The 57,671-nt window shown below is 43.4% G+C and carries 29 protein-coding genes (1 of these 29 only partly in view); 22 read left to right on the top strand and 7 right to left on the bottom strand.

Annotated features, from left to right (window positions below; translation table 11 throughout):
- Positions 1-383: 383 nt before the first annotated feature.
- Positions 384-1,295, top strand: a complete 912-nt coding sequence (locus OC538_RS08260; protein WP_262174300.1) for a DMT family transporter — start codon at positions 384-386, stop codon at positions 1,293-1,295.
- 299 nt (positions 1,296-1,594) lie between these two features.
- On the top strand, positions 1,595-1,963 hold the full coding sequence (locus tag OC538_RS08255) for an iron chaperone (protein ID WP_262174298.1): 369 nt from the start codon (positions 1,595-1,597) through the stop codon (positions 1,961-1,963).
- 241 nt (positions 1,964-2,204) lie between these two features.
- Here the strand turns inward: OC538_RS08255 and OC538_RS08250 are convergent, their stop codons facing one another.
- Complete coding sequence (locus OC538_RS08250; protein ID WP_262174296.1) at positions 2,205-2,402, bottom strand: hypothetical protein; 198 nt, start codon at positions 2,400-2,402, stop codon at positions 2,205-2,207.
- A 583-nt stretch (positions 2,403-2,985) separates the two neighbouring features.
- Here OC538_RS08250 and OC538_RS08245 point away from each other — a divergent pair.
- The 5 genes from OC538_RS08245 (at position 2,986) to OC538_RS08225 (ending at position 12,099) form a co-directional block, all read left to right on the top strand.
- Positions 2,986-5,217, top strand: a complete 2,232-nt coding sequence (locus tag OC538_RS08245) for a 5'-nucleotidase C-terminal domain-containing protein (protein ID WP_262174294.1) — start codon at positions 2,986-2,988, stop codon at positions 5,215-5,217.
- A 244-nt stretch (positions 5,218-5,461) separates the two neighbouring features.
- The gene (locus OC538_RS08240) at positions 5,462-6,973 is read left to right on the top strand and encodes an N-acetylmuramoyl-L-alanine amidase (RefSeq protein WP_262174293.1); all 1,512 of its coding nucleotides are present in this window, start codon (positions 5,462-5,464) and stop codon (positions 6,971-6,973) included.
- Positions 6,974-7,045: 72 nt separating this feature from the next.
- On the top strand, positions 7,046-8,935 hold the full coding sequence (locus tag OC538_RS08235) for a S8 family peptidase (RefSeq protein WP_262174292.1): 1,890 nt from the start codon (positions 7,046-7,048) through the stop codon (positions 8,933-8,935).
- Between the two features lie 19 nt (positions 8,936-8,954).
- Entirely contained in the window at positions 8,955-9,986 is a 1,032-nt protein-coding gene (locus OC538_RS08230) for an NlpC/P60 family protein (protein ID WP_262174291.1), read from the top strand.
- A gap of 67 nt (positions 9,987-10,053) precedes the next feature.
- Complete coding sequence (locus OC538_RS08225; protein WP_262174288.1) at positions 10,054-12,099, top strand: S-layer homology domain-containing protein; 2,046 nt, start codon at positions 10,054-10,056, stop codon at positions 12,097-12,099.
- A gap of 548 nt (positions 12,100-12,647) precedes the next feature.
- Here OC538_RS08225 and murJ read toward each other — a convergent pair.
- From murJ to csaB, 3 genes are all read right to left on the bottom strand, one after another.
- Positions 12,648-14,159, bottom strand: coding sequence for a murein biosynthesis integral membrane protein MurJ (gene murJ, locus OC538_RS08220; RefSeq protein ID WP_262174286.1), 1,512 nt, complete (start codon positions 14,157-14,159; stop codon positions 12,648-12,650).
- Between the two features lie 91 nt (positions 14,160-14,250).
- The gene (locus OC538_RS08215; RefSeq protein WP_262174285.1) at positions 14,251-15,429 is read right to left on the bottom strand and encodes a glycosyltransferase family 4 protein; all 1,179 of its coding nucleotides are present in this window, start codon (positions 15,427-15,429) and stop codon (positions 14,251-14,253) included.
- A gap of 1 nt (position 15,430) precedes the next feature.
- Complete coding sequence (gene csaB / locus OC538_RS08210; RefSeq protein ID WP_262174283.1) at positions 15,431-16,552, bottom strand: polysaccharide pyruvyl transferase CsaB; 1,122 nt, start codon at positions 16,550-16,552, stop codon at positions 15,431-15,433.
- Between the two features lie 256 nt (positions 16,553-16,808).
- Between csaB and OC538_RS08205 the strand changes: the two genes are divergently transcribed.
- The 3 genes from OC538_RS08205 (at position 16,809) to OC538_RS08195 (ending at position 22,483) form a co-directional block, all read left to right on the top strand.
- Entirely contained in the window at positions 16,809-17,528 is a 720-nt protein-coding gene (locus OC538_RS08205) for a WecB/TagA/CpsF family glycosyltransferase (protein WP_262174281.1), read from the top strand.
- Positions 17,529-17,549: 21 nt separating this feature from the next.
- Positions 17,550-18,839: a nucleotide sugar dehydrogenase gene (locus tag OC538_RS08200; protein WP_262174278.1), complete on the top strand. Its 1,290-nt coding sequence runs from the start codon at positions 17,550-17,552 to the stop codon at positions 18,837-18,839.
- Between the two features lie 413 nt (positions 18,840-19,252).
- On the top strand, positions 19,253-22,483 hold the full coding sequence (locus OC538_RS08195; protein WP_262174275.1) for an S-layer homology domain-containing protein: 3,231 nt from the start codon (positions 19,253-19,255) through the stop codon (positions 22,481-22,483).
- Between the two features lie 680 nt (positions 22,484-23,163).
- On the opposite strand, the gene OC538_RS08190 is transcribed toward OC538_RS08195, so the two are convergent.
- Positions 23,164-24,036: an integrase core domain-containing protein gene (locus OC538_RS08190; RefSeq protein WP_262174273.1), complete on the bottom strand. Its 873-nt coding sequence runs from the start codon at positions 24,034-24,036 to the stop codon at positions 23,164-23,166.
- 24 nt (positions 24,037-24,060) lie between these two features.
- Positions 24,061-24,255 (bottom strand): hypothetical protein, encoded by a 195-nt coding sequence (locus OC538_RS08185; protein ID WP_262174271.1) that lies wholly within the window; start codon positions 24,253-24,255, stop codon positions 24,061-24,063.
- Between the two features lie 1,384 nt (positions 24,256-25,639).
- Between OC538_RS08185 and OC538_RS08175 the strand changes: the two genes are divergently transcribed.
- The 9 genes from OC538_RS08175 to OC538_RS17920 all read left to right on the top strand — a co-directional run bounded on the left by OC538_RS08175 (position 25,640) and on the right by OC538_RS17920 (position 51,497).
- Positions 25,640-28,372: a 5'-nucleotidase C-terminal domain-containing protein gene (locus OC538_RS08175; protein WP_262174269.1), complete on the top strand. Its 2,733-nt coding sequence runs from the start codon at positions 25,640-25,642 to the stop codon at positions 28,370-28,372.
- A gap of 48 nt (positions 28,373-28,420) precedes the next feature.
- A complete protein-coding gene (locus tag OC538_RS08170) occupies positions 28,421-32,971 on the top strand; it encodes an endonuclease (RefSeq protein WP_262174268.1) in 4,551 nt (1,516 codons plus the stop codon).
- 595 nt (positions 32,972-33,566) lie between these two features.
- Entirely contained in the window at positions 33,567-35,012 is a 1,446-nt protein-coding gene (locus OC538_RS08165) for an S-layer homology domain-containing protein (protein ID WP_262174267.1), read from the top strand.
- Positions 35,013-35,380: 368 nt separating this feature from the next.
- Complete coding sequence (locus OC538_RS08160) at positions 35,381-37,780, top strand: S-layer homology domain-containing protein (protein WP_262174266.1); 2,400 nt, start codon at positions 35,381-35,383, stop codon at positions 37,778-37,780.
- A 280-nt stretch (positions 37,781-38,060) separates the two neighbouring features.
- Positions 38,061-39,767 carry a DUF4855 domain-containing protein gene (locus tag OC538_RS08155; protein ID WP_262174264.1) on the top strand — a complete coding sequence of 569 codons (1,707 nt, stop codon included), beginning with the start codon at positions 38,061-38,063 and terminating at the stop codon, positions 39,765-39,767.
- Positions 39,768-40,142: 375 nt separating this feature from the next.
- Positions 40,143-41,594 carry an O-antigen ligase family protein gene (locus OC538_RS08150; protein WP_262174261.1) on the top strand — a complete coding sequence of 484 codons (1,452 nt, stop codon included), beginning with the start codon at positions 40,143-40,145 and terminating at the stop codon, positions 41,592-41,594.
- A gap of 322 nt (positions 41,595-41,916) precedes the next feature.
- Positions 41,917-44,667, top strand: coding sequence for a phosphodiester glycosidase family protein (locus OC538_RS08145; protein ID WP_262174258.1), 2,751 nt, complete (start codon positions 41,917-41,919; stop codon positions 44,665-44,667).
- A 289-nt stretch (positions 44,668-44,956) separates the two neighbouring features.
- Entirely contained in the window at positions 44,957-46,387 is a 1,431-nt protein-coding gene (locus OC538_RS08140; protein WP_262174256.1) for a S8 family serine peptidase, read from the top strand.
- Between the two features lie 259 nt (positions 46,388-46,646).
- Complete coding sequence (locus OC538_RS17920) at positions 46,647-51,497, top strand: S8 family serine peptidase (RefSeq protein WP_316044284.1); 4,851 nt, start codon at positions 46,647-46,649, stop codon at positions 51,495-51,497.
- A 55-nt stretch (positions 51,498-51,552) separates the two neighbouring features.
- Here the strand turns inward: OC538_RS17920 and OC538_RS08125 are convergent, their stop codons facing one another.
- Positions 51,553-52,890: a prepilin-type N-terminal cleavage/methylation domain-containing protein gene (locus OC538_RS08125; RefSeq protein WP_262174254.1), complete on the bottom strand. Its 1,338-nt coding sequence runs from the start codon at positions 52,888-52,890 to the stop codon at positions 51,553-51,555.
- 45 nt (positions 52,891-52,935) lie between these two features.
- Between OC538_RS08125 and OC538_RS08120 the strand changes: the two genes are divergently transcribed.
- The 3 genes from OC538_RS08120 to OC538_RS08110 all read left to right on the top strand — a co-directional run.
- Positions 52,936-53,379: a prepilin-type N-terminal cleavage/methylation domain-containing protein gene (locus OC538_RS08120; RefSeq protein ID WP_262174253.1), complete on the top strand. Its 444-nt coding sequence runs from the start codon at positions 52,936-52,938 to the stop codon at positions 53,377-53,379.
- Complete coding sequence (locus OC538_RS08115) at positions 53,376-53,861, top strand: type II secretion system protein (protein ID WP_262174251.1); 486 nt, start codon at positions 53,376-53,378, stop codon at positions 53,859-53,861. The genes OC538_RS08120 and OC538_RS08115 overlap by 4 nt, the downstream gene beginning before the upstream one ends.
- Positions 53,862-54,148: 287 nt before the next feature.
- Positions 54,149-57,671 carry the 5' portion of an S-layer homology domain-containing protein gene (locus OC538_RS08110; RefSeq protein WP_262174250.1) on the top strand. It continues 1,316 nt past the right edge of the window, so the window shows 3,523 of its 4,839 coding nt (coding positions 1-3,523); its start codon is at positions 54,149-54,151; the stop codon falls past the right edge of the window.

The raw sequence follows: 57,671 nt of genomic DNA, 5'->3' as shown, positions 1-57,671 counted from the left end.
TGCAATCGTCGCAATCACAGCCGTAGCCCAGAGTGCGTGCAATATACCTAACTGCACAAGGATATTCATTGTTTCGTAAGTCACCATATATGATCACCCCCCTTCGCAAGGGAGTGCCAACCATCCATCCGCTAAATGCCGCTGCAACTTATATTCTATCATTCTACTGCAGCGAAAGCGAACTAATATTCCCATAATTTTAGATGCCGATAATCTTCCTTATGCAACTAAATATCCCTGCAATCCACCATATGTGTACCTTCGCGTGAACCCACCAGAAACGCATAAAAACCGCCATTCGCGCATAATCCAAAATCTCACGCATAACCCCACCCCATATGCTAAACTAGACTCTATTGAAACCTAGAAAGAAGGCAACCAACATGTGGAAACTCTACACACTCCTCACTATCACCATGCTCCTCTGGGGCGCCAACCTCCCCATGCTCAAATACATGCTCACCTTCATGCATCCCGTCACCATGACCGCACTCCGCGTCCTGACAGCAGGCATCACCGTATTCATCATCCTCGGAGCCCTCAAACTCCTCCGACTCCCAACCAAAAAAGAATGGACATACATAATCGGCGGAGCCGCACTCAACGTCGTCCTCCACCACTACTTCCTCAACATGGGCCTCTTCCGCACAACCGGCACCAACGCCAGCCTCATCCTCGGAACCGGCCCAGTCCTAACAGCAATATGCACAGCACTCATCCTGCGCAACTACCCGACCAGAATCCAATGGATCGGTGCGGCAGTAGGCTTCATCGGCATCGGATCCGTCGTCCTCGCAGGCGGCGACAGCTTTACCGGCCTCAAACTCGGCGACGCATTCATCTTCTTCGCCATCCTTGCACAAGTCCTTTCCTTTTTGGTAATCGCTAAGGCAGCAAGGACGCTTGACCCAAGGGTTCTCACCGCGTACATGCTGACCGTCGGAAGTCTATTATTGTTCGTCATCAGCCTCATCCAAGAGCCCGGTGAACTCGTCAAATTCACAACAGTCCCGCTAAGCTTCTGGATCGTCTTCGCCGCAAGCGCCATTTTCGCGACGGCCGTAGGACATATGCTATACAACTATTCAGTCGGTCAAATCGGTCCAGCCAAAGCCGCGATCTTCATGAACCTGAACACACTTTTCTCCCTCGTGGGCTCAGCGCTCTTCCTCGGAGAAATCATCACCAGCCGCCACTTGATCGGCTTTGTACTGATCATCATCGGCGTCATCCTAGGCTCCGGCGCAGCTGAAGATCTATGGAAAAAACGCAAAACCAAACCCGAGCCGTCCTAACGACGGCTCAATTCCGCATAAACACTTCCAAAAGTCCATAAACTCCCCTAAGCACGCATAAATCCCAAACTCCACGCATAACCGCCGCCATCCGCGCATAAATCCACCCAGAAACGCATAAACTCCCAAATTCACGCATAACGTCTCCAACTCAACCCCATTATTTGTCAAAACCATTCAGCGCGAACAGGGGAGGGCTATCTCAGTAAACTCCCGCGACCGCCACATCATTGCCAACCAACAAGACAAGCCTATATAATGCAATTTAGATAATCTAATTGAAAATAGGAGGTTTCCACATGGAAGTATTCGCAGAATTTCTAACGAAAATCGATAACCCTGAACATCGGGCGAGAACAGAAGAAGTGTTAACGTGGGTAAAAACGAAATATCCTGAACTGACGCCAGTAATCAAATGGAACCAACCGATGTTCACCGATCACGGCACATACATCATCGGCTTCAGCGTATCGAAACAGCATATGGCCGTATCTCCTGAAGAAGCAGGAGTCGTCCACTTCTCCGACCAGATCGTGGAGGCCGGCTACAAGCACACCAAAATGCTAGTCCAATTCCCATGGAACCGTCCGTTCGACTTCGAATTACTCAAGAAAATGATCGACTATAACATCACAGACAAAGCAGAATGCACAACTTTTTGGCGATAAAAAGCTTACCTTTCAAAGTAAGCTTTTTTAACTCTGAAATTCACGCATAACCTCCCGAACTAACCCCTAATTTGTCAAAAGCATTCATCGCGACGAGCCGATGCTCATCACAAAATCCTCCCGCGCCTCTAAAAGATGTTTTTGAGAAATCCGGCATAAGTAAATCTCATCTACAGTCTTCAACCATTCGGGCGCAAAAAGAAAAACGCCAGAAAATGGCGTTTAACATAATCATAATTAATTATCTTGATTGTTTCTTCATGTTATCTTTCAAGTTCTGTGCCACATTTTTAGTCGCATCTACAGTCTTCATTGCAATATCTTCCGTTGTTTCCAAAGCATTATGAGCTGTCTCGAATGCGGATCCAGCTGTATTTTTAACGCCTTCCGCAACATTTTTATTATTTTGTTGGTTCTTACCATATTGTTGGTTAGCCATGACGATTCACCTCCTCAACAAGGATAGGATATGTGGTTTGTCATTATTTATCCGTACATAAAAGCGAAAAACGATTCAGAAAACCTATAACATGATTTATACATGCTAAATCCAACGTTCTACAATAGAAACTCACGCATAAACCCGCCCAGAAACGCATAACCTCCAAAACTCACGCATAAACTCGCTCAGAAACGCATAACCTCCAAAACTCACGCATAACCCCGCCCAGAAACGCATAAACTCCCAAACTCACGCATAACCCCGCTCAGAAACGCATAACCTCCAAAACTCACGCATAAACCCGCCCAGAAACGCATAATCTCCAAAACTCACGCATAAATCCGTCCAGAAGCGCATAAATCCCCAAACTCACGCATAAGCCCCCGAACCAACCCCTAATTTGTCAAAACCATTCAGCGCGATCCGAAGTGTAGGGGACAACTCGAACTTCCCGCGTCCAACCCGATTCACACCCCTCAAAAGTCTTTTTGCAAAATCTAACATTCCTCATAGTGCAATACTCAGAACAATGGTAAAATAGTTATGAATCTTTACAAACATTGAAAGAGGGGGAAATAATTTGCGCAAACCAGTTCAAAGTAAGAAGTTTCTAGCAACATCAATCATCGCAGCAGCAGTCGTGACTGCGGTAGCAGTTCCGTCAGCTTCAGCCGCTACAGCCACATTTAAGGACGTATCAAAAAACTATCAAAATGCGGTAGATTTCTTGTACACACACGGCATCTCGAGAGGATACACACCTGACCAATTCGGCACGACTGATTCAGTCAAACGTGCGGATGCAGCAGTTCAAATCGCGACGGCACTCGGGTTCGATGCTAGCAAAACATACAAAGATGCTGGCTTCAAAGACGTGCCTACACGAGCGAAATGGGCAGTCAATGCGCTTGTCGAAGCAGGAATCATCGATGGCCTGAATGCCAACGAATTCGGCTCGGACGAGTTATTGACACGCAACCAAATGGCAAAAGTGCTTGCAAATGCTGCAAATCTTTCAATCGATAATAATGTGAAGTCAACAAAATTCAAAGACGTCAATTCAAATTTCTCGAAATATGTCGAAGCACTTGTGAAGGCTGGCATCACACAAGGGAAGACAGATACAAACTTCGGAGCGTATGACAATGTCACTCGTGGGGAAATGGCATTGTTCCTGTTCCGCTCACAAGAAGGTCTTGGTTTCATCGACTTGATGGTCATGCATATGAACGATCATCACGCATATTTGGATCCACTTCCTTATGTGTCGACAGTCGTCAATGAATTAAGAAGCAAACATAAGAACAATCTTCTCCTTCATGCCGGGGATGCATTCTCAGGCGATCTCTACTTTAACGCATTCCATGGGGCTGCAGACGTAGCGATGATGAACCAACTCGGTTTCGACGCAATGACATTCGGAAACCATGAATTCGACTTGGGCAGCACAAAAGAAGGACATCAAAAGCTTCAGGAATTCGTGAAAGCGGCGAAATTCCCGTTCGTCTCAGCAAACGTAGACTTCTCGAAGGACAAGCTGTTCGACGGGCTGCAAACAAGAAAAGTATCAGACAACTATAAAGACGGTCATATTTACAATGGCATTGTCATCGATGTGAACGGTCAAAAAGTCGGCGTATTCGGTCTGACAACTGAAGAAACGCCTACCATTTCAAGCACAGGCGAGGTAAAGTTTGAAAACTATATCGATCGTGCGAAAGCTTCAGTAAAGGCATTTGAAGATCAAGGTGTTAATAAAATCATTGCACTCACACATATCGGATTCGATGATTCACTCGTCTGGGACAATGATCAAGAGCTTGCGAAACAAGTTGCAGGCATCGACATCATCGTCGGAGGACATACACACTCTTCCATCGGTGAACCAAAAGTCGTAAACGAAGGCAAAGGCGTGACAATCATCGTCCAAGCACATGAATACGCGAAAGCGCTCGGCACATTGGACGTTAAATTCAACTCCAAAGGTGAGATCTATTCGCACGCTGGAAAGTTGATCGCAACTGATCCTACCGTGAAAGACTTCCCGATCGCTGCGGACAAAGATGCAGCGAAAGTATTGGAGCCATTCACGAAGAAAGTGAAGGAGATTAAGGAAAGCTCTATTGGCGTTACTGCAAAAGCTCTACTTGACGGAAAACGGGATTCCGATAATACAGGCGTTTCAAGCGTCCGCCATAATGAAACGAACCTAGGAAACTTAATGACCGACGCAATGCTTTGGAAAGCGAAGTCCATCAATGATAAGACGTCAATCGCTATCCAGAACGGCGGCGGTATCCGTACTCATATTGATGCAGGCGACATTACAACAGGAAAAGTCCTGAAAGTTATGCCATTCGGAAACGCATTGGCCATCGTAGAGCTATCAGGTGCGGATCTTCTGAAAACACTTGAGCATAGCGTAGGAGCAGATGCAATCGAAGGTGGAAAAGGATTGAAGGAAAACGGTGCATTCCTCCACGTTTCGGGCATGAAATTCACGTATGATAGCTCGAAAGCAAAAGGGGAGCGCATCCAATCCGCTCAAGTGCTTGAAGGCGACAAATATGTGGATCTCGATAAAACAAAAACATATTTCATCGCTACGAATTCATTCACAGCTAAAGGCGGAGACGGATTCGAACAGCTTGGCAATGCATACAAAGCCGGAAAAGTATCCGAGCCAGGCTTCGTAGACTATGAAAACTTCATAGAATATGTAAAGACTCTTGGAAAAGAGGTCAATCCAACTGTAGAAGGCCGCATCATCGACACAACTCTAGCAACACAACAAAACGGCTTCAAAAAATAATAAGATAAAAATAGAAAATCCTGCTCCATTTCGACTGGAGCAGGGCTTTTTTGATATCTAGTCACCAATCTTTTATCCTAATCGCCTAAATGCGACCTATTACATCTCATTCCATACCCGTTCGGCACCCCTTTTAGACACAAAATCCCAAGAAATTTGAAATTAGTCCGAATGAAACATATTATTATGAGATTCGATATGGTAGACTAAGAGAAACATTTTCCACAAAGGAGTACAGTCTTAGATGAAAAAAATTGTTTTGTTTTTGTTGTCGCTTCTATTGATTTTTTCATTGGACCTTTTCACACCTAAATATGCCTCAGCTGCTTCCGGTTTTGTGGATATCCCTGCTACACATAGAGCATATACAGAGATTAGCTATCTTCAGCAAGGCAATATAACAACATTCGACATCCCAGGCAGATTTGACCCCGATGCACCTATGACACGGGCGCATGCCGCAGCGATGATCGGTAAAGCGGTCCAATTGCAAGGAGTCCCTGTCAATACTAGATTTCCGGATGTTCCAACCGATCACTTTGCGTCAGGATACATAGAAGACTCTGTGAATCGTGGCATCATCTTCGGATACAAACAGGAAGACGGAACATATTTGTACATGCCTGAAAAGCAATTGAAACGTGGAGAGATGGCTTTGCTCATCAGCAGGGCATTCGGTTACCAATCCGATACGACGAATGCAGCGGCACAAGAATTCATGGCCAAAGGTATTTCAGAAGGAGTAGGTAAAGGGAACTTCGGTACCGAGGAACTTATGAAACGTGGCGATTTCGCCGTATTCCTAGCTCGCGCCGTCAATGCGGATTTCCGTACGAAAAGCCAAGATATGACAGCCACATCAATGTATGTCGATGTAAATGAAGACACATCCCTCAACATGAGGACAGGCCCATCTGAAGGCTATGATGTAACAATGAAATTATTCAGTGGCTACCCGGTTGACATTACGTACACTGTTGGAAACTGGGTTTATGCAAAAGTTGGAAATGACTCTGGTTTCATTCATGGTGATTACCTATCCACCGATCAGCCTTCTATTAGTAATATCAAAGATCCAATCAGTGTCATCACGGGTCCCGTCACTGGCCCCATCAGTGGCAAAAAGCCTTTGAATCAACTGACGATCGTCATTGACCCGGGTCATGGCGGAAAAGATCCCGGAGCAGCTGGAAATGGTATGCGTGAAAAAGACATCGTCCTTGATATATCGAAACGGATGAAAAACTATTTCCAAGGCACACCGATCAATATCAAGCTGACGCGGGAGACAGACGTTTTCCTTGAACTATCACAGCGTGTTCAATTTGCACAGAGAAATAAGGCTGACCTATTCGTAAGTGTCCATGCCAATGCATTTAACGGAAAAGCTTCCGGCATAGAGACATTCTATTACAGTGCTGCCCGTAATCCGAACGTGTCAGAATCCAAAGCGCTATCAACGTATATCCAGAATAGGATGCTCGAAGCTTGGAATCTTCCAGACCGACGCGTCCAAAGCAAATCACTGCATGTCATCCGTGAAAATACGATGCCTGCAACATTGATTGAAGTTGGTTTCATCGATAATGCAAAAGATGCACAGTACATCAAATCTCCTGCACATCGTGAAACAATGGCAAAAGCAGTGTTCCTAGGAACTCTCGATTATCTGTATCACTTTGAGGGTCGTTCAGAGGTATCGCCTCTTTACTCGAAATACAATGCGACCCCATCAAAAAATATCATTAATAAGTAAATTAACAGCCCTACTGGAATTTCGTTCTAGAGGGCTTCTTTTATAGTTATTTTGAAGAGGACGGTGAAGGCAATGAAGAAATATATTACAACCATTGCAATCGCAATTACGCTTATATTCGCATTGCAACCCCAGACGATGGCTCAGGAGAAGCAGGATGAGTATCTAATAAGCGGTGGAAAACAGGCCGAACTGATGGAGTATATGAATGAAAGTGGCATGCACATCGAAAAAATGTATCCATCACTCGATATACTATCTGTCTCGCTATCAACCACCGAGCTTGCCAAATTAGAAAAAACATTTCCGAATATCGTAATTCAAAGCAATAGATCATATCAAAAAAGCACTGAAAAAGATCTTGCCTCCAGCACGCTGATTAACACCACAAGAGGCAGCACTTCCCCTTATACTGGTAAAGGCGTTAAGGTTGCAGTCCTTGATTCCGGAATCGACGTGAAACATCGTGACCTCCGTGTCAAAGGAGGTTATTGTTCCATGAAAACGGAATGCGCAATGGTCGTCTCCTATGACGATGACAATGGACACGGAACCCATGTTGCAGGCGTCATTGCAGCTCTGGCCAATCAGACGGGCGTTGTAGGGATTGCCCCCTCCGTCGAACTTTATAGCATCAAGGCACTTAATAGTTTCGGAGTCGGAACGACCAATAGTTTAATAGACGGAATCGATTGGGCGATGAAGCAAAAAATCGATATTCTGAATTTGAGCATTACAACTGACCAAGATGATCCCGCACTAGAAAAAGCGCTTCAGAAAGCATATGCACAAGGCGTCCTCATTGTCGCCTCCGGCGGAAATAATGGCGATCAGGCGAATAGCACGGTCATGTACCCGGCAAAATATGATTCTGTTATCGCTGTAGCAGCAGTCAATGCAGACTTGACAAAGCTGAAAAATAGCGCGGTCGGAAAGGAAATTGAGATTGCAGCTCCTGGTGCGTCAATTTTCAGCACATATCCGATGAAATGGGACTTCGAGGACGGAAAAGCGGATGGCTATACGCGTCTATCCGGCACGTCCATGGCGACAGCCCATGTATCGGGTATCCTAGCACTCTATAAAGAACGATTTCCACACATGAATAATGACGAATTGCGCCAGCTGATTGCGAGAACTGCCAAGGACCTCGGAAAGGAAGGGAGAGATGACGTTTTTGGTCATGGCCTCATCCAATACAAACCTTCCTTTGATAATACGGTTGATTTTACAGTGCAATCGGAACCCGGTAAATTGACGCTTCAATATAGCGGAAACAAGGACGTTCAAATCGACGGAGCCAACGTTCTGCATCGAACTGATGGAAAGTGGGAGATCTATGGAGTCGCTGGTGATCTTGAAGTTCTGGTGAAGACAAAGATCGACCAAGGCGCAGTTTGGCAAGAAAAGAAGATATACAGAATGCCATCGCCTGTTTTCACGGATATGAACAACAGTCAACGATTTGCAGGTTCAATCGGATTCCTCACGTATAAAGGCCAATTGAAAGGCTTCCCGGGCGGCACAATCCGCCCTTACGAAAACATTACAAGAGCAGAGGCGGCAGCGATTATCGGCAGGGCGCTCGGTTATCCGGAAAAAGCTACGGCGGTTGCCTTTAAGGATGTCTCACCGACTTCTTTCGCCGGGGGCTATATTCAAGCTTTAAAGGAAGAAAAGATCCTTTCCGGATTCAAAGATGGGACATTCAAGCCCGAACAAAAAGTGACACGCGGTGAAATGGCAATTCTCATTTCAAACGCATTTAAGCTGAAATCAGATAATGTCAATAGATTCACAGACAGTCATCCTTCAATGGCTTCCTACAGCGCAGTGAATGCACTAGTCTCTGCCAAAATCACAAACGGCTACACGGATGGCACCTTTAAGCCGAATGACCAAATGAGCCGGGCGGATTTCGCAGTATTCCTGGCTAGGGTTCAAGAAGATGCGTTCAAGTGAAAAATCGGGGGAATGAAAATTGAAATTCAAAAAGATAAGAGAAATAATGCTGTTGCTGTTAGTAATGACAATTGCATTTCCGAGTTTGCATGCAAAAGCATCGACCAATAGCCCGGCAGAGTTTGCGAAAGTCTATGAAGGCACTCCGTACAAATTCGGTGGAAATACGCCTGAAACAGGATTTGACTGCTCCGGCTTCATCGTTTATGTCTATAACCATTTCAATATTTCGCTGCCGCGGACTTCGGAAGGACAATTCAATTACGGTGTTCCCGTAGATGCATCCGACCTGCAGCCAGGCGACCTGCTCTTCTTTAGAGACACATACAAACCGGGAATCTCCCATGCAGGTATCTATTTAGGAAACAATGAATTCATTTCCGCTGAAAATGAAACACGCGGCGTCGCTAAAGCGAAGCTGTTCTCACATCCTTACTGGGAGCCGCGCTTTGCAGGAGCGAAACGTATGATTGGATCGGCTTCAGCACCGGCCGAACCATCATTGCCCAAAATAACTTTCGAAGACATCTCTCCGGATCATCTGGCGTTCAATGCCATTTTGAAACTGAGCGGAAACGGAATCATCAACGGGTTTCCAAACAATCAATTCAAACCGGAAGAAACGATTACCCGTGGGCAGGCGGCAGCCATGCTGAATCGCGTATTGAAACTGAATCCGACGAATGAAGTGAATTTTAAGGATGTCGACAAAAAGCATCAGTTCGCAGCACATATTGCCGCGATGAATGAAGCGGACATCTTAAGAGGGTACGAGGACGGAAGATTCGGCTTGGAAGACAAGCTGACACGGACACAGCTTGCTGTCATTATCGATCGCGCCTTCAATCTGCAAAAGAAAGTCGACGACCGTGTCTATATTTCCTCACTCTACGTCGACATTCCGTCCACCTATTGGGCAATCGATTCCATCAACGCTTTAAAGCAGTTGGACAAGACAGGCGTCTTCCAAACACCGTCCTATGAATTCACCAAAATCGTGACGCGGGCTGAATTTGCAGCAGCTGTTTATAGCGCCATCGATGCGAATTAAGGTCTGTATCTTAAATAACTGATTCATAGACCGATAGAAAGATGACAAAGCTTTTAGGGGGAAAATAATGAAACGCAAATTAGCAATGATGTTCGTCATCTTTATGCTCATGCTGCAACTGACACCGTCAATTTCTCACGCAGATGAATTGACAGGTTTGACATTGGAAAAAGAAGTCCGTGAAATGGTATCCAGGGGAATTATTAAAGGATACTCAGACGGCAAAATCTATCCGAAAGCGGACGTGAATCGCGGAGATTTCGCAGCATTCCTTGCGCGTACAATGGGACTATCACCTGAAGTGCCGGAATTCACGGACGTGAACCCGTCATCCGCGATCGCAGGTGAAATCGGAGCCATCCAAAAAAGTGGGATCATGAAAGGTACGTTGGATGGTAAATTCATGCCCCTGAAATTAATGACAAGGGAAGAAATGGCCGTAACAGCAGCCCGTGCCATCAACCACTTAGGCATCACAGTCGATGCGAATGACATCGTGCTGACAGATGAATCCCTATTTGCATCAACGGAAGGGATCAGCGCAGCAAAAACGGTATTCGCAGCGGGAATCATGAACGGGACGAAAGTAGATCCGACACGTACCATCATCACATTCGACCCAGCAGGGCTTTCAAAGCGGGACCAAGTCGCAGCTGTACTTAGCCGATTCCTCGCATTCCGAGCGAAACATGAAATTCCTGAAGTGGAGCCTGAACAACCATCAATTCCGCAACCACCAGCACCACCCGCAGCGGATCCGGAGAAATTCCAACTTGCCGTCGTGGAAAATAAATCGATGAAGCTGTTGGACAAGAAATACAATACGTACGCGGAAGCGGTCAAAGCATTTACCGCCAGTCCGATAGCTGAAGGAATCTACAAAGGCAAAGAACTGCTTCGCATCAAGAGCGGCATGGCATTTGCTCAAGGTCCGCTAGGTGTGAATACAGTCATCTATTCAAGCCCATCCTTCGGGACACAGCTTACGTATATCGAGGCCGGCCGTGAAATGGGCGTTCTTGAATACGCGGAAAACTACATCAAAGTGCAAGTGGGGGACACAGTCGGCTACGTAAAGCAGAATCAAGTCGATTTCAGACCTGTTTCCATTAATCAAGCAAAGGATTACTATATCGGAAACAGCAATAATGAGCTCCTCCACTATACGTATAACTATCTAACGAATGCCTACGGGGCATACAATATCGGTCCTGTTCCATCGTTCATGAAGATCGGAACCAAATACTATTCGAGAGATGGCGTCCATTATTTGGATGGTGCCGGGAAAGTGGCTGGGACACATTATCCGTACTTCCAGTTCCAATCAATCCGTTCGAAGACAGAGTATACAGCTGAGGAAATCGACGCGTTCATCCTCCAAATCCTAACGGAGAAAGAGAACACCGGGCAGTCGAGATACGCAGGGGCAATCGTGAAGTCGAAGCTCCGCGGCTTAGGTTCCTACATAAAGGAAATGGAAGCACAATATCGGGTGAACGGTCTTTTCATCCTATCGACTGCCATGCATGAAAGTGACTTCGGCATGAGCCGCAACGCACTCGAAAAAAACAATCTATTTGGCATCAGGGTATTCGACAGCACGCCGGAAGCAGGGGAGAAATACGCCACCCCGCAACGAAGCATCGAAGCATTCGTATTGGAATACGCCAACAAGAACTACGGCATACCGGGAGCAGCTTATGCGAAAGGCGCTGCACCTGGTAATAAAACCTCGGGCTTCAACGTCCATTACGCATCTGATCCAACATGGGGAGCTAAGATTTCAGGCCATATGTGGAGAACAGACAGAGCGATGGGCGGTAAGGACGCCTACAAATACCGCCTTGCTATGACGAACATCAAGTCATCATTGAACGTCAGAACGGCACCAGTAGTCTCATCTGACACATTGCTGTTTTCATTCAGCGATCGCGACCTTGGACGAAGCGGCGAAAGCGGCTACCCAGTCGCCATTGTCGAACAGCAAAAAGGTGCAGACGGCTACATCTGGTACAAAATCTTCGCAGACTCCGTTACAAAAGACGCCAACGGAGAACACATCGAATTTGGATGGATCCGCGGCGACTTCCTGACAGAATTGAATACAAGATAATAAAAAAGTAGAGGGGATCCCCTCTACTTTTTCTTTTGAATCAAAGATTAAATTGTCAAAAGCACTAGGCGCGACCAGCGTTTTCGCTAGGAAGATACAATTCACCCGCGACCATTACAATCTCACGCATAAACCGCGATATTCACGCATAAATCCAAAACTCCACGCATAAACCGCGATATTCACGCATAAATCCAAAACTCCACGCATAAATCGCCGCATTCACGCATAAATCCAAAACTCCACGCATAAACCGCAGCATTCACGCATAAACCCCAACTCTCACGCATAACAAATTCTGCTGGATCCGCGGCGACTTCCTGACAGAATTGAATACAAGATAATAAAAAAGTAGAGGGGATCCCCTCTACTTTTTCCTTTGAATAAAAGATAAAATTGTCAAAAGCACTCGGCGCGACCAGCGTTTTCGCAAGGAAGATACAATTCACCCGCGACCATTACAATCTCACGCATAAACCGCCATCTTCACGCATAAATCCTGAATCCGACGCATAAACCTCTATACACGCATAAATCCCACACACTATTTACCCACGCCTCAACAATCCAACAAATCGATTAAACCCTTCCCGGTACATCACCCGGATCATTGCCGCATAAACAACAACCCCAATGGGTACGAGCACAGCCAACTGATAAAGCGAATACCAATCCTGCGCATGCAGCAAAACCTTCGCTCCCCACACCGCAAGCCCCATCACGATCGCCGGTCCCACAACACGCGAACTCATCCGCGCAACACGTTTCAACTCTGCAGCCCCTAAATCCTTATAAACTACAGCCATCGACACCGCAAAATAATAAACACTCACAACTGAAGCTGATATCGCAAGTGCCGGGTACCCATACTTATCAACCAACAGCCAATTCAAAATGAGATTCACTGCAATCGTCGTTACACTGATACGGAACACAACAGCGGTCTTGCCTCTAGAATACATAGATTTCGACAGGATCAGCTGCATCCCCTGGAACACGATAATCGGCAAGTACAGCAATAACGTTAAATACGTATTTGAAGTATCCGCCGCTGTAAATTTCCCGCGTTCATAAATGAAAGAAACGACAGCATCTCCGACAACCAGCAAGCCCACCGCAATCGGCAGCAACGTCACCAATGAAATTTCCATCCCGCGAAAAACAGTGTCCTTGAATTTATCCAGTTGCTCCGTCTGCTCGCTCATCAGCGTGAAAATGATGGCGGCAAGCGTCGTCGCATAGATCGCGTTCGGAATACTGATGATGAGCGATGAGTTGTTCAAATATGTAACCGCCGCCTCTTCTGTCCCGGAAGCGAAATACCTGTTAACAAACAAATTCACTTGGCCAACAACCGAATTCAACAGCGATGGAATAATCAGCACTAAAAATGCCTTCGCAAACGTCCTCTCCATATTGAAAACAGGTTGCCACTTATAATCGGAGCGGGCGAGTGCAACGACCTGAACGATAACACCCATCACCGTCCCCGCAATAAACCCGTACACCAGCGAATAAATACCCCACACGTCACTGAATAGAATTGCAGACAATGCTGCCATCAACGTCGCCAGCAGCTTCGACATCTGGGATGGAACAAAAATCCGGCGTGACTGCAAATAAGAATCGAGCAAGCCGCTTAACGCAATCATTGTCATGAAAGCGAAAAACAACCGTGTCATCTCGACAGCAATCACTTTCGTTTCAAACACCGCTTTTTTATAAATCAACGGCACGAACCAATCCGCAAAAAACCAGCCGAACGCGCTCACAAATACGAATAATAAAACCGTCCAATTCAAGAGGGCATTCGCATTCCGGTCAGTATGGTCCGGATTCCCCGTGCGGCTCTTCACATACATCGGCAAAAACACATTATTGAAGCCCGTCGAAATCATCGCCACGACAAGCGTAATGAACCCGAACGCCAAGAAATAAGCATCCGTTTCATGTGAGGCCCCGAACTCATTCGCAACAATGGACTCGCGAATGAACCCCGACACTTTTAACATGAGAGCAAGCAACGTCGTCCACAAAGCCGCTTTCTTTAATTTGCTCATATCCATCCACCTAACCTGCATCAGCATCCGAAAGACGCCGATCTGTATTCATAAAGAAAGCTCCCAGCCTGGGCGGGGAGCAATCAGTTCATCAATTTTTCTTCAAAGCCTTCTCATAAATCTTCTCATACTTTTCTGCCGCTGCGAAATGCGAATACTCCGCAACAATCTTAGCCCGCGCTGTGTCAGCCAACTGCTGCCCGAAAGCAGGGTCGTCCAGCAAACGGATCATTGCCTCGCTCAACGCCTCGACATTCTGCTCTTCCACCAACAGCCCGTCCACGCCGTCTTCGATGATCTCCTTCAAGCCGCCAACCGCGCACGCGATCAACGGAACACCGGAACCCATCGCCTCCAATGCGGAAATGGACGTCGCTTCCTCCACTCCTGCCGAATAGATCGAAGGGACAAGTGCCACATTGCTCAACGCATAATACTGGATCATATCTGCATGATCCACCGCGCCGACCATCGTCACCCGATCAGCCACGCCAAGCTCTGCAGCCTTCGCTTTCATTGTCTCCATCATTTCGCCCGTTCCCGCAAATACGACACGCGCTTTCGGGAATTTCTCAAGAACCGCTGGCAACGATAAAATCGGGTAAATGACACCGTTCTTCTTCGTCAAACGGCGCGGAACGAAGAAAATCATATCGTCCTTCTCAAAGCCATATTTCTCACGGAACTCATCTCGACGCGAAATTTCAGGCTTGAATGATTCGACGTCAATGAAGTTCTTGATCATGTTGCCGACAACGCCTGTTTCTTTCTCGATATAATCCTTTATCCGTGTATCGACCGTAATCACTTCACGCGTCGACTTATACGATTTCCACTCAGCTTCTTTCAACTTATCCGCTTCAGTGGAGCCTTCCATGACGGTGCCTTTGGAAATGCCCTCGAAAGTCAAATAGCCATGCACCGTACTAGCGACTGGAACGTCCGATTCTAGCGCGGCAAGCGTCGTAAAAGCATCCTGCGCATTGATGATGTCATACCCGCCGCCCGCAACCTTCTCCTTAATAAGCGACTCCAGCTCGTCCTTCCGTCGATTTAACGTCCAGACATAACCCGAACCTTTTTTCATCTTATTCAAAACGAAAGCCGGCCCGCGGACAACACCGTCCTGCTTCCACTTAGGCACATCTGAGAATGATACGATATCCACCGTATGGCCCCGTGACTCAAGTCCAGCCTTCAAAGTTGTCATATGGACTGATAATCCGCCTAAATGGGGATAATCATATGCAGTAGCCAATAATATTTTCAATTCAACGTCCTCCATCCAAAAATTGTTCCCGTAGTAAATCGACATTGCGAACAGCTTCCTTCCGCAACACGTCGACATTCGGCGCAATCATCTCTTTCGTCTCTGCACCATGGTCAAGTACGTAAAGCGCATTTTCAAGCAATGCTTCCTTCGTGAAATCTCCTAGAGGGAAAGAGCGGTCCCACATGCCCGAGCGCTTCAGGAAGCTTTCCACCTTCTGGTCATAGCTCAAGCCGATGTGCGGTACATTCGAAAGCGCAGCGAATATCAACGCATGCAAACGCAAGGCGATCGTCAATTCAGTTCTGGAAATGAAATTATAAAACTCATTCGGTGTGAATGAATCGCCTAACAGCCGGGTCTTGCTCGCATTCTTCATCTTTGCCATTACTTTTTTCGATACATTCGTATCGTAAGGCGGCTCCATAGGGACGAATACAGGCATTACACCCCTCTGTTCAATGAGCTCATCCAACACCCATGCTAGCTTTTCAATATATTCATCCTCATGATCAAACCAAGGCCGAGGGGCGACCGCTACAAGTCGTTTATCACCCTTCAATCCGAGTGAAGCATAAGCGACATTGTCTTCCGTAGGCTTGAAAGCGAACACGATATCAGCAGTAACGACCGTCTCGGGCTTCGTCACTTTCAAATTCTCAAGATACTCTTTCGAATACTCGTCCCTGACGGTAATGAAATCCGCTTTATTAGCAATCGCCCGCATAAGGAACTTACCCCATTTGCTTGTCACCGGGCCAATTCCTTGCGAGAAGAACATGACCTTCGTTCCGCATAGCTTTGCCAATAAAACAATGAGCAAGTAATAGGGAAGTGGACCGAATAAAAACTTCGTCGGGTATGTATCCTGAAGCAACCCGCCGCCTCCGGATATCAACAGATCCGCATTCCGGAGCGCCTTCACCTTTTCCTTGTTTTCATGACGCCAGCCCCTGTAAACCGATTTTACGCTATGCTCCTTCGAAGTCTTAGCAGGGGACAGCGAAAAGACGGTAATATCGGGATTATCAAGTTCAGCGCGCAAATTATCGACAATGGCCTTCAAAATGGCCTCGTCACCTGTATTTCCAAGTCCGTAAAAACCTGAAATCACTATTTTCAATGGATATCCTCCTCAAAACAAAAGCTTCCACGAAGCCGTGAAAGCATAGTTATAAATAAATGTAAGTCGACTTTTTATATAGGACGAATTACTGAATAAAAATGTTGCCCTCTTCTTTAAATGAAAAGTCATCTCTCAACAAATTACTTATATCGTTAATTCTTACTCATTCTATCATCGTTCCCAATGGCTATGCAACCGCTTTGGGTTTCTGCTATACTTATACAATTGAATGCAACGAATCGAGGGTCAGACAATGAAAGAAACGTACCTTGGCGTCCATGTGTCGCCTCTTACATATGAAGGAATCATTACGGAAATAAAAACCCGGATGGCAGCCGGTGAACAGTCCACAATCATCGCCGTCAACCCGGAAAAGGTGATGACAGCACAAAAGAACCCGGAAGTGAAGGATCTTATTAACGGGTCGACGTTTCAAATAGCGGACGGCGTAGGCATATTGCTGGCATCCAAAATGAAAAAAGGGAAGATTAATTCCCGCGTCACAGGCGTTGACATGATGGCGAGGCTGCTGAAATTCGCCGCAGATGAACACCATCCCATCTATTTATATGGTGCGAAAAAAGAGGTCGTCGAAAAAGCGGCCAATAACATAAAACAACAACACCCCGGTATCGGAATAGCGGGAATGACAGATGGGTATGAACAAGATGAAGAAGCACTCATACAGCGCATTAACGATAGCGGTGCTGAAATTATCTTCGTAGCCCTCGGCAGCCCGAAGCAAGAACTTTGGATAAGACGAAACATGGATAAGCTGAAGAACGTCTTAGTATTTCAAGGGGTCGGCGGCAGCTTTGACGTCTTCTCCGGAACTGTCAAACGGGCACCCGCAATCTTCAGGAATACAGGCACCGAGTGGCTGTACCGGCTGGCAAGCGATCCAAAACGGATCAAGCGCCAAATGAACTTGCCCCTCTTCCTGATGAACATCTTATTTAATAGAAGAAACTAAAAAAGTTAGGAGTCTTTCAATATGAAAAAGTCAATTTGCATAATCGGACTAGGATATATCGGATTGCCGACAGCAGTCATGTTTGCCAACCACGGACATAAAGTGCACGGTGTCGATATCAATGAAAGCGTAGTGGAAAGCATCCGCAACAAACATCTTCATATTGAAGAGAACGGTTTGCAAGAACGTTTAGATGAAGCAATCGACTCAAACATGTTCACAGTTTCCACTACACCGATAAAGGCGGATGTATTCATCCTAGCAGTGCCTTCGCCGATCAAAGAAGACAAAACAGCTAATCTCGAATATATCCGAAGTGCGGCGAAAGCAATCGCTCCATTCGTTGAAAAAGGGAACCTCGTCATTCTTGAGTCGACAGTTCCTCCAAGAACCGTTCAAGATGTCGTCATTCCGGAACTCATCCCGACTGGACTCGAAATCGGGACCGAACTATTCGTCTCCCATTCACCTGAACGGGTGATTCCTGGCCGTGTATTCGAAGAACTCATTTCAAATGATCGCATCATTGGGGGAGTCAATGAAGAATCCGCAAAAATGACATCGGAACTTTACCGTTCATTCGTCAAAGGACATATGCACGAGACGGACGATACGACTGCAGAACTAGTCAAAGTGATGGAAAACACATATCGCGATGTCAATATTGCATTAGCAAACGAACTTGCAAAACTTTCCGCAACAATCGGCGTGGATGTCTGGGAAGCAATCCGTCTCGCGAACTTCCACCCGCGCGTCAATATCCATCAACCAGGACCAGGCGTCGGAGGGCATTGCATCGCCGTCGATCCATGGTTCCTTGTTGAATTAAATCCGGAAATCGCCAAGATCATCAACCTGTCACGCAAGACGAATGATGGCATGCCCGCCTACACAGCAGATCTGCTTACGACAATCTTGCAGGCCAAAGGGATTGATACGAATGAAGCGAAGGTGGCAGTACTAGGTCTAGCCTTCAAAGGAAACATTGACGACATGAGGGAGAGTCCGTCCATCGACGTCGTAGAGGAATTGCAAAAGAGGGCTTTGAATGTCGTTGCATTCGATCCACATATTAAAAAGAACAATTTGGAAATCCAAACGCAAAAAATGGATGAGGCGTTGGAAGGGGCTCAAGCAGCCATCATTTTAACAAGCCACAATGAATTCAAGGATCTCGATCCAGCAGAAATAGCCGATGTAATGGAAAGTAGAATCATCATCGATACAAAACAATGCATTGACCGAGAAAAATGGCGAGCAGCTGGATTTGAAGTGTACGTGTTAGGGGATTCGAAAAACAGTCCGATGTGAAAGTAAGAATAATAATAGAGTTAACAAGAAAGGCCGGCATTTTTGTCGGCCTTTTTACATGCCCAGTTTCATAAAAAGAAATTTCATTTTTGAAACCATCGTTTTAGATTAATAGATTATACCTACACAGCGTGCAAAAGACGAATTTTCAGAAGATAGATTAATATAGCTTGAGTTTTTTTAAAACTTTGCTATACTTGTTAAAGAGCTGACATGCCGAGGTATGCATGATAATATACTTTCAATTTCAAGTTTTCAAATCTACTTATCTAATAAAGTAAATTTAATCCCCTTGAAAATAAAGGTAGATTATTATGCGTATGGTTGGTATAATACATATTGAATCTTGTAGACTACCAGGTTCATATGAAAGCTTCATAAATGTAATCATACAATAGGGAGGAATTCTACACATGGCTCATCAACCAAAAGCCTACAAAAAGTTTGTGGCTTCGGCTGCAACAGCAACACTAGTTGCAACAGCAATCGTACCAGTCGCTTCAGCGGCAACTGATTTCAAGGACGTAAGCAAAACTTACGAAAAAGAAGTAAACTACTTGGTAGAAAACGGAATCGCAAAAGGAACTACTGAAACTACTTTCGGTACGAACAGCAACATCTCTCGCGGTGACGCTGCGGTCATGATCGCTAATGCTCTTAAATTGGATACTACTTCTGCACCAGATGCAGGTTTCCAAGATGTTAACGCTCGTGTAGCAGGTGCTGTCAACGCAATCGTTGAAGCGAAAATCGCTAGCGGTAAAACTGCTACTGCATTCGCTCCAGCTGACTACATCACTCGTCAAGAAATGGCGAAAATGCTTGCTAACGCTTATAAGTTGACTGCAAAAGAAAATGCTAACTTCAAAGATGTGAACAGCAACTGGATCGGATATGTTTCCGCTCTTAAAGAAGCTGGAATCACTCTTGGTAAGACAGATACAACTTTCGCTCCAACTGACAACTTGACACGTGGAGAGTTCGCTCTATTTATCTACCGTGCTGAGGTAGAACTAGTACCTGCACCACCAGCTACTCCAGAAGTTGTTTCGGTAAGTGCGACTAACCTTGTAGAGGTTGTTGTGGAATTAACTTCAGAATTAACTGGTACTGAAGCTGCAAACGTAGCTAACTACTCAGTTAATGGAGATACTCCATTGAAAGTTACTGTTAACGAGAAAAATGTAACACTTCTATTAGCAGAAGCTGACAAATTGGTTAACTACTCTAAGAACAACGAACTAAAAATTGCTGCAAAAGCTGGTCTTGCTAAAGACTTTGAAACTAAATTTGCTGTATCAGATACTGCTATTCCTGCATCACAATCAGCTAAAGGCGTCGGACCTCGTTTAATCGAAGTTACTTTCTCTGAGCCTTTAGATGAAACTGTATCTAAACTCGACACTGTTCGTTCTTTCCAACTTGATGGTGGCCAAGTGGCATTAGATACAACTTATGCAGTATACAGTGGAAATACTGTAACTCTTAAAACACTTTCTGATATTTCAGAAGGCGAACACAAATTAACTATTCGTTCTGGTGCAAACAATGCGCTTCAGGATTATGCTGGGTATAAAGTTGCGCCAAGAGATATTGAATTCTCATTCGTAATTGACAAAACTCCTGTATCTGCTGATCTTGTAGCAAATACAGAAACAACTGCAACAATTAAGTTCAACAAGAAGATTGATGCAGCTTCCTTAATTGGAAATGGTAATGCGCTATTCACTCATACTCGTAACTCTTCTTTGAACCAAGTTACGGGTGCTAATGTTACAAACCCGACTGGTGACGGTCAAACATTTGTAGTTGACTTCGGAGCATCTAAACCATTCCCTCCAGGTTCTACAACAATGTACTTCAAGTATGCTGATGAGAAAGCACAATTAGTTAAAGACAACTGGGGTAACGAGTTTGCTGAAACTACATTCACTATTGCTACTTCTGTAGACAATGTGAAACCAACTGTAAGTTCAGTAACATTTGTAGATTCAACTAAGATTGAAGTTGCATTCTCTGAAGCGGTATTAGATAGTGCTGCAACTAATGGTGCTCGCAACACTGCAAACTACACGTTAAAAGACGCTAATGGCGATAAAATTGCTGTAACTGGTGCTGCTTTCAAAGCTGGCACTAACAATGTAATCGTGTTAACTACTGATACTATCAATGGTGGAAACCATACTCTTGAAGTTAAAGAAGTAAAAGATCGTTCTGTAGCTGGTAATAAATTAGAAACAGTAACTGTTACTTTTGCAGCGAAAGATGAAGTGAAACCAAGTGTAGTATCTGCTTCAAGAATTGCTACTGATAAAGTACGAGTTAACTTCAGTGAAGCAATGGACGTGGACTCAATCCTTAGCAAGAGTAACTATCAATTGAATGGTGCTGCTCTTTCTAAAGATGATACAATTACAGCAATCAACGGCAACAAAGCTGTTGTAATTACTTTCAAAACTGCACCAACTGCTGGTGGTACAATTAATGTTGGACGAGTAAAAGATGCTGCTGGTAACTTTACTTCAGCTTTCGTTACACCTGTAACATTCTTAAGTACTGTTGCTGCAATCACTGCTGATGAAGCACAAGTAACTGGAAGTAAACAAGTGAAAGTTATAATCGAGGATGAAGTTGTTTCAGGTGCAACACATGAAGACTTTGAAGTTTCTATTGATAATGGTACATCTTGGTTTGCTCCAACACGTGTATCGTCAAGTGTTGTTGAAGGCGGAGATACTGTAATCACAATCACTTTGCCAGATGGCAAAGAAATTACAAATACAGCTGTTGCAGCTGGTAATTCTGTACAGGTACGTACAGTATCATCAGCTGGAGTACAAGGAGCAACAAAAGGTGCTCAAAATGAATTTGGAACTGCTTTAGACTTTACAGAAACTGCAATTGACAAGCTTGCTCCTAAACTTGTCGCTGCTAATGCTAAGGATAACGACAGCAATAACCATGTTGATCGTTTCGTAGTTACTTTCTCAGAAGCACTTTACGCACCATCTGTTTCTGACGAAGACTTCTCAGTTGCAGGCTACGAAGTCCAAAGTATCGCACATACTGGAACTGGTGAAGTTACAGTATTTGTGAAAGAACTAGATGTTAACGATCTTTCAGTAGCTCCAACTGTTACACTTGTGGGAGATGTTGAAGACGCTCGTCGTAACGTTCTTAAAAAAGGTTCTGAAGTTAAAGCGCAAAGCGTAGCAGCTCAAGGCGCAGTTGCTGACCAAGCTGCTGCTGATGCAGTAATTGCTCAAATCAACTCAGCATCTAGTCAAAGTCAAGTTGAAGCTGCAAGAACAGCTTACAATGGCTTAACAACAGCTCAAAAAGCTTTGGTTACTAATGAAGCTACATTACAAACAAAAGAGCAAGGATTAGTTGATGCTCAAGCAACTGCAGTTGGCACTACTTTTGCACCAGCAGCAGCAGCGGCAGGTACAACTGCTCTCCCATCTGTTCCATCTGGATACTCTATTGCTGTTAAATCAACTTCAGCTCCAGCTATCTATGATACAGACGGAAAATTAGTTGCTGACGGTACATCAAATGTAGTTTATACTGTAACGCATACTGCGTCTGGTAAAACTAAAGATACTGCTACTGTTGCAGTAACTGTTGATGTTACTCCTTGATCATTTTAAACGAAACGTTACTTTATAAGTTCTAATTAGAACGAAATAAGTGGAAATAAGACCTCAGAAATAAAAACCTATTATATATTCCTATATATAATTAACATTTATTTACTGGGGTCTTTTTCTAACTGTTACATCCGATAAATAAGTAAAATCCCTGTCTATCTGTAAAAGAGAGGGATTTTCTTTTTTGCCGAAATCCAATAGTATCTAATCTTGCATCCATATCGTATTTTTTTAAAAAAATAATGTCTAGACATCTCTCTATATAAGGTGATCATTCCCATGTGATGAACTTTTTTGAGAGGATATTCCAAGATTAACATGAAGAAATAGGAATTACAGTTTGCATGGAAAAATAGAGTTCCAGAGAGATGGCAATATGATAAGGGTATTCTTGGAGTGAATCCTAATATAAAACACTATCGAATTCAGTGAAACCAGAAATTGAAAATGAATCCCCGGTTTGTAAATGGAAAATTAGAATAGTAACCCTGTCACCTTCAAAAAGTCCATCCAGACAGAAATCACTCAGATTTCCCCGGATGGCTTTTCTTATCTTGTATGCGAAACTCCCTTCTGTATCTATAGTTTCTTTGTGAAAAGTGAATGCAAAAAAGAAAGGCATGCCAAATAAGCCTTTCTTGAAGGTTTTTTAAAATTAACCAGTGTCGATGTTATGCGATCTTTTTATACGAATGATAGAGCCCGTTTAATACGGATGTCGCTTCTAGATTTGTCTTCTCCGCCGTCGTCGGAAACTGAATTGGAGGAGGGGTCGGTGTATTGCCGCTGATTCCCTGATGTGGCCGTTCGGTATTGTAATAGTTAATGTACTCCCGGAGTAGCGAATGCAAGTGCCGCTCGTTCAGCGGAATGACGTGGTCTAGTAATTCCCTTTTGATTGTTCCAATGACTCTTTCCGCATAAGGATTCTGCCACGGCGAGCGATAGGCCGTCTTCTTTGAAGTAATTCCTGAAGATTTAAGGAACGACTGAAACGCCCTGGAACAGAAAATCGGATCATTGTCATGTAGTAGATACTTGGGTGCTTTTTCGAAAGGCGTTGCGTTTCGAAATTGCTGTATGGTCCATTGAGCCGTAGGGTTCGTGGTACCGGCGAAATAGACGATTTGACGGGTTTGATGGTGGATGATGACCAAACCATAAAGAATTTGGAACTTATATGTTGGAATGGTAAAAAAATCGGTTGCCCATAGTTCATGATGATGATTCTTCAGAAAGGTCTTCCAAGATTGGATCTGTCGATCAGAAGGCGGCTTTCTGGTAACAGATAGATATTTTGCGATGGTGTTAGGAGCGGGTGTATGTTTTATCCCAAGAACCAGCATCCTTTCATGAATTTTCTCAGGCGATAGCAATGGGTTTTCCTTATGTATGCGTTTAATGAGTTGAATGGTTTCTTTCGAAATAGCTGGTCGACCATTTCTCTTCGAGAGTCGGCTCCAATACATCTTGAATGCTGTACGATGCCAACGGATGACAGTCTCTGGCCTGACGATTAGCAGTACTTCTTTCCAATTGGTCATGTTTTTCGAGAGAAGTACCCAAAGTTACCGGAATGCTGGAGTTGGCGTTGGTTTTGGCAGCGTTTCTTTTTCATAACGTTGGACATATAAAGCCAATTGACTTCTTAGAGCGATATTTTCCATCCTGATTGTATGCGTTGATTGGAAGTAGAGTTGCAGAAAGTGAATTGCATACTGTAGCCACTCTATTATATAGATGCGTAAATTATATAGATTCATGTAAATACCCCCTCGCATCTAGTACGCCATACAATCAATCTTTCAATCTTTGGTATGGAGCGATGGATGAAACGGGAAAGGAATGTATACATATGAAAAAAACTTACCTCAGACATGCAGACATAGCCTGTCGTAAAGGAGGCTTGCCGCAATAGAAGTTTGTGTCTTCAAAGTGAGTGGACATAAGTTCGGGAACCTCGCACCGATTCAATTCACAATAATCGTAACCTATAACCGTAGGCGAGAGTAATTTCTGCTGGGGTTGTTTTTTCTATATTTCAAAGGTTATATCTGATGATGTCATGAGTGGTGAAATCGGATGACCGTAATCAATTAATCTAGTGATTATTGCATTTTGTTTTATCTTGGTGCACTGATTCTGTGAAGGTGGCTGTCGATTCGTTTATAAGTCTCTAGTAGGAATCCATTTGTTAGCGCCAAATTTAATTCGTTCGGCATTATAATTTCGTGTCGGAGAGATTGTTCAATAGAACTGCTTGCTTGAATTCTACTTTAATCATTTTAAGGAAAGCCCCAAGACCTCTTCCAGCTATACCTTTTCCATGAATGAATCTTTTGACACGAATGAATCTCTTGCACCTAATTTCTTTAAATAGTTATTTGCAGTTCCGTGGGAGAGCTGCCTTCCTTTTTCCACGAAATTGGATATTTCTTTTTCTCGTTCATTCCTGGTGATGTAATGCGATTGATATGTGTGTACCAATAAATTAAATAAAAATCCGTATTTTGCTGATTCTAACAGTCAATGGTGATTTTAGCTTTGTATACATTCTGGCAAATGCCCTCGAGCTTACAATCCGCGCACAACTCGTTGTGCCTTGTGTATTTCACAATGTTACATACTTAGCATCGTAGTTCCGGAACGATAGGAATGCTCCTTGAAACAACAAGTTGGTGTGTAGTGCCAGTCCAAACGCGATGGATCACGGCAGGTGTTTTTTTGGTCGAGACCCGGTATTTCCCATTTAATCAAATCTATTCAAATGACACTTGCGGATTTATTTTCACAAAAAAAGAATGCTGAGCTGCGGGTAGTGCAAGAGTCGTGTAGGGATGAATCGAATTTAATAGAATTATGCATTTTATGCTGGATTTCAATAAGATTGGTAGGAAGACATTTCGACAGTAATATACATAAAAAGGCACTAGGGAGAAAATCTGGACAGAATTCAATAATAAAGTAATATTTTGTGGGTAAAAGGAATTAACAGAACAGACAAACTTACAATATTCAACAAATTATTTGAGACTAAATAACTAAATTTTTTCAAATTTTTGTGGCTTTAAGTTTAGTCCTTTGATACAATGACTCGTAAACACTTGGAAACTTGTGTTAATACAATTCACGGAGGGTCAAGGACTAATGGTGACAAGTAAAAAATACCGTAAGTTTCTAACGACAGCAGCAGTTGCGACTCTAGTTGCATCCGCAGTAACACCTGCATCAGCAGAGTTTAAAGACTCTACAGGTCAATATTCAGATGCGGTTGCATATTTAACTGCTAATGGGATTGCCAAAGGGTTAGGAGATGGATATTTTGGTATATCGGAAACTCTAAAACGTGGGGATGTAGCTGTCATGATAGCGAAAGCCTTATACTTGGATACTTCAAATGTTTCCGATATTCCTTTTAAGGATGTAAACCGGCTTCAAATGGGAGCAGTAAATGCACTTTACAAAGCTGGCATTCTTTCTGGAAAAAGTAAAACAAGCTTTGCACCTGATGATGTGATCACACGAGTTGAATTGGCAAAAATTCTATCAAATGCATATGGGTTAAAAGCCGAAAGTAATAAAACGAAATTTAAAGATGTAAATTCGAATTGGGCACCATATGTCGATGCTTTGGTGAGTAGCGGCATTGCAAGGGGAAAAAGTGCCAATGAATTCGGGTCGTCCCAGTCAGTGACGCGTGGAGAATTTGCTCTATTTGTTTTTCGTGGACGAGCTATACTAAAAGATTCTGTTGTAGATGAAACACCGCCTGTCATTCATTATGAGGGGGTAAAATCGTTAACTCTTTCATATGGAGCAACCTTTTCACTTCCGAACGTTACTGCTACTGATGATAAAGATGGAAATGTAAAAGTGACGACAGTGATTCAAAATAGCAAGAAGGAAGTAGTAGACAGAATTAACACGTTAAGACCTGACACATACACAGTAACCTATAGTGCGCAGGATAAGGCAGGAAATAAAGCCAAAGAACTTATAATCACAGTCGTTGTCAATCAACAAGTTATCTATACTCCAAGTCCAACTCCTCCAAAAGACAAAAACTATGTTCTATCAATCATGCATTTCAATGACACACATTCCCATTTAGATAATGCAGCTAAGAGAGTGACCGCTGTCAAAGAAGTCCGAACAAAAAAACCGAGTGCATTACTTCTCGATGCAGGAGATGTATTCTCTGGGACGCTGTATTTCAATGAATTCCTTGGACAAGCTGATCTAGAATTCATGAACCTCATGAAAGTGGATGCAATGACCTTTGGTAACCATGAATTCGATTTAGGTTCAAGCGAGCAAGGTCATCAGGCATTAGTAGATTTCATTGAAGCGGCACAATTTCCGTTCGTCTCATCGAACGTGGATTTCTCGAAGGATAAGTTATTCACAGGTTTGTTTAATACAAAGATTTCTTCCGCTCCTAACAATGGAAATATTTACACAGGAATCGTTAAAGAAGTCAACGGCGAAAAGGTCGGTATTTTCGGTTTGACGACTGCTGATACTGTAGATATCTCTAGCCCTGGTTCAATTACTTTCTCGAATTATATTGAACAAGCCAAAAAGATGGTAGCAGAATTCGAAGCAATGGGTGTCAATAAGATCGTCGCCATTACACATATTGGATATGATGATAATCCAGCTGTTGACAACGATCTTGAGTTGGCGAAAGCCGTTGAAGGAATCGACATTATAGTTGGTGGGCATAGCCATACGAAACTTGACAAACCAGTATTATTTACAAATAAGAAGCAGCCAACGATTATAGTCCAAGCTTACCAATACGCTGAGAATCTTGGAACACTAGATGTCGCGTTTGATAAAAATGGGATAGTTGTTGAGCATAATGGAGAATTGATACCGATCGGTTCAAAAGTGGAAGATCCAGATGCTGCTGAGATCTTAAAGAAATACGCTGACAGGATTAATCAGGTGAAAAATGAGGAAACTGGATCTGTTGCAGTTAAAGAGCTTGCCAACCCTCGTCTTTCTGATTCAAGCAATATTAGTGTTCGTAGCAATGAAACTCCACTAGGAAACGTAATTACCGACGGAATGCTCGCCAAGGCCAAAGAATATGCTCCGGATGTAATTATGGCAATGCAAAATGGTGGAGGAATTCGTAAGCCGATTAACCAAGGTCCCATCACTGTCGGAGAAGTCATTGAAGTTCTCCCATTTGGCAACACGTTAGCAATGATGAAATTGACAGGTGCTGAGATTAAAGAAGCATTTGAAACAAGCTTCAAAGAATACCCTAAAGAAAATGGCGGATTCCTTCATGTCTCCGGTGCAAAAGTGGAATTCGATTCATCCAAACCGGTAGGTGATCGTGTTGTTTCTGTTAAATATAACTCGGGCAACGATGTATATGTTGAAATTGAAGACGCTAAGACATATACAATTGCAACGAACGCTTTCACTGCAAAAGGCGGAGATGGTTTTGATGTCTTCAAAAGAGCTTATGAAGAAGGACGCGTGGTAGATCTTGGCCTCTCCGACTGGGAAAATTTCCGTGACCATTTAGTTTCATTGGTGACTGTAGACCCGGAAGTTGAAGGTCGTATCGTTGATATTGCAAAAGAAAATGGATACCCCGCTGGTGACTATGACGGTGAAGAATTCTCAGGTACAGTGGATGCTCCAAAAGTTTATAACGGAGATGTAACTGTGGACATTTCTAAAGTTCTTGAATTAGGACATGCAGTTGTACGAGGAAACTTGACGATCTTTGGAACTTTAACAGAGGCTCTAAGGATATCTAACATTAAAGTTGAAGGAGATTTAATTCTTACTGATTTAAATGGCGCGGGCTTTAATTTAGATGATGTTGAAGTAGATGGAGATACAATCGTCGATTAATAATATTCAGAAACTAAAACTTCAAAATCCTGAAGGGGGATTTATCGAATGTCGAGAGGGAATTGGAAAAAGTCCGTAAATATCATGTTGTCGGCCGGTTTAGTTGCGGGAGTAGTTGTTCCCGCAATGCCGGTCAACGCTGTGGCGGCCGAGTATGCAACGGATCTGATTATATCCGAATATGTTGAAGGCAGTAGCAATAACAAAGTGCTTGAGTTATATAACGGAACCGGCGCAAACATCGACCTTGGCCAATATACAATCGAGCTTTACTCGAATGGCGGCAAGACGACACAAACAAGATTGAATCTGTCAGGCGAATTAAAACATGGTAAGACCTATGTTATTGTGCATAGCAGTGCAAATGCAACTTTAAAAGCATTGGCTGATTTGCCAAACTCAAGCATAATGGCCTTTAACGGAGATGACGCAATCGTCTTGAAAAAGGGCAATGCAGTCGTCGATTCATTTGGCCAAGTAGGGCAAAGAATTAACTGGGGTCTAGACAAAACGCTTGTTCGAAAAAATTCAGTTTTGTCAGGCGATACAAATGTTGATGACGAATATAACACTGCGGATGAGTGGACAACGTATTCGATTGATACATTCGAACATCTCGGAAGCCATGAAATGGGGACTGGAGACCCGGGTGACCCAGGCGATCCAGGCGATCCAGGCGATCCAGGTGAACCTGTAGTTTCGACAATTGCTGATGTTCGTGCAATGGCACCAGGTGCAACTGTTACGGTTCAAGGGGTAGTCGCTGCAAACTTGAAAAACACAATTTCCATTCAAGATGCAACTGATGGAATTGCGGTAAGACCAACAAGCTTGAATATTAAAATTGGTGACAAAGTAATGTTAACCGGTAAGACAGCTGACTTCCGCAGTCTCCTACAATTGGATGGTGCAACGGTAGTCGGACAACCGGAAACTGTCGGTGAGCCAGCACCTAAAGTCATTACAGGAGCCGATGTTGCTGAAGAAAATGAATCCATTCTTGTCAGAACCGAAAATATTACAATACTCGAAGTCGAGGATGGCGGCGGATGGGCTAACTATACCGTTACCGATGGGACAACTGAATTTGTTGTTCGTGACGAAACAAATACACTTGGCTTACAAGTGGGCAACAAATACGATTCAATTATTGGGATTGTTCAACAGTTCGATTCCACATACCAAGTGATCCCACGTTTTGCGCATGACATCATTTTGGATAGCACAGCTATCCATCCGGTAGTTGCGACACCAGGAAGCGGAACGTTCGTTGGCGGAACAAAGGTAACGTTAACGACAAGCACAATCGATGCTAGTATTCTATACACTTTTGATAACTCAGATCCAATTGAGAATGGTGCAACGTATGCAACTCCAATCGATATTACAGAAGACACAACGTTAAAGGCAGTCGTGAAAACAACAGCTGGAGAATTTAGCGATGTCACGACATTCAACTATACGATTACAGAGGCACTGCGTATCCATCATCTTCAAGGCGCTGGCCACACATCAACATTTGACGGACAAAATGTTGAGGGAATAGAAGGAATCGTAACCTATCACTACGTGTTAAATGGTTCAAACTATTACCATATCCAAACACCTGATGCACTTGCTGACAATGATCCGAATACGTCAGAAGCAATTGTTTTGTACAGTGGCAATAAAGCATGGCCATTCCAAATTGGTGACTTAGTTTCTGTTAAAGGGAAAGTAAGTGAATATGCAATAGATGGCTATGACGATCGCCAACAGACTGATTTGAAAGTAACACAGATCAATGTGCGGGATGACCAAGGCGGCAACGTGGCTTTGGTTGAGAAAAACGTTGGGTTGCCAACTCCAATCGTCATCAATGAAGATAATTTACCGACTGAGCATATCGACAGCGATCGTTTGGCGATCTTCAATCCTGAAGTCGATGCAATTGATTTCTGGGAAAGTATCGAAGGGATGCTTGTTAAAGTAGGTAATGTCAAAGCTGTTGCACCGCAAGAACATGGCGATATCGTAACGGTATTGGAAAATGCTCCAACAAACACATTGCATGGTGGATTGCTGTTGGAAAAGGACAATGCAAATGCGAATCGCATTCAATTCCGTTTGGAGCCAAATGGAGCAGCGAGAGAATTCGAAGTAGCGACTGGAGATAAATTCGAAGGGCCGATTACAGGAGTTGTCGGTTACTCATTCCAAAACTATAAAATCTTTACTGCCCTCAATGATATGAAAGCGGCTCATTCAAAAGGAGAAGCAACACCTGAAAAAACAACAATCGTTAAAGATGATGACAAGTTGACAATCGCTTCTTATAACTTGGAGAACTTCTCAAACAACACGAAAACAACTACAAATGACAAGGCAAGGAAACTAGCGCGCGCGTTTGCTGACGATATGCAAAATCCGGATATCATAGGTGTCACTGAAGTTCAAGACAATAATGGACCGGACGCAGGCGATTCAAAAGCGAATCAAAGCTATGAAAGATTGATTAAAGCGATTGAAGATGCTGGTGGAGTAACATACAAATATATGAATATCGACCCTGTCAATAATCAGGACGGTGGACAACCAGGTGCAAATATCCGCGTCGGATTCTTGTACAACCCTGAACGTGTAACATTGACACAAGGAATTCCCCATGGAAATGCAACAACCGCTGTCGGCTATGAAAACGGCAAATTGACGCATAACCCTGGTAGAATTGATCCGAATAACAAAGCATTCAATAGCAGCCGTAAGCCATTGGCAGCACAGTTTGATTTCCAAGGTGAAAGTGTCATCGTAATCGCGAATCACTGGAACTCCAAAACAGGAGATACACCACTATTCGGGCAGAAACAACCTCCTGTTTATGGCAGTGAAGCACAACGTAAGGAAATTGCGAAAATCGTAGCTGGTTTCGTTACAGATGTGAAAACGAAAAACTCTGAAGCGCACATCGTATCAGCTGGTGACTTCAATGATTTCCAATTTACAGACGCATTGAAAATCCATGAGGGCGATCATATGACAAACATGATTAACCACGTGGAAAAAACAGATCGATATTCGTATGTGTACCAAGGGAACTCTCAAGTATTGGATCATATCCTTGTAACGAATGAGCTTGTCAATAAAACTGAAATCGACATTCTTCATATTAACGCAGATTTCACAGATATGGCTGGCCGCGCAAGTGACCATGATCCAGTAATGGTACAAATTGATTTCGCCAAATCAGAAGTACCTGCACCGATGGAAGCTGAGCAAAAATACGATTTCAAAGGCTTCAAAACGAAAACATTGAAGATCGGCAAGCCAAGCGTGTCAGTTACGATTGATGAAACGTCAGTCATTACGAATGGCGTCCTATTCACAGGTGCTTACGCTGAGTTCCACGGCAAAGGGGTTGAAACGACAAATGTCACTGTAAAACCTGCTGAAGCGAATGGCATCGTCGACTTCAAAGGCATCAAAGCAGTAAAACTGATTATTGATGGAACAAACGTATCGGAAGTTCGAGGTGCTGAAAACATTCAGGAATTCGAATTCATTAACGGTGCAATTAAAGAAAATATCAAGTTCTACAATTCGAAAGGGGAGCCCATTGGGGTTCCTCCTTTCTCTCCTGAGAACAAAGCTCCTGTATTCAGAAAGGCAATAGCGAACAAAACGGTTAACGTTGGTGAATCGATCACAATTTCGCTTTCCGACCATTTTTCAGATCCAGACGGTGATACCCTTACTTATACAGCTACAAAAGGTACAGTCAACGGTTCGACACTGACTCTAGCATTAAGTGAAGGAACACATATCGTTGGTGTTACAGCGAGTGATGGTCAGAAAAACGTAACAGCTAGTTTCACTGTGACAGTCAAAGCTGAGGCTGTTCCGGGAGACGATTATTATAAGGGCGCTCACGGAAAAGAAGGGCAAGCATTAAAGGATGCACTTCATGAAATCATTAGCGACCATACACAACTATCATATACTCAAGTATGGGATGCACTAAAACTGACAGATGAAGATCCGAATAACAAAAATAACGTAATCCTTTTCTATTCTGGAAAATCACGTGCCAAAAGTGCAAACGGCGGCAATGTCGGCAACTGGAACCGGGAGCACGTTTGGGCACAATCACATGGAGATTTCGGAACATCAAAGGGACCAGGTACTGATATCCATCATTTACGTCCGACTGATGTCCAAGTGAATAGCGCACGAGGAAATTTGGATTTTGACAACGGTGGCAGTCCTGTAAACGGGTGTGATGGATGTAAACGCACATCGAATTCATGGGAGCCACCAAACAATGTTAAAGGTGACGTTGCTAGAATGCTATTCTATATGGCAACCCGCTATGAAAAAGGCGACAGAGTCGATTTAGAGCTGAATGAACTTTTGAATAATGGAAACGGAAAAAAACCATACCACGGAAAACTATCTGTCCTTCTCGAATGGCATGTATTTGATCCTGTAGATGACATTGAAGTTAAGCGAAATAACTTAATTTATGAACTGCAAGGTAACCGTAATCCTTTCATTGATCATCCGGAGTGGGTAACGCTTATTTGGAAAGTACAAGGCTCTTCTTACGTGAAATTAGCTTCTTAATTTGTTAGGGCGGTCACTTTTAGAGTTGTCGAAGACCTACCGAAAAATAAGACAGCACGAGCATTAGCGGCAGTAATTCTCAACCTTGCGTTGGATTTATTAGAATTGCTAGATTGAAATTAATTAAGAAGAGACCTTGTGAATTAATAATTGAAATAAACAGAAAATATAATTGACCTATTTGAGCTCATGTGATAAATTATATTTAATAACTCGACTGAAGGTTCCAGCTTTCAGAAGAGTACCAGGGTGATTGTGCGGAAACACAAACACCCGGGTCCCATTACATTTAACATCCACCCTTTCATGTTATGTGTGTACACGATAGGTGAGTTTTTATATTCCTTTTAGGAATCAGCAAAATTATGAAACTAATGAATCCTCCAACTCGTCTTATTAGTTGGAGGGTTTTTCCTTTTGGTTGCCTGCCCCGCATTCCGCTCAAAATCAACCGAACGCTTTATAAAATAAACGGGGCAGACACCTGCTATTTACAGACCCTTCATTAAATCCTAAACCAACAGAATTTTTCCGGATTTTACCTTTCAAATCAACCTATCTTATAGTAGTCTAATAGTAAGGAGGGGGAATCGGATTGAAAAAAATAATTACATTTCTAGCAGTCGTAATGCTTTTCATCACTGGCAGCGTTGGAACTGCAAGTGCTTCAGGTTTTTCGGATGTGAGCAATACGTATCAATTCTATGAGCATATCAACTACTTAGCGAACCAGGGTGTCATTAAAGGGAAGGATGCAAACCGTTTTGCACCGAATGATGCGGTTTCACGGGCGGAAGCGGCGGTCATGATTGCCAGAGTGAAAAACTTGCCGACCGAAAAAAGGACAACTCTTTTCTCGGACGTCAGTAGTCAAAGCTTCGCATCAGGCGCGATCCAATCGGCTACTGATAAAGGGATCATTCAAGGATATACCGATGGCACATTCAAGCCGGATAATAAAGTTACTAGAGGGGAAATGGCGATATTCCTGACCCGTGCTTTCGGTTTAAGTGAAGAGGAGCCTATGACCTTCACAGATGTGCCCGTAAGTTCTGCGGGCTACGCTTATATACCGAAGATCATCGCGGCTGGGATCACACAAGGCTATTCGGAAACGACATTCAACCCGAATCAGCCGGTAACACGCGCGCAATTTTCTGCATTCCTGGCACGTGCTACCAACGAGCAGCTGCGCCTGAGCGTTAAATCCTGCGGATATGATTCGGCAAGCCGAGTGAACCCAGATCGTCAGACGCTAAATTGCCTCGTGACGAAAGCGGCAAGAAAAGCAGATGTTCCACCTGAATTAGCAAAGGCTATCGTCGAAGTGGAAAGCGGCTGGAAACATTATCTGAGTAACGGTGAACCACTCATCAGTTCAGACAACGGAATCGGTCTTATGCAAATTACGAACAGAACCGAATTTGACACCGCACGTCTCAAATATGACATTGAGTACAATATTGAAGCTGGTGTGAAAGTCCTTGCGGATAATTTCAAACGCACTGATCTTCCGAACATCGGCACAAACAACCGTCATGTCCTTGAACACTGGTACTTCGCGGTTATGGCCTATAACGGCACTAAGCCGATGAATAGTCCTTTTTACCAAGCGACTGGGGATAGAAACCTGAACGCCTACCAGGAAAAAGTATACAGCAAAATCAGTAACGGCTTCGTCAATCCGAATATTGGATCGATCGTCATGACAATTGCCGATTTCAAATACGACGGAACAACAACCGACAATATTCAATTCAATAAGAAAGCCTTCACAATGACCGGCTCCAACACAATGTCGGTTGAACTGTTGAAGGAAGACTCCGTCGTCCAGTACACTGGAAAGGGATTACGATCCAAGCCAAGTTCCGGAAGTGATTTAATCATGACATTGACAACGGAGGATGCATTGACAATCATTGGAGGTCCAGTCTACGATATGGATCCTAAGTCTCCTAATCAATACATCTGGTACCCGGTAAAGACCAACCAAAATGGAAAAGTGAAAACAGGCTTTATTGCAGCGCCTTATATTAACTGAAAATGAAGAAGCCGATCATGCTTAAGTGATCGGCTTCTTTTCACATTAATTACCACGATATTATTATATTTACATATCTATCATTTTATGTTTACATTACATAGAATAATATATTCTTCTAATTACAAAACATTTAAATAGAAAAATAGTATGTAACTATATTCTACCACGGATAACTGCTAAATGACTGTCTTTATGCGTATTAATGATATAGGTATAATAGAATGGCTAAAAAATTTTGTTATATTGTGGACATTAATCCAATGTTTTATATTAGACTTTACCGGATAATGTTGGTAGTATGAAACTATATTCCTCTCCAAGTTTACTATATTGGAGGGAGATACAACTAGGAGGAAACCTACACTATGAAATCTAACTACAAAAAGATTGTCGCAACTTCAGCTACTGCAGCATTTGTTGCATCCGCTATTATTCCTGCTGCTATGGCCGCTGCACCAACTAATTTTACAGATGTGAATTCGAACTATAAAGAAGCAGTAGATTATCTACTAGCTCATAATATTACAAACGGTGTGACTTCAACTGAATTTGGTACTACTCAAAATATCAAACGTGGCGACGCAGCTGTTTTCATTGCAAGAGCCCTTGGATTGAATACAGAAACAGCTAAAGATCAAGGATTCAAAGATTTGAATAATCGTGTCAAAGGCGCGGTTAATGCCATCGTAGCGGAAGGTATCGCTTCCGGTAAAACGAAAGAATCTTTCGCTCCTGATCAAAACATCACTCGTCAAGAGATGGCGAAGATGCTTGTGAACGCATATGATCTTACAGCTGAAACGACAGCTGGTTTCAAAGACGTCAACTCCAATTGGATCGGTTATGTTTCTGCCCTTAAAGATAACGGCATTACATTAGGAAAAACTGAAACAACTTTCGCACCGGAAGCTAATTTAACTCGCGGTGAGTTTGCATTGTTCATGTTCCGTGCTGAAACTCTTGAAGAAACGGTAACAGTACCTGAAATCGTTTCTATTTCTGCAACTAACCCAACGACGGCAACAGTTTCGTTCAATACGAAACTAGCTTCTTTGAAAGCTGCAGATGTCAAAGTGAAGAATAATGCTACGAATACTAACCAAGTTGTAAAATCTGTTACTCTATCTGAAGATAAGAAGTCAGCAGAAATTACATTCTATGAGCCGGTAGTTGCAAACGGAACATACGCTGTTGAGGTCACTTCTGGAACAACTAAGCTCAACGGAGAACTTGTAGTCGGCTCATTGAGCGTTGAAAACATCTTAATGGAAGATCAAACAATCCTTGCAGACGCACCGACGGAAATTGCTTTCAAGTTGGTTGACAATAAAGGTACAGATGTCACTGCACAATTTAAAAACCAAGTGAAATTTGTTTCTAATGCAGCAATTACAAATGGCAAAATCACACTTGCTAAAGGGACTTCAACTACTGTGAAAGCTGTCTTTGAAAAAGATGGTAATGTAGTAGCTGAAAGCAAAGTTGTAACAATCAAAGCTGAAGCTAAAACGCCTGCAAAACTAGCAAACTGGACAGTTTCTACAACTGAAGCTGATTTTAAAAACGATAAGTTCAAGCGCAACACAATCGTATATGCTAATCAAACAACGAAGCTCTATACTGAAGTGGTTGATCAATTCGGCGCAGTTTTGGAGAACCCGAACGTTGCATTTGAATCTCTAACTCCAAAAGTTGCTGTAGTTGACAAAAATACTGGAGACGTCCAAGTCCTAGGTACAGGAAATGCACAAGTGAAGATCACTGTCAAAGACGGCGATAAGGTTGCATTCGAAGAAGTAGTTAGCATGGAAGTTCGGGAAGTGCCTGCTGTGAATACATTGTCACTTAACCAAACTTCACTTGCTTTGTCTACAAAAGATACAGCGGGAATGGAAGTCCAAGCGACAGTTCTTGACCAATTCGGAAACCCGATTAAAGGTCAAGTGGTTACTGTGAATGAAAAAGTTGCACAAAATGATAAAGCTGCTCTTGACATCACAAAAGTTTCAAAAACAAATAATGATGGCGTCATGAAGTTCAATGTTGCTGCAGTTGCAAATGCGAAAGTCGGCAACCGCACTGTTGAAGTGATAGTTGGTACAGGACAATCAGCTGTTAAAGCTACGCTTGCTGTTGAGCTTAAAAATCCTGGCGTATTTGCTAGATACGACGTACGTGGTCTTGAGTCTACATTGGACTTGAACGCTGGCGCAAATGCAAACTCTATGGAGCTTGACGTATTATCGGTAGATGCCACTGGATTGATGATCAAAGCAGAGAAGCCGGTAGTAACTGTGAAAAACGTTCAAGGTAAAAATGTAACTGCTGACACTGTTGTGGATAACAAAATCACGCTTGAAGCAGGCGCGAAAGTTGGAGATGTCTACACTGTCGACGTCAAAGTTGGTGGAGTAACTGTTAAAACTCACACATTCACTGTAGTAGACACGACTGCAACAGCAGTAGAACCATCCATCTTGTTCACTTCTTCTACACTTAATATCGCTGCAGACCAAACACTTGAGGCTGCTATCGCTAAGATCACTGAGTTGAAAGATGCTAGCAACTATACAGTAGCAAACGTCAAAGGTGCTACTGCAAACAGCGAAGTGGTGAAAGTTACAACTGAGGGCAATCTTGAGAAAGCTGATGCCGGATCAACAAAAATCTACGTGACTTCTGTAGATATTAAAGATGCAGATGGTAAGAATACTAAAACAATTAAATTAGATTCTATTGTAGACCTAACTGTAAACGTAAAGTAATTATGTGAAAACGTATTAAATACCTTCCGGGTGACAACCTCATCCGGGAGGTTTTTTTGCGCTAAAAACACAAAACACCAAATTATTCCTTCTAACCTTCCAAACAGCAAGCAAGTATAGTATTCTAGTAAAAGAAGTATCAGAATAAAGGGCAAGATGGCAGCTTGAAAACAAGTTTCGTTTCTTCACCTTACTTCTGATAGACAACATCTGAAAAAGATGAGGAAAATTTTTAGTTAAAATATTCCTCTCAAACTTGCAAACAGAAGGAGAAGGTGGAATGAAATCATCAAGTAAACATCTGGGCATCATCATCGTCATTTTGTCCGTGTTCATTTTAGCAATGCCTACTGCACAGGCAGCTACATTCAAGGACGTTTCTTATCAATATTGGGCATACAAAGATATTGAATTTGCAGCAGAGCATAAAGTCATCAGAGGCTTCGGAGACGGTAACTTCAGACCGGGCCTTGATATTAAGAGGAAAGATGCTGCCGTTATGATGACGAGGGCACTTGACCTCTATACACTGGAAGGCGAGCCGACGTCAGTGGAGGATTTAATTCCCACATCTCCGGGCTACAAGGAGATCATGATTGTGCTTGAAAACGATTGGCTGTCGCTTGATGAAGGACACTTCCATCCGGACAAGCCGCTGACAAGAGACGAAATGTCCAAAATGCTGGCTACTGCCTATAAATATGAAGGAAAAGGCGCTAGCTCATTTACGGATGTTCCGATAGAGGATCCGTACTACCGATTTATTGACGCCATTGCAAACGAAGAAGTGACGACAGGGTATAATGATGATTCATTCCGCCCGAAAGAAAAAGTGACGCGCGCCCAATTCAGCGCATTTCTTTACAGGGTGTACCAAAAGCCGGTCGCATATGAAGTGAGGAATGGCGGTGAGCTTATCTCTGTCATCCCGAATGTCGAAGACGCAATTGAACTTGCACTTTATTATCCGGAAGGGACAGTCCACCCGCAAAGCAATAAATTCGTCGAATATGCGCAAGAGATTGCAGCCGCGGACAAGACCAATTTGAATAGCGGTGCCCTCATCTATAACGGGTTTAAGGAAATCGAGAAATTCACACCGGAGTTTTTCAAGCACTACTTAAAATCGAAGCCGAAAAACGGTGTTCAACAGGATATGTTCGACACATTTATTATCCTTGGTCTTCGATACAATGAAAACAGCGACCAATTCGTAGACGGACCGACGAACCGAGCCAATTACGAAGATTGGAAGACGTACATAGAAAGGACATTCGATTCTACCGGTGCCATTAAAAACCTGGACACCGCTGCAGGTCAATTGAACCGAAAAGTCGATGTCTACGTCGCGATTCCCTATCCGAAACGGAATGAACCGATCATCGATTTGAATGGCGATGAAGTCGGAAGTGATGTCTATGCACGGTATGATTTGGCAAGCTGGTATGTTAAAGAAGTGATGCAACGCTTTGAAAACGGCAAGTACGAGAATTTGAATTTCAAAGGGTTCTATTGGTTGAGTGAAACTGTGCGGACGGTCGATGATGAAGTCATCATCTCTTCCATTTCAAGCATCTTGAAGAAGAACGGCAAATTCTTCATCTACTCGCCGCATGCCACTTCGACGAACTTCTATAAATGGAAAGATTACGGCTTCGACGCCGCATTCCTCCAGCCGAATGCATTCAGGGCATCCATTCGGGACAAAGAAGAGCGTCTGCACCGCGCATTCGTGAACGCACAAGTCTACGGTACAGGTATCACGATTGAAATCGATTCCTACCATATGGACAAAGCGGAACATGGCGTCGAAGCATTCGACCTCTACATGGATATGGCAAAACGCTACGGGCTCGACGAAAAAGGCATGATGTTCTACCAGGGGACCAATATGGTGGAACGAATGGCAACTTTCGACCACCCGATATACAAACGGTGGTATGAGCAGCTGACAGAGACATTTTTCAATAAAACAGTGAAAGAATAAGGAGCGGGCGGTTTTCCGCTCCTTTTTCATATTAACCTAAATTATATTGAAAGAGATTTGCTGCTGAGGATTGAAGCGAAGGGCGGCGACTCCTGCGAAAGCCGTTGCGAAGAACGGCTTTTGCGACCATAAGGGAGCAGGATGCCTTAATTTCTGCAAAGATCGCAGAAATACGGCAAATCGAACCCTTCGCTGTTCGATTGGCTCGCCGCTCGCCCGCGGAAAGCGTCCGCCCGAAGCGGAAATCCGATAGGCAAATTTCTATGAATCCTTTCCTATTTGATAACGTCAACTTAATTGGAAATTAATCTACTGACACGCCCTAGTGCTGTGGTATAATCGAATACGTGAAACAACTATAGAAAGGGTCATTCCATGAATCTCAACCTCAAAGAACTGGCAGTGCCCATCGTCGGAGTAATTCTGCTCGCAGTGGCGCTCGTCATTCCCAATACAATGATTGCTTACGGCATTTCGCTCCTTATCGCGATTGCTGCATTGTTCAGACCGAAACAAGCAATCCTGTTTTTACTCATCTACTTCCCGCTTCGTTCATTTCTGATCGAAGTAAGCCCAGGACTTAAACTAGTTGGCGATTTGATCATCGTCTTCGCTTTCCTCCGAGTCGTTTGGGACGCAAGGAAAGATTGGAAGTCGATCTTCCGTTTCGAGATCTTTGAATGGGCATTTATCGCCTTCATCATCCTGGGAACCGTATCGGCATTCCTATCCGATGTCATCCTGTCGGCGATTATTTTCCAGATCCGTGCATTCGTGATCATGTTCCTTCTACTCTATACAGTGAAAAGACTGGACATTACGAAACGGGATATTATGAACTTCCTGACAGTCACTTTATTCGTCACCGTTGTCCTGATCATTCAAGGGCTCGTCGAAAAGCTTTCTGCCCGCTCCCTCCTCATGCCGGAGCAATGGGTGAATCGTCAGCTATCGAAGAATAACGCTAGCCGAATTTATGGACTTGTCAACAATCCGAATGTGCTTGCCGTCTATTTAACGATTTCCGGTATTCTAATTTATTACCTGAAAACGCTGCTGCCGAAAACGAAGCTCCAATGGGTGCTCAATCTCGTCCTCGTCGTCCTTGCTGGGACATGGATTCTAACGTATAGCCGGGGCACGTGGATTGCGTTCATCATTGGGATCGTCATCTACTTCCTGTTCACAAGGAATTGGAAGTTTGTCCTGAAATCAGGACTTGCCGTTGCATTAGGATTCTTCCTTATAACAACGCCGGTGACAAAATTGGCGCAATGGATCAGTGCGAACACTGAAGTCAGTGAAATTGTACGGACAGGCACGCCTGAAACCGATCCTGCCTTCGCAATCGAATCGTCGCGTATCAAGGAGACATTCCAGTCGGACACATTCGAAAAGAGTAAGACGACCGGACGTTTGTTCATTGTCTATAAAGGGCTCGAAATTTTCAAAAGGTATCCGATAATTGGAACAGGGTTCGGCACATTCGGCGATTCTGCTTCAAAAGTATATTCATCGCCATACTATAGCCATTATGATATCCAATTCAATATCTACTCGGACAACCAGTACATCCAAGTTATAACCCAAACGGGCGTTGTCGGGGTCCTTCTATTCGCCGTCTTCCTATTAGGGATGCTCGTCCTGTTCTGGAAGCGACGCAAACTATCCGACAAAGCGATACCGATGTTGGCTATGCTCATCAGCGTTTACTGGTGCGGCATCATCTATAACATCTGGGAGGACAAGACGTTCACGATGTACTTCTACATCTTGACAGCAGTCTTCCTCGCATATACTTCAAAGAAAAAAGAAGAATTGCAATAAAAATAGAAAAGCCCCGGTTCTGGACGCTACCAGTACCGGGGCTTTTCTATGGATTGATAAGTCTTTCCCCGGAACCCTTCTAATTACGCATAAAATCTTTGAAACACGCATAAATCAGCTCAAAAGCTCATAAATCCCTCCAAACGCGCATAACTCGCCGCAAACCCGCATAAACGCACCCAATCCCGCATAAACACCGGCATGCATGACAATCTCCCCTCAAACTAGTCTAATAGTATCAAAAGTTCTCTAATCTATGGAAATGCAAGAGTTTGAGATTATAATGGACATACACCAAATAATTACAAAGGGGAATGAATAATTGCTTAAGAATACATACTTGTCGAAACTTAGTATCCTATTTCTTGTGATTTTTTTATCAATACCTACTCTAGCCTATGGAGAGACACCAGGAAGCACGAAGATTTCCGGAGGCGTCCAATATGAATATACGAACAAAACAGTAGCGAGCAACCCGCAAGCATTCCGTCAGTTAGTCGTCGACCTGAATGACCCATTCACAACAGTCGACGTCGGCATCCCGACGCCGCTTAACAAACTGGCATCGACGACGAGCCAGGCAAACGCCTATACAGCACCCGGCCAGCAAGTCGCGGGCGCAATTAATGGCTCCTTCTTCTGGGGGTCCGACCAAGGCTATTTGCCGATGTACTTGATCGCTTACCGCGATAGGCTCATGAATGCCGGGATAATCGCGTCCGGCAGGGACCAATACGTCAATCAGCCAATAGCTTTCGGCATTGACAGTACCGGTAAAGGGAAGATAGATTCATACAATTTAAGATTATCATTCAACCATAATGGACAAGATTACCCGATTACGTCGACGGACAAGCACCGCTCGACAGACAATCTGATCCTATACACACCGCTCTATCCGAAATCGACAACTGAAACGAATGCGCTAGGTATCGAGCTCGTCATTGAAGGAGTCACCGGCGGGACGGCGCTTAACTTCGGTGAAACGGTAACAGGTGTAGTGACGAAAAAGCGGGAGCGCAACGACCCACAAGCTTCAACGATCCCGAAAGATGGATTTGTCCTTTCGGCACACGGTGCAGCGATGTCATCCATCGACAACATCGGTGTAGGGGAAACAATCTCGATTACCGCTAACATTGATGAAAAGTGGAAAGGTTCTTCATTCATGCTGACGTCCGGACCTGAACTCGTCAAGGACGGCAGAGTTCATCTCGGCATCGATCCGAATAGCGACCGCGCAAGAGAACGCGCACCGCGTACGGCAATCGCAATTGACAGGACAGGCACGAAAGTATTCATGGTGACAGTAGACGGACGTCAATCCGGCTACAGCCAAGGACAAAGCCTAAAGGAATTTGCTGAATACCTCGTATCAATCGGTGCTTACCAGGCACTTAATCTCGACGGCGGCGGTTCTACGACGATGGCAGTCCGCAAGCCGGGTGATTTCAATGTGTCCCTATTCAATAGACCATCGGACGGCAGGGAACGTTCCGTCTCGACTTCGCTTTTTGCAGTATCAACTGCACCAGCAGGCACGCCGGCTACCGTCGGGGCTAAATTAGCGAAGCCAGGCGTCTATTTGAAAGGCACGAAAGGTTCCGTTGTGGTAGATTATGTGATGGATAATTACTATAACCCGGTTACTTTCAATAAAACGGACCTTAAGCTGAGCTCTCCGCAAGGGCTTATCTCAGTGAATGGTCAGGAGTTCACAGCTCAAAAAGCGGGGACAGGCTCCATCACTGCACAAATCAACGGCGTGACAGGGACCATCCCGTTTGAAGTCGTTGAATCCATCCATACAGTCAAGCCTTCAAGTGCATCAATCGATGTGCGGGCAGGCGAAAAGAGGACATTGACTGTAAAGGCGTATGACAGCAAGAACAGGGAAGTCATCTTCGACCCGTCATTAGTGAAGTGGAGTGCTTCCGCAAATATCGGAACAATCACTTCCTCAGGTGTACTGACAGCAGCTTCAAAAGAAGGCAAGGGGACAGTGACGGCGACTTTAGGCGGCAAAACGGTAACAATCCCAGTGGCGATCACAGGTGCATATTACCGTGTAGATAACATGGAATCCCTTGATAATTGGACGTCTTCAGCAACGAACGGAAAAGCTTCAATATCCATGAATAGCGCGAAAGAACCTGCATTCGAAGGGAAAGGCGCTTTGAAGCTCACGTACGACTTCACAGGGACGACAGGCACGTCTGCGGCATATGTGGACGCGAAAACGCCTATGAGTCTAGCAGGCACACCAGTGAAGCTTTCCGCCCGCGTATATGGCGATGCAAGTAACACATGGCTGCGCGGCCGGATTCAAGACGGGCAAGGCAAAGAATACACGATTGATTTCACACCTGAAAACGGCCTGAAATGGCTAGGCTGGAACTACGTGACGGCTGCCATCCCGGCTGGCGCAACTGGCAACATTACACTTAAGCAAATCTATATTGCGCAACCGACAGACAGCCTGAAAACGAAAGGCAGCATCATGATTGATGATGTGAAAGCGATCTTCAATACAGGCTACAAGGAAGGCCTTTTCAAAGACACAGGACTCACATTCCGTGCGGAAAATGAAATCGCATCACTCGTTAACGAAGGGGTCATTGCAGGCTACGCTGACGGCAACTTCGGACCATATCAAGAGTTGACAAGGCAGCAAGCGGCAATCCTTCTGGCAAGAGCGCTTAAACTGCCGCTCGACAATGTGACGGATCCAGGTTTCGAAGACATGGTACCATCGATGACATTCTATAAAGAAGTGGCGGCAGTCGCGAATATGGGCACCATCCGAGGGAAGGAAAACGGAAAGAAATTTGACCCGAACGGCAAACTGACGCGCGCTGAAATGGCAGCAATACTACAACGTGGATTCGATCTTCAATTGAGTGACCAAAATCACTTCTCAGACATTAACGGCAGCTTCGCAAAAGACGCTATCAATTCCTTGGCATCTAACGATATTACACAAGGAATTGGCGGAGGGAAATTTGGGCCTGGCCAAAACATCAGCAGGGCTGATTTCTCGGTTTTCCTTCACCGCACACTATCGAAAAAATAATAGATTTTTAGACTATGAGAATGCAGAAAATTGTGGTACGATGTACATGTAGGGTTTTTCCTTTAATCTCTTATAGAAGTAACTTTTCAAAGTGGCTTTGGTTGATGAGCGGGAAAGGTCCGCGGAGAATCTTCTCCGCGGACTTTTTATATCATCCCATTGCCCGATGCACTTATTCCGTTTAGGAGTAAGTGCTTTTTGGTTTTTAATTAAAAAGAGATATTAAACTAGTCCTCCAATTACCGATAAAAAAGAAGGAAGAGGAAGACATCGAGAGAGAGGTTATGACATGAGAAAAAATTTCCTGATAGCTGTTGTTCTAGTACTTAGCATTGCATTTTGGTCATCGGTTAATGGGGAAATAGCTGTTGCTTCTTCCAATTTCACGGGAGAAACTGATAGAGTCATCGTGAACTTGGTAGACAAGAAAGGCGATGAAACAGTAGAAAGCATTTCGCTTAATGACCTTGAAAAATTCAACGAAGGAAGACTTTCAAATAAATCTTCTGTTTTATACAGTGCGCAAGACGTTGAAGTGTTGCAACCTGATTTCATCCGGACGATTGCTTTGGAAGACCCGACAAGTGGAAAAGCGGCGTCATGGGGAACGGAAAGGGTTGGAATAAAAAACTTCAAAATTTCTCTTGCTGCAACGAAAAGAAACGTAATTGTTGCCGTTATTGACACAGGCGTCGACTACACACATCCGTTTCTCGCGGGTCGGATTGTGGATGGATATGATTTCGTCGCCAACGATACGGATCCGATGGACGTACATTTTCATGGGACACATGTAGCGGGAATCATCGCAGAGACAACCCCGGCGAATGTGAAAATCATGCCGATCCGGGTGATGGACGAACAAGGGAACGGCTATGATTCCGATGTGGCAAAAGGAATTCAATTTGCGGTCGACCATGGCGCTACAATTATTAATATGAGTTTCGCAGGCGAAGGGTATTCGCAATATTTGGCGGATGCAATCAATTATGCTCTTTCCAAAAACGTCCTCGTCATCGTAGCTGCGGGCAATGAAAGTGCAAGTACCGATAATTATTTTCCAGCATCCAATCAAAAAGTGATTGTCGTTTCGGCGACAGACATAGCTGATAACGTTGCGAGCTTCAGCAATACCGGCGCCGCAATCGACGTATCGGCTCCTGGCGTTAACATCGTTTCAAGTGTTCCGGGGGGAAATTATAAAAACCTTAGCGGCACATCGATGGCAGCGCCCTATGTGAGCGGCATCGCCGCAATGCTGAAACTGGAGGGGTCAAACAGGTCCAATCTTGTAATCGAAAGACTGTTAAAGCAATACGTTGATGACAGAGGAGCGGCCGGATGGGATCCTCAATACGGAGAAGGCATTGTCAATATTGCATCAATAGACGTGGACAATGTATCAAATGTCAAAGAAGAACTAAAAAAAGTACCGGTTCCTTCATCAGATGTCATCACTCTGCCTGAATACAAGGATGTTCCTTTGAATAAAAAATGGACTGTCGCATTCAATCGACTGCTCACCGGACGGGATACCATTGATGTGAAAGTCTATATGGGAAGTAGTGAAATTCCCATTCAACTGACATCTCAAGCTGGCAAGAAGGAAATCATTGTCTCGGCGAATGAACAGTATCGTCCAAACACAGCGTATCGTCTCGTAATCCTATCGGGGAACAAGTATAAGTATGAAATGCATTTTGTGACGGGATCTAAGTAAATAGATAGAAAAGGCTATCCGATTTGTCGTTCAACAGCGACGAATTGGGTAGCCTTTTTCTGTTTTCCTAATTTGATAGTTCATGTCATAGCAGAATCTCCTACTACATACAGTAGAACAGTATCATACTGGGTTGTCCAAATTGGAAGCCCGATAGATTTATCGACAAATTGACTACCAGTAGTCGCGGGAGGGGTTCGACCTAGAAAGGTAAGTGGACAACCAAACCACCAACTAATATGGCAAAGGGGGAAGTTTATTGAAGAAGAAACAGCTTCATAAGTTATTCAGTGCAATCATGGCATTTGCCATGGTCTTTACGTTGCTAGCGCCGATGAACGTGTCGGCGAACAACAGCCCGAACCCATTCAAGCAGAATGGGACGAATGAAAGCATCATGCAGGCAAAAGCGGCAGTTGCCCAGCAACTGAACGTATTGGAAGGGGAACCCGCCCTCCACAAGGACTTGCAAGGATTATCCGGAAGTGAAGAAGTATCGGTCATCATTCACCTTTCTGAAAAACCTGTTGCACTTGAAAAAGGGATAAAAGAGTTGGCAGGCCAAAAATTCGCAAGCGCTGAAGCCAATGCAGTGAAGTTGAAAGTGAAAGCACAGCATACATTCTTCAAAAAAGAAATGAATGCAAATCATATATCATTTACAGAAAACTATTCTTATAGCACAGTGCTAAATGGCATCGCGGCGACTGTAAAAGCGCATGACATTAAGAGGCTTCTAGACATTCAAGGCGTCGTCCTTGTCGAGCCGGTTGTAGAAGTGCATGCCCTTGAGTCGTCATTGACGCCGAGCGGTACAGTCGATGCGGCAATGAATACGAGCATTTCATTCCTTGGAATTGAAAGGATCTGGGATAAGGGCTTTAAAGGAGAAGGAATTAAAGTCGGTGTGCTAGATACTGGGATTGACTATAATCACCCTGATTTTGATGGGATCTATAAAGGCGGTTGGAACTTCATACCGAACGGTGCGACTTATGCACGTCAACGAGCTGATAACGACCCATACGAAACTACACCACTTGACCGTCCAGCAAGTCAACCGGAATTCAACGCAAACGGCAGTTCATTCTACACCTCTCACGGCACGCACGTAGCAGGTACAATCGCTGCGATTGGTGCGAATGAATACAACATTTCTGGGATTGCACCTAAAGTTGACCTTTATGCATACCGCGTACTTGGCGCTTACGGCAGCGGATCCAATGCTGGAGTGATTGCAGGAATAAACAAAGCTGTCGAAGAAGGCATGGACATCATCAACCTTTCGCTTGGTGGCGGTAACAACTCATCCACGACTGCAGATACAATCGCAATCAACAATGCAATGCTAGCCGGTACACTTGCAGTTATGGCGACGGGCAACTCAGGTCCGAACCGTGGCACGATTGGTACGCCGGGTGCCGCTGCATTAGGAGTGGCGGTTGGAAACACAACGAATCCTGAAGCGAATTACGATGCAAGCGTTACTGTTACAGCAGGCGCTTATACTAAAACATCCAACATTAAATTGATGGGAACGACTTTCGGTGTTGATCTTGCGGCTCAGCTTGCAAGTGAATTTGATGTCGTTGCGGTTCCGGGAGTAGGCGAACCGAAAGATTACACCGGTCTCGATGTAAATGGCAAATTCGTTCTTGTTTCCCGTGGATCCATCGCATTTGTCGATAAAATCGCAGCGGCAAAAGCGGCTGGCGCAGCGGGACTCTTAATTCACAACTTCACCGGCGGAACGAATGCACCGAATCCTTCCGGAACATTCCTTGGCGATGATTTCGAGTTCCTCCCGACATTCGACATGTCCCAAACAGAAGGCGATGCATTAAGGGCGGCACTAGCTTCAAACGCGGGTAAAGTTTCATTTGCAAATATCAATAAAACAATGACAACTGGCGATGAAGTGAACAGTTCCAGCTCCCGCGGACCGACAACACCACATTTTGATATTAAACCGGACGTCTCCGCACCGGGAACGAACATCATGTCAACCATTCCGATGTACGGAAAAGACAATCCGGATGCAGACTACTCAAAAGCATTTACACGCAAAACAGGTACATCCATGGCAACACCGCATGTCGCAGGAATCGCGGCACTTATCATGAACGCCAACCCTACCTGGAATGCGTTTGACGTGAAAGTCGCAATCTCCAATACGGCAAAAGTGTTGGACACTACGAAATATGATGTTTTCGCACAAGGACCAGGACGCGTACAACCGTATGAAGCGGCATTCCCTAAAGTGCTTGCTTATGCGATAGATAAAGTTGTCTCTGACGGAAAAGAAGTTCGTAACGATAAAGGGACGGTTACGTTTGGTCATCTCGATAAGATTAAAGATAGTGCAGTCTCCGTAACGAAACAAATTCGTGTGAAGAATATTTCCGGAGCGGTTAGTGATTTCAATGCAACAGTGCAAATGACGAAGTCTTTTGCAGATGCAAAAGTAACAATTGACAAGCCTTCATTTAAATTGAACGGCGAGCAATTGCTAAATGTTACGCTAACTGCTTCAAAAACAAATGCACCAGCTGGAAGCGAACTTCTTGGCTACATTCACATTTCGAACGGTGAAACAGATCTATCCTTGCCGTTTGCTGCCGACTTCTCGCCAAAAGCTCAAGTTGCTCCAATTACAAATTATAAGCTGACAGAAACAGATCTTTCGTTCAATGGTGATGGCGTGAAAGATGCAGGGCGGCTCAATTTCACTTTGAACACGAATGTAGCGACAAACTACGTTGAACTTTGGGATATTATGGATCCTGAAGGCGGGGAATATGGCGATGGCTATATTGGCTATCTACACGCGGGTTCTTCTTTAGCCGCTGGAAGCTACTATCTGGATATTGACGGAGAGTATGCACCTTGGGGCAGATCGGGTTTCGAGCAAATTCCAGATGGTATTTACACAGTTGACTTCACCGCTCTATCAGCAGGAGGAATTATTGAAGCATGGGATGGCCCACTCTTTGTGAAGAGTTCGCCTGCTACAATAGAGTCGGATGATGATCAAGTCGCTGAAGATTCCACATACGCATTTTCAGGCCAAGTAGTCGATAAGTATATTGAGTGGCAAGAAGAGCTATTCCTCTACGGTCTCGGCTACAACCTCAATACGAAACTTACAACTACGTTCGAAGCAAAAGATGTGGATGGTAATGTAGTATCTAGCGGACCTGTTAATCTTGCGCAGGACGGTTCATTCACTGTGGAAGTGACTGGCCTTGTAGAGGGCGACAATACTGTAACGATTTTCGTTAACGACGCGGCTGGCAATAAAGCTGAAAAATCCTTTGTAGTTACACTTGAGGGAGAAATCGAAGAAGATACTGTTGGTTATGCAGTGAATAAAAACAGCCTACTACTTCAAGTTGGAGACACTGATAATCTGACCGTTACTGAAACAACAACAAAAGCAGACGGAACGGTCACTGAAAAAGACGTCACAGCTGATGCATCATTCCAAAGTGCAAATGCAGAAATTGCTACAGTTGAAAACAGCAACGTCACAGCAGTCGCTGCAGGCACAACTGTAATCACTATCACGTACAAAGACTTCACAGAAAAAGTCGCAGTTACAGTTACAGCTGTTGAAGAAGACATAATCACTTTCGCGGTTAATAAGGATCAAGTCACCCTCAACGTCGGCGAAACGGATCAATTAACCGTAACGAAAACAACGACAGTAGATGGCAATCAAACAGAGGAAGATGTCACGGCATCGTCGACATTCACTTCAAGTGATGAAAATGTAGCATCCGTTACAAATGGCACCATTACAGCTGTGGATGCTGGCGAAACGGCAATCACAGTCACGAACGGCGACTTCACAGCAACTGTTGCAGTTACAGTCACAGCTGTTGAAGAAGACGTAATCACTTTCGCAGTTAATAAGGAACAAGTCACCCTCAACGTCGGCGAAACGGATCAATTAACCGTCACGAAAACAACGACAGTAGATGGCAATCAAACAGAGGAAGATGTCACGGCATCGTCGACATTCACTTCAAGTGATGAAAATGTAGCATCCGTTACAAATGGCACGATTACAGCTGTGGGTGCTGGCGAAACGGCAATCACAGTCACGAACGGCGACTTCACAGCAACTGTTGCAGTTACAGTCACATCTGTTGATGAAGACACAATTACTTTCGAGGTTAATAAAGATCAAGTCACCCTCAATGTCGGTGGAACGGATCAATTAACCGTCTCGAAAATAACGACAACTGCAGATGGAACTCGCAAAGTTGAAAACGTCACACCTAGCGCCACATTCACGTCTGCGGATGAAACAATCGCAACAGTTAAAAACGGAAGCATCACAGCAGTCGCTGCAGGCAAAACAGAAATCACAATCACATACGGCGAATACGATCCAATTATAGTCAAAGTCACAGTCACAAATCCTGCACCTAACCCAGGAAATGGCGGGGGTGGGGGTAACAACGGCGGCGGAGGCGGCGGAAACATCCCGTCAACACCAACAACTCCAACCAAGCCGGATCCGGTAAAACCTGATCCAGTCAATCCTGAACCGATAATACCAGTAACATTTACAGATGTTTCAAAAGGTTACTGGGCTGAATTCTATATTCAAAAAGCTGTACAAATGGGAATTTTTAAAGGCTACAAAGACGGTTCATTCAGACCGAATGATCAGTTGACACGTGCGCAAGCCGCCGCATTGATTACCCGTGCATTGGGGCTGCAAACGACTGAAGCGGCACCTTTCACTGACACAGGGAATTTGAGTAAAGAAACCCAAGCCGAGATTGCAGCTGCATACAAATACGGTATCATCAAAGGGCAAAATGGCAAATTCAATCCTTCGGATAATGTGACTCGTGTTCAAATGGCATTAATGATTGCACGTGCATATGAATACAAAACAGGCGAAACATACAAGCCGACAGCAAATGCACCGTTTTCCGACATTGGCAACTACAATAAGGAAACAGTGAACGCTATTTCAATGTTGTATGAGTTGAAGATCATTACCGGATCCGATGGAAAATTCATGCCACAAGACCCGACAACACGTGCACACGCTGCGAAGATGTTTGTCAATATCATGGAGTTTCTTCAGTAATTAGCAAACCCCAGTCGCATCTATGCGACTGGGGTTTTATATGATGAGCATCAAATTATTTGAATGGAATTGGATCTTTATCTTTGATGAATTGAGATGCGTTTATAAAAATAATATCGGGATTTTGCTCGGTAATAAAACCATCTCTCGAAATTATAACTCCTTTAAAAGCACCTCCTTTAAAGGTTACTTTTCCGTTAGGGGCGAAAAGAATACCTGACAATTCACTGCCGCCAAAATTATTGATCTCTATATTCCCTTTACTAATAATAATTACGTTGCTTGTAGATGAATGCCAATCATTCGCTATAAAGTTTCCCGGCGAAAATATTCTATTTCCAGACGAAATAGTCCCATTTGATTTCACAGTATAGCCATTCTGTGGATACCAATCGTCTTTATGTAAGGTTGGGGGAGTAAAAGATGGGCTTTTGGGAATGTCACCCTCTTTAAGTTGGCTGAAGTTCTTTACAGTGCCATCAATATTAGGCGAATTAGCACTGTCTAATTTAGTAGTTCCAGCAATATATATTTCATTCGCTTTTATTTTAGCGGACCAATTTTTAAACGTGACATTTCCATTTATAATTACTTTTTTTCCTTCTATGACGGCACTATCTCCAAACGTAACATTTCCATCAATGTAAATGGTGTCACCATCGATTCTTGCTCCACCATTATTCAATTGTACATCTCCTGTGATATGAACTATCTTCGTTGAATTTTTCAATCCTAGTTTTGTACTGCTTGTAAATTTAACTAAATTGCCTTTTTTATCAATATAGATATTTTGTACGTTAATTTTATTATCGCCACCAAATTCTAAGTCCTTCTTATTCAGATTATTGATCACTACCGTCCCTGTCCCATTAGTCGCACTTTTCAAAGGTGAGGAACCAGAGATGAACAAGTGGGAACCATAAATAAATACATTATCAAGTAGCAAATTATCAATGAAACTAGCGTCTTTTTTGGGAATTGTAAAACTGAGATCTGTTCCTTCCTTCCCTTCCAGTACAGTATCAATCGTGAAGGAATTTTTAGTTCCAGCAGATAATGTGAACTTGACGGGCAAATCATTTGTGTGTATAACAGCCAGACAATCGCCATTCTTTAAGACTTTATTATTTAATTGCAATGTAATCTCTATACCACTGTTCGCAGCCAATTGGTCGTAGCAGACACTCTCGTCCTTGCGGTGGGATGCTCTAATTCCGGTAATGATCCTATTTGATTCCTGTCTTAAAGTAATGCGAGTTTGCGTGTTGTCATTGAACTTGACGGTCGATATAAGTACACTAGTTACAAGCCCGATAACGAAACTTGCAATTACCAATGAAACTAATATTTCCACTAGAGTGAGTCCTTGCTGGGACAAGTGTTTTTTGAACACGAGTTACGCCTCCTATTAACGGATTAATTGATGAAGGGTGACGGGATGAAAAATAAACTTAAAAGCTATCTGGTAAACAATAGAGGAATGTCATTGATTGAAGTTCTAGCATCCCTCGTGATTTTGACGATCATTTTCGTTTCACTTTCCCATTTTTTCTTCCAAGCCTCCTTATTCTCAGTTAAGGTGGAAGATCAATTGACATCCATTAACATTGCTGAAAAGGTGTTACATGATGTGAAAACCAGTACTGTTAAGTCCACTGGAAAGAACGTAAGTATTGACGGGAAGCAATATAAAGAAATTAATCCAACCGAACTAAACGGGAAATTATATTATCCATATGTCTTGGTTTCTCCGGAAACACCGGCAATCTTACAATTGGAGAGAGTCCATGTGAAGATTTATGCCGAGAAGATTGAACCGGGTTATGAGCCGGTGCAGATTTCTGAAATATTTGGTTATAACGAAACGGGGAACTCTAAATGACAAATAGGTTACTGAGAAAACAAAACGGTTATACATTAATTTGGGTCTTATTAATTGTTGTGTTAATCGGTGTTTTGACTCCGCCACTTGTATCAAAAGTCCTTAGCAGCAAACTTCAAGTTCAAAGAACAGAGAAAGCAATACAACTGGAAAAAGTAAGACTAATGGGCGTTACGTATATGGAAAGTGTTATTAATCATGCCAATGATGAGCTGGTCAAAAAATCGGATTCTTTACTTGATAGTAAGCAATATAAGGAAAGTTTACAACAAAAGATTAATGAAATAGACTCCCAGTTTACCAATGAGGTTGTAAAAGTTTTAAAAGTGAACGGCCAACAATTCCGCTTGAAAATCAATACCATCAAAATAATAGACGATAATAAAGTCGTCATCACATACGCAGTTACTTCCTCCTTGAATGATTCAACACAACCAAAAGTATCAAATGAAGAAGTTGTTATTCATATAGTAAAAGAATAGCGTTAGATTGTAGTTTTGAGGAAATTAGGAGCAACTTGATAGAAAACAATAAGGGCTTTCCGATTTGTCGTTGAATAGCGATGGATTGGGGAGCTTTTTTGTTTTCGATCTTTATTGGATTGTTTTGCTTATGCAACTAAGGTTCAGTTTAGATGGATAGTATAAACTGCCTATTCGGGAGAATAATTATTCTGAATAATAAAATGAATCTAAAGATATGGTTCTAATTTACCTCTCTAATGGTACCATTGAAATGTAGACAAATACATATATTGGGAGGTATTTAATTGAAGAAATACTCACGTTCTTATCAAAAACTCTTCAAAGCTGTATTGGCAAGTAGTGTGGTAGGAGGAGCTATAGTAGCCGCCCCTCCAACATTTGTTCAGGCTAATGAATCAGGCCCTACTTTATTTAATGATTTAAATCCAAAGGCTTATTATTTCGCACCCGTAGTGAGTCTAAGCGCAAGAGGGATTATTAATGGTTATGCGGATGGTACTTATAGGCCGAATGATTCTGTCACACGTGGGCAAGCAGCTAAAATTCTTGCTTTAGCTTTGGGATTGGATACAGTTAATGTGAAAAATCCCGGGTTCACCGATGTGAAAGAAAGCGATTCATTTTACGGTCCAATAGCGGCTTTGGTAAATGCAGGCGTCATTAGTGGATATCAAGATAAAACGTTTAGACCGAATGATAATCTAAAACGCTCACAAATGGCGAAAATTATTACCCTAGGATTCGGTTTAGAACGAGAGAATCTCTCTGATAACCGGTTTGTTGATGTCAAAACTGGTGATGCCTATGCAGGATATGTACAGGCATTGATTTCTAACAATATTACAACCGGAATCACACCAACAACGTTTGGGCCGAATGTGCTTGTCACGAGAGGTCAAATTGCTTCGTTTATCTTTAGAAGTGAAATGGCAGTTTCACAAAACGGACTCAGTTCTCAGATTGTCGATATTACGGAAAACACTATTGAACTAAAGGATGGGACATATAGTATTCATGCGGAAATGAAATCTATATTAAACCCTTCCAACCTGCCTGCATTAAAAGGTGCAAAAATCAAAGTAAATGTTAAAGATGGTCTAATTGAAAGAATTTCATCACTTGAGATTACTGCTAATGGAACTTCATCGAATCATATAGTCCTTGATGGAAATAGTGCAGCGTTAAAAGGAAATCTGATCATCAATGGTGATTATGTAACGACTAAGAATCTTGTTATAGAAGGTAAATTGGAAATTGGAAATGCAGTTAATAACAGTTTCCAAAGCGAAGCCATAAAGGTTAAGGGGAAAACAATTGTTTCTGACAATTCATCCTCAAAAGATAAGACGGCAGCAGGAACTAACAGAGTTTATAAAGTCGCATCTGCCAATTCTTTTAATGTCTCAGCAGATTCCAAGACAGCTACAACTAAACCGACAATTATTTTTTTGAATTCTGCAATGGGAACAATAGAAGTATCGAAAAGTGATGTAACAATTGAATCGAAAGGTACTACTAGTGTACAGTCATTCATTTTATCTTCAAATGTTCACCTGAAAGCGGACAATGGCGTTATTCTTCCAAGCGTAACACTGTCGGAAGGTGCAACATCCGTTACAATCGACGCACCGGTAACAAGCCTTACAATCAATACAAAATCAGCATTAAAGATTGAAGGTACAGCCAAGATCGGTGAAGTTACAATTGGTTCAAATAGTTCGAAGATATCATTCGGCTCTAATACTAAAATCGGTAATCTAATCCTGCCTAAAGGAACAGAAGCAAAAGATGTTATTCAAGATTACGATAAAGTGAAAGCTAACATTGAGAATATTGGCGGAGTAACAAATCCGGAAGCAAAACCGGTTACACCTGCGCCACCTGTAACTGGTGGTGGCGGTGGTGGAGGTGGTACTGACGGTTCAGTACAACAACCAGAAGCACCGAAACTTGTGACTTTGGCGCCAGATTCCTTGGGGGTAGCTGGGGATAAGAAAATCACAGGGTTAGAACCTGGCAAAAAATACGCTGTAATCGTAAACGGGGAACTGTTTGGTGTAAAGAAAGACGGGACTTTAGGCCTTAAGGAATCCTCAGCAGAAGTATTGACAGGCACAGAAATTACAGGCTTAGACAATACGAAGACATATAAAGTTATAGAAGCAACAGGCGGTATTGTTGCGCAGGACTTTGGATTCGTAAGTGGCATTATGTACTCAGCTGGCGCAGGTTTAACTGAAGGTAAAACAGTAAGTGATATAGACACTCTGACTGTAGAATGGTTTGATCAAAATAATAAACCATTAGGAAAAGGGAAATTGACGGATAAGATTGCAGAATATCGGGATGCTACCCAAGTTTCAATGCCATTGGATTGGACATTTGATTATGAGAAAGATGGATTCTGGGATGTAGATGGAATTACAATAGGGGAACCGACAAAAGTTACATTCACCGTTAAATATAAAAATGGAGTCGAAGCTAAAGTCGATAATACCAGAGTTGAATCGGGCGACATTATCGACTCAGCCGACAAACTACTAGCAGCGATTGCAGCAGCTGGAGAAAATGATACAATTTTTGTAGTAGAAGGAACGTACGAGTTATCGAAACAACTTCTAATCAATAAATCCGTCACTATTAAAGGTATCGGGGAAGTGACAATCAAATCTGCGGAAGGCTTTGACGAGGGTACTTATAACGCAGATAAACACTTAGTTTCTATTAATAACGTTAACGGTCTAGTCCAACTGGAAAACCTCACAATCAGCAATGCCAAACGGACTGGAATCAATGTCTTTGAATCTACAAATGTAAAGTTGAAAGATATTGTTTCTAAAGATAATGCGGCTGCAGGATTGAATGTTAACAATTCAGTAGTGGTGGCTGACAATTTAGAAACAAGCGGCAATGCTTGGTATGGCGTTAATGTTGATAATGGATCTAGTCCAGGTGAAGGGGCGCCAAAAAGCAAACTCACATTAAATAGTGGAGTACTATCTGAAGCTACTCAAATTGTATCTGATAAAGGCGACGTTACTGTTGTAGCTGAAGGATATGCTGAATACAAGGTGCACGGAACAACAAAAACCATTTGGTCAAACAAACCATTAACGAATGTTATTACAATAGACGGCAGTAACACTGTTTATACGTCTATTCAATCCGCGATAGATGCGGCTAAGGCAAACGATACGATAAATGTACCAGAAGGAACGTACAAGTTATCGAAACAACTTCTAATCAATAAAGCCGTCACTGTTAAAGGTATCGGGGAAGTGACAATCAAATCTGCGGAAGCCTTTGACGAGGGTACTTATAACGCAGATAAACACCTAGTTTCTATTAATAATGTTAACGGTCTAGTCCAACTGGAAAACCTCACAATCAGCAATGCCAAACGGACTGGAATCAATGTCTTTGAATCTACAAATGTAAAGTTAATAGATATTGTTTCTAAAGATAATGCGGCTGCAGGATTGAATGTTAACAATTCAGTAGTGGTGGCTGACAATTTAGAAACAAGCGGCAATGCTTGGTATGGCGTTAATGTTGATAATGGATCTAGTCCAGGTGAAGGGGCGCCAAAAAGCAAACTCACATTAAATAGTGGAGTACTATCTGAAGCTACTCAAATTGTATCTGATAAAGGCGACGTTACTGTTGTAGCTGAAGGATATGCTGAATACAAGGTGCACGGAACAACAAAAACCATTTGGTCAAACAAACCATTAACGAATGTTATTACAATAGACGGCAGTAACACTGTTTATACGTCTATTCAATCCGCGATAGATGCGGCTAAGG

Origin of the sequence: Saccharococcus sp. Marseille-Q5394, assembly GCF_946901335.1 — a bacterium.
Classification (GTDB): Bacteria; Bacillota; Bacilli; order Bacillales_A; family Planococcaceae; genus Sporosarcina; species Sporosarcina luteola_C.
Note: the sequence above shows the minus strand (reverse complement) of the source record. Positions and strands in the feature narration are given on the sequence as shown.

What these genes read in the sequence shown, in the direction of transcription:
- OC538_RS08260 (WP_262174300.1), top strand. Translation starts at nt 384, where the DNA reads ATGTGGAAACTCTACACACTCCTCACTATCACCATGCTCCTCTGGGGC.
- OC538_RS08255 (WP_262174298.1), top strand. Translation starts at nt 1,595, where the DNA reads ATGGAAGTATTCGCAGAATTTCTAACGAAAATCGATAACCCTGAACAT.
- OC538_RS08250 (WP_262174296.1), bottom strand. Translation starts at nt 2,402, where the DNA reads ATGGCTAACCAACAATATGGTAAGAACCAACAAAATAATAAAAATGTT.
- OC538_RS08240 (WP_262174293.1), top strand. Translation starts at nt 5,462, where the DNA reads ATGAAAAAAATTGTTTTGTTTTTGTTGTCGCTTCTATTGATTTTTTCA.
- OC538_RS08235 (WP_262174292.1), top strand. Translation starts at nt 7,046, where the DNA reads ATGAAGAAATATATTACAACCATTGCAATCGCAATTACGCTTATATTC.
- OC538_RS08225 (WP_262174288.1), top strand. Translation starts at nt 10,054, where the DNA reads ATGAAACGCAAATTAGCAATGATGTTCGTCATCTTTATGCTCATGCTG.
- murJ (WP_262174286.1), bottom strand. Translation starts at nt 14,159, where the DNA reads ATGAGCAAATTAAAGAAAGCGGCTTTGTGGACGACGTTGCTTGCTCTC.
- OC538_RS08205 (WP_262174281.1), top strand. Translation starts at nt 16,809, where the DNA reads ATGAAAGAAACGTACCTTGGCGTCCATGTGTCGCCTCTTACATATGAA.
- OC538_RS08200 (WP_262174278.1), top strand. Translation starts at nt 17,550, where the DNA reads ATGAAAAAGTCAATTTGCATAATCGGACTAGGATATATCGGATTGCCG.
- OC538_RS08195 (WP_262174275.1), top strand. Translation starts at nt 19,253, where the DNA reads ATGGCTCATCAACCAAAAGCCTACAAAAAGTTTGTGGCTTCGGCTGCA.
- OC538_RS08190 (WP_262174273.1), bottom strand. Translation starts at nt 24,036, where the DNA reads ATGACCAATTGGAAAGAAGTACTGCTAATCGTCAGGCCAGAGACTGTC.
- OC538_RS08185 (WP_262174271.1), bottom strand. Translation starts at nt 24,255, where the DNA reads ATGAATCTATATAATTTACGCATCTATATAATAGAGTGGCTACAGTAT.
- OC538_RS08175 (WP_262174269.1), top strand. Translation starts at nt 25,640, where the DNA reads ATGGTGACAAGTAAAAAATACCGTAAGTTTCTAACGACAGCAGCAGTT.
- OC538_RS08170 (WP_262174268.1), top strand. Translation starts at nt 28,421, where the DNA reads ATGTCGAGAGGGAATTGGAAAAAGTCCGTAAATATCATGTTGTCGGCC.
- OC538_RS08160 (WP_262174266.1), top strand. Translation starts at nt 35,381, where the DNA reads ATGAAATCTAACTACAAAAAGATTGTCGCAACTTCAGCTACTGCAGCA.
- OC538_RS08155 (WP_262174264.1), top strand. Translation starts at nt 38,061, where the DNA reads ATGAAATCATCAAGTAAACATCTGGGCATCATCATCGTCATTTTGTCC.
- OC538_RS08150 (WP_262174261.1), top strand. Translation starts at nt 40,143, where the DNA reads ATGAATCTCAACCTCAAAGAACTGGCAGTGCCCATCGTCGGAGTAATT.
- OC538_RS08140 (WP_262174256.1), top strand. Translation starts at nt 44,957, where the DNA reads ATGAGAAAAAATTTCCTGATAGCTGTTGTTCTAGTACTTAGCATTGCA.
- OC538_RS08120 (WP_262174253.1), top strand. Translation starts at nt 52,936, where the DNA reads ATGAAAAATAAACTTAAAAGCTATCTGGTAAACAATAGAGGAATGTCA.
- OC538_RS08115 (WP_262174251.1), top strand. Translation starts at nt 53,376, where the DNA reads ATGACAAATAGGTTACTGAGAAAACAAAACGGTTATACATTAATTTGG.